Consider the following 57,671-nt stretch of genomic DNA (forward strand, 5'->3'; position numbering starts at 1 on the left):
CAGTCACAGGTAGTTGGAGCACAGCTTGGTCAGGATGCCATTCAGACAAGTTTACTTGCCGGTGCAATAGGTTTTGCTCTTGTAGTAATATTTATGCTTGTATTCTACAGACTTCCGGGACTTGCAGCTTCTATAGCACTTGTTTTTTACCTCGTGCTGATGCTTGTAGCATTAAACGGATTGAATATAACGCTTACACTTCCGGGTGTGGCAGGTATCATACTTAATATAGGTATGGCGGTTGATGCGAATGTTATCATATTTACCCGTATCAAGGAAGAACTGGCTAAGGGCAAATCAGTTCAGACAAGTATTAAGCTTGGTTTTGAAAAAGCTCTTTCAGCCATCGTTGATGGTAATGTTACAACGCTTATCGCCGCATTCGTACTTTATATAAAAGGATCAGGAACTATAAGAGGTTTTGCAACAACACTTGCAATGGGTATTATCCTCTCAATGTTTACTGCACTTTACATCACAAAATATATTCTTCAGGCAATGTATTCACTTGGTGTGGATGATGTAAAATATTTTGGTGTTGAGAAACCTAGAAGACAGATTAAATTCGTTCAGAACAGGGTTAAATTCTTTGTTATCTCAGGAGTGCTTATTGCTGGATGTGTTGTTTGTCTTATAGTAAATAAGGCAACATCAGGAAACATATTAAATTATGGTCTTGACTTCCTCGGTGGTACAACATATGACATACCATTTGGCAAAGATACAAAGATTGATTCAAGTCTTAAGAAAGAGGTTGAGTCTATCTTTGCAAAGAACAGCAACTCAAACGATATAGTAATTTCAGAGGTTTCAGGTTCTAATGAACTTAATGTAAAGACTGTTGAGCTTACAGAAGAACAGAGAGCTAATGTTACAAATGAGCTTTCTAAGAAATACAGTATTAAAGAGAAAAATATCCAGATACAGAGTATCAGTGCTTCGGTATCAGGCGAGATGAAGCGTGATGCCGTACTTGCGGTAATAATAGCAGCAATCTGTATGCTTATTTATATTTGGTTTAGATTTAAAGATATTGTATTCGCAGGAAGTGCCGTACTTGCATTGCTTCATGATGTTATAGTAGTGCTTCTTGTATATGCAGCAGCAAAGATTTCAGTAGGAAATACATTTATTGCCTGTATGCTTACGATAGTGGGTTACTCAATAAATGCGACTATCGTCATATTCGACCGTATCCGTGAAAACATTGGAACACGTTCATCTATTACTGACGAGAGACTTTCAGAGATAGTAAATGACAGTATTACACAGACATTGACAAGAAGTATCAATACATCACTTACAACATTCTTCATGGTATTCATGCTTGCAATACTTGGAGTAGATTCAGTAAGAGAGTTTGCTATACCGCTTCTTGCAGGTATCGTTTGTGGTGCATACTCATCAGTATGTATAACAGGTACACTCTGGTACACGATTAAAAAAGCAACACACAATAAGAGTGGAAAGGCTGCTAAGAAAGCTAAATAAAGTTTTTGGAAAGTTACAGTAAAAAACCCCATAAGGCGCAACTTATGGGGTTTTGTGTAACAGTTCAGCCAAAAAAAGATAAGTCAATAATACACGAGCTTGCTCGATGTATTATTGGCTTGTTTTTTTGGGCGGAATAGCCTTTCATTTATGAAATGAAGTAAACGCAAGCTGCATAGCAGCGACTGACAGCTTGCTGTCAGGTTTACGAATGTAATAAATGAGAGGCTGAACTGTTACGGTTTTGTTTTTGTGTTCATATGATGGGGTACATAACGCATTAGCTTTATTTACATTTGCAAACGAACGATACCCACTCACCAAGGGTGTTTTTCTCTATTATCTCAAAATTATTTTTTAGAAGTGCTTCTTCGACAAGGTCAGCTTTTTCGGCTAGTATTCCGGATGAGATAAAAAGACCGCCGGGTTTGATAAAGTTTGCAATGCAGTCTGAGAGCGGTATGATAACATCGGCGAGAATGTTCGCAACTGCAATGTCAACAGGTTCTTTTAATTCGTTTCGGACATTTTCGGTATCTTCAAGTATATTAAGGTGCTTAGCTTTGATGCGTGTTTCTTCTATATTATTAAGCGCGGCATTTTCAATCGTTGCCTCAACTGCATATGGGTCTATGTCAAGACAGAATGCAGATTTTGCACCGCAGAGCAGTGAGCATATTGCAAGGATTCCACTGCCGCAGCCTGCATCAAGAAGCGTGGTTTCCGTGGTGATATATTTTCTTAGTGACAAAAGACAGAGTTTTGTTGTCTCGTGAGTTCCGGTTCCAAAGGCAGAACCGGGATCTATCTGCATTATTATGTCATTTTCAGATGCATCCTCAGGAACTTCCTCCCATGTCGGTTTTATGATAATATCATCAGCAACCCTGAAAGCTTTAAAATTATCTTTCCACTTATCTTTCCACTGGCTGTCATCCTCAATGGAATAGCTTATGTGCGGTATTTTTATGTGGGTAAATTTCTTGATTTTTTTAATCTTCTTTTTTAATCTCCTGATAAGAACCTCAGGCTCTAATATTTCTTTTTCACTGTCAGAAATATCCTCGTCCCTAATAGAAGAACCGGTGCTGAAAAATTCCGTATTTTCCTCACCGGGAACTTCAGTGTAAAAAGTAAGAATGGAACTTCCGTCATCAGCTCCCATATCGGCAGGAATATCTGTGTACATTTGTTTTTCCTCCTTTTCAGTCAGAGGGACATGGTCTTTTATTTCAAAACCGTCGATACCCATAGAACAGAGGATGTTTCCTATAATAGGTGCGTCATGTGTGTTTGTGTGCAATTCGTATTTAAGCCAGTTCATAATTAAAATCCTTTCGTTGCGTTTTATATATTGTGAATGTATGATGCTATTCATTAGTGACTAAATTTTAAAGGATTTCAGTTCTATGTACCGTTAGCATAGATTGAAATCGAAATCATTGCTTGAATAGTAATGATTTTAGCACAGATGATGGAAAAAGTGTAGCCGCAGGTTTACGGTGAACTTGTTGAGGAGAAGTTTTTGTGTTAAGCTATAGGTGATTTTGGATATTTTGAAGAAGTAAAAGAAGCAGATAGAATAAATTTAAGTAAATATCGTTTGGAAAGTGCTGAAAGCACATATAGAACTAGCTAAAACAGTCCTATATCAAGTGAAAGAATACCTAAAAGAAAAAACAGGAGATTTCAGATGAAACAGTGGATGTATAAAAAATGTAATGCCGATACTGCGGCAGTTGCAAAAAGATATAATATTTCAGAGATATTTGCGAGAGTTCTTGTAAACAGGGGACTCCATTCATGGAAAGCAATGGATGCTTATATTTTTCCGGATATGGAAAAAATGTATAGACCTGAGCTTATGAAAGATCTCACTAAGGCAGCGGATATTCTTGTAAATGCGATAAATGATAAAATCAAGATAAGAGTTATAGGTGATTATGATGTTGATGGGGTTATGTCGTCGTATATTCTTTACCGGGGGATAAGGATGCTCGGTGGAGATGTGTCCTGTCGTATTCCGCACAGGGTAAAGGACGGCTATGGTATCCGTGATTACATGGTTGACGAGGCGGCAGATGACGGAGTCGGTCTTATCATTACCTGTGACAATGGAATATCTGCCTTAGGTGCGGCTAAAAGGGCAAAAGAGCTTGGCATTAAATATATTCTTACGGATCATCATGAAGTGCCGGACAAGGACGGGGTGGAGAGTATTCCGGTTGCAGATGCAGTTGTTGACCCGAAGCAGAAAGCGTGTACCTATCCTTATAATATGCTTTGTGGTGCAGGTGTTGTCTATAAACTTATGAGTTATATTTTTGAGGGGAAAAATGACAAGTCATATATAAGCGAACTTCTTCCGTTTGCGGCAGCTGCAACGGTGTGTGATGTTGTACCGCTCGCTGATGAAAACAGGATAATAGTGAGCAATGGACTTAAGATACTAAACGATACTGCACATCTTAAAAATACCGGTATGCGAAAGATGATAGAACTTCTTGAACTGTCCGAACATATAAAATCAGGTTCTCTCGGTTTTCGTATAGGTCCGTGCATAAATGCAGCGGGGAGACTTGATGATGCCTCACTCGGTCTTAAGATGCTTATGACCGAAGATGAAAAAGAAGCAGTAAAACTTGCAAATGAACTGATAACGCTTAACGAGGAGAGAAAGGAACTAACGGCACAGGCAACGGATGATGCAATTACACAGATTGAGGAAACGAATGCACTTGAAAGACCTGTACTTGTAGTTTATCTTAAAGACTGTCATGAGAGTGTTGCGGGCATAGTGGCTGGGCGGATAAGGGAGAAATACTACAGACCGGCATATATACTTACCGATGGTGAAAAAGGGCTGAAAGGTTCGGGACGCTCAATACCAGGGTATCATATGCAGCAGGCATTGCAAAACTGTCAGGAACTGCTCACTGAATTTGGAGGCCATGCACTGGCGGCTGGTTTTTCGCTGCCAAAAGAAAATCTTGAAATATTTAGGGAAACTTTAAATGAGCAATGCGGTCTTTCTGATGAGCAGCTTGTTGAAAAAGTAAGTTTTGATATGGAGCTTGAGCTGTCGAAAGCCACAAAAAATCTTGTAGAACAGCTTCAATATATGGAGCCTTTTGGTGAGTCAAATGACAGTGCCGTATTTGCGAGAGGAAAGCTTAAGATAAGTTCGATGTATCTCTGCGGAAAAGAAAATCAGATTGCAAAATTAAAACTTGAGGATGACGGACTTTTGTATGAAGCGGTGGATTTTCATGCGGATAATTGCCTTTCAAGGGTGATAGAGGGAAAATATGGAGCCGGTGAATGGGAAAAAATGAAGCAGGGAAAATTCGGACAGCAGATAAGTATTCTCTATCAGCCTGAGATAAATAACTGGAGTGGAAATGTCCAGATGAAGATTTTGGACTGTATGTAAAGTTATCATTATATAGAGAAAAATCTCTTAAAGAAAATAAATTGAAGGTTTATGTTTAAAGATTTTGCACACAGGAATTGTATTGTGGTACATTCGACATGAATTTATAAAATACAGAAATGAGGTACATTATGCAAAAGAAGATAAAGAAAATATTAGCAGCAATTTTATCAATTTCTATCGCATTTTCAGGAAACGGTATTTGTGTAAGAGCAAAACAAAAACTGCCAAAACCTGTGATAACAAAAGTTTATTCGGGCGGAAAAGGACAGATTACGGTTGTTTACAAAAAGATAGCAAGTGCAAAAAAATATCAGGTACAAATAAGTAAAGATAAAAAATTCAAAAAAGGAATAAAGACAAAACAGGCAGCAAAAGTTAAAAAAATCGTATTTAAAGGGCTTACAAAAGGAACATACTATGTGCATATGCGCAGTCAGTACAAGGTTGGTAAAAAAAATAAGTATGGTGATTTTAGTAAAGTAAAAAAATATGTGTTAAATGTCAAAAAAAAGAATGATATTAAGCAAACGGCATCACCGTCTGTGACATTAGTGCCAACATCAGCACCAAAACCGACAAACACTCCTGACAAAGACATATATGATGACTGGTTTTGGAATGATAGTACATCAAAACCAACATCAAAGCCCGAACCAACACCAAATGTTACCTGTAAACAGTCGGCAGCTCCAACTTCCGATGTAACTCCGACGAATACACCATCAATGGGAACGAGTACGCCGGCATTGATCAATATCAGCAGTTTTTATATCAAAGTGAATGGTGGAACAAAATTTTATAACGGAAAAGAACAATGTCCTGAGATATCGGTTATGGATAATTATTATGTATATCTGACTAAAGATATAGATTATACGGTATCATATTCAAATAATATAAATGCAGGAACAGCAAATTTCTGCATAACAGGAATTGGAAAATATTCGGGAAAGATAAATGGTACTTTTGAAATTCAAAAAATTGCTTTTCAAAATGGCGGACATATTGGAAAAAGTCAGGTTATAGTCGGAGAAGCAGTTGATGTGGTTTATGACGAAAAACCTGAAGGAAGTTGTATATATGAATTTTATAAGCATGATAGTACGGATGCGGCAGAGGGATATGTTAAAGTAAATGAAAACGGACAGCTTATTCCTGAAAAAACAGGCATTATAGATGTTAAGGTTTCGATAGCAGAAAGTCAGAATTATATCGCATCGGAGTATAATGTAGGAACATTAAATATATGTAATGACGAAGAACCGGGAAATGGTCTTGAAATGACAAAAGTAAAATATAGAACAGGAATGACACTTAAGCAGGACGCAGTCGGTTCAACAGTTAAAGATGAAACAGCGACATTTAGTGTGGATTTTTACAGTGAAGCGAGTGATGAATGGATAGATAAACATATCAAATTTGAAGTAGAAGATGTGACACCTGCCGGTTATAAGAGAGCATTTGAATTTGCAGATCAAAAATGTACGGCGCCGGTTTTAAGTGTTGAAAATATCACGAAAGAATTTTGTGAAGAAAGCGTATATGGCAGAAAAACGGTTAATCTGCCGGTTTCTGATGATGAAAGCGATAAAACCTGTGTGGCAATGTCTGCGAGAAAGCTTGTGATAACAGCGGGTGAAGGAGTAAGAGTATGTAAGGTGAAAGTATATGTTGATGATAAATTGTATGATGCCGGTTATCTTGCAACCAGACCTTACGATGAAAATGGCAAATATCTCGACGAAGCACTTTATACAAAGGTAAGACATAAGGTTGAAGACAGGCTTTGGACAGATGACATGACAAATATGCAAAAACTATACAAGATTGCAAATTACATATGTGACACAACACATTATCCGGGTAAAGGCTGTACTGACAAAGATATAAACCCTACATTTTGGAATGATTTTTCAGTAGATGGTGTGGAATTATTTTATTATTTATTTGATATGCCTACATTGAACCGTGTTATGGATCTGCAGGGAGGAATAACTACATGTGTTGCTGTTTCCATAGTGGAAACTGTTGCCTGTGATGATCTGAATCTGCCGTATCTTTATGACAGGTCAACAGACACGATAGCTGATGGAGAGGGTGTTTGGATGGCAGTAGGTTCTGCAAGCAGCAATCCGTCTGCCGGAAGCAATCATTACTCAGTGATTTATAAGGATGCTGCCGGAAATAAATATTTTATAGATGCACAGGGAATCATGTCAGACACTTCCTGCGAAGAACATGGATGCCTTGACAAAGTCTTGAGATAGTAGTGAATAAATTAAAGCATTGAAAAAAATCTTAAATGTGGTAAAATTTATTATAATATTTATAAAAGGAGATTTTTGCGAAAATATTCATACATTATGGTATTTTTGCAAAGGTTTGTTCAAAAAGATCGGAGGGGAATATGTCGGATTTATCATCATTATCAGCAATAGCAGGCTTGTCGGGTCTTAATGAGAGGGATTCTTATTACCAGTATCTTATAAATAACAATTCGACCAGTACAATGTTAAATGCATTGTCGGGAGATTCAGATGAGAGTAACGGCAGTAACCTGTCAGGGATTACAAATCTTCTTGGTCAGGCATCGTCACTTACAGGGAACGCTTCATCATCACTTTCAGGTTTATCATCATTACTTGGAAGTTCTACAAGTGATGGGGATATTTCGTCACTTAGTACCATTACAAGTTTTTCACAGATATTAAAGACATATCTTTATTCTGAGCAGACAGAAGCTGCGAATATGGCAAATACAATGTCTGAGGCTCTTAAAGAAGCAGACGCAAACGGAGAGGATAAATCTTTGACCACATATAAGACAGTGCAGGAATTATATGATTATTTTACAAGTAAGGCAAGTGCTGAGGGAAAGTCTAATATTGCATCAGCAGCGGATTCGACCGGAATAAAGAGTTCATCGGTTTCAGATACAGATAGCAGCACAAGTGAACAAAGTCTTGCATCAGCCGGACAGGCATCAGCGGCGGAGTTTGATTTTGACGGTTTTGAGAGTGATGTTGACAGCAGCATAGAGTCAGTGATGGCATCAACGGGTATTACCATGTAGATAAAATGCAAGGGCTGGGAATCAGAGTTTCGCCCTTGCATTATTTTTTATTGTATGATGTTAGGGTCAAAAGTAGATAGCAATGCATGTTTATATGCAAATTGCTATCTACTGGCTTGACCCACCAAACACCGACAATAAGAATGGAGGCGTTTGCAGGATTGCGAAAATTGCGTAGCAATGAAGCAATCCGGAGCATTAGTGAGACACCATTTTTTTTAATCAGCAATTTTAAAAATTAACTTCAGGCTGTGTTTGGTGTGCAATTATAACTAATAATAGTGCTGACACGCTCTTACTATGTTGTCATTTATATATTGAGATTTATAAAATCATGATGAATTTTAAAATGAAATATTATCTTGGCTAAAAAGCGGGATATTATGTATATTATAAGCATAAAACTGGGAATAATATTTACCGGGTAAGAAAATACATTTTTTTGTATCAAAACATTTTGCCATACAACAAGAAGCAGTGAAATAAGTATAAAATTATAATTCTCTGCTTTATATTTTTTATACGAAAAATTATATTTTTTTGCAGTCTGGCTAAGTGTAAAAGAACATTCCCTGTCGGAAACATCAGCCTTTTTTTGGAAAGCAGTATTTTTATCCGGGGATGTTTCAAGATTAACTGCAAATCTGAGAGCAGCAGGGAAAATGATTCCTGCAAGAAGAATATATCCGGGGATAATGTTCATCGGATATAATGTTATGATAAGAAGAGCAAATATCAGATATTTGGATATAATAAGTCCCATATATCTGCTTATAATGTTTAATTCGTGATTTATTTCTTTAGCCTGTGACATAATAATCCTCATTTCCATGTATGATAAATATATATATAAACATTATAAACAGTATAGCAAATTTAGTCAAAAATGACAAAAATCTTACAATTTGCTTTTAAATTGAAAAGGGTCTTTAAAATTGAAAACAAATGGTATATAATAAATTGGAATATGTAGAAATATGCTGAAAAATAAAATAGTGAAATATGAAAGTAAATGTATCGAAAGGAGAAACAGAGATGGTAGGTAGCGATATCGGAATAGATCTTGGTACAGCAAATGTACTTGTTTATATAAAAGGAAAAGGTGTTGTTTTAAGAGAGCCTTCAGTTGTTGCTTTTGACAGGGATACAAATAAGATTAAGGCTATAGGTGAAGATGCAAGACTTATGCTTGGTCGTACGCCTGGAAATATCGTAGCAGTTCGTCCGCTTCGCCAGGGTGTTATTTCTGATTATACAGTTACTGAGAAGATGCTCAGATACTTTATTCAGAAATCTTGTGGAAAGAGCCGTTTCAGAAAGCCACGCATAAGTGTATGTGTACCTAGTGGTGTTACTGAAGTTGAAAAGAAAGCAGTAGAGGATGCCACTTATGAAGCAGGTGCAAGAGAAGTTGCAATCATAGAGGAGCCTATTGCAGCAGCTATTGGTGCAGGAATAGATATTTCAAAGCCATGTGGAAATATGATAGTTGATATAGGTGGCGGTACGGCAGACATTGCTGTTATCTCGCTTGGCGGTACAGTTGTAAGCACTTCTATAAAAGTAGCAGGTGACAACTTTGATGATGCTATCGTAAGATACATGAGAAAAACGCACAATCTTCTTATCGGTGAGAGAACAGCCGAGGAAATCAAGATAAAGATAGGTTCTGCTTATCAGCGTCCTGAGGTTGTTACTATGGATGTAAGAGGTAGAAACCTTGTTACAGGTCTTCCAAAGACTATTACGGTTACATCTGATGAGACACTTGAGGCACTTAAGGAGATTACTTCACAGATTGTTGAAGCAGTGCACAGCGTACTTGAGAAGACTCCACCTGAACTTGCAGCCGATGTATCAGACAGAGGAATTGTCCTTACCGGTGGCGGAAGTCTTTTATATGGTCTTGAAGAGCTTATCGAGGAAAAGACAGGAATCACGACTATGACAGCAGAGGAGCCTATGACAGCAGTAGCCGTAGGTACAGGAAAGTTTGTTGAGTTTTTGGCAGGAAAGCGTGACGACGACTAAAGAAAAGATGTGATTTTGACGATAAATCAAGTATGGAAGTGTCTGTGCAGCAGCCGGGTATGAAGCAGTTGTTTAAGATTGCATTTTAGAATAAGCTGATATGGCATATGCATCAGACAGATTAAGAGTTTGTTCCTTATGAAAGGGGATAGTAGATGGTTAGAGGATTATATACTGCCTACACGGGTATGGCTAATGAACAAAAGAGACTTGACATTATATCAAACAATCTTGCCAATTCAGCAACAGTCGGATATAAGGAAGAGAATGTTACGAGTAAGTCATTTAAGGATTTTATGATAACAAAGATAAGAGATGGCTCAGAGGCATATGTTGACAGAGAAATCGGTGTGATGAATCCGGGTGTCAAGATAGGCGAAACATATATGAACTGGGATCAGGGTTCCCTTCGTGAGACGGACAACACATATGATATGGCTATTCAGGGAAATGGTTTTTTTGCCATAAAAGTAGTCGACAAAAATGGTGATTCATCCATCAAATATACACGAAACGGTCAGTTTACCATTACAAATGAGGGTTATGTTGTTGATGTTGACGGAAACAGACTTCAGGGAGCCAACGGTGATGTGCAGGTTCCGGTAGATGCTACAGATGTAGCAATCAAGTTAAATGGTGCGGTATATGCAAATGGCGAGCAGGTTGATACCATTACACTTACTGATTTTGAGGATTACAATTATCTTGATTTGTACGGTGACAATATGTATAACGCAGTTGACGGAGCTACGACAAAGAGTTCAACAGCTACCATTCTTCAGGGATTTACGGAACAGTCAAATGTTAATGTAGTTGATGAAATGGTTTCAATGATAACTATTACGCGTGCATATGAAGCAGGTCAGAAGATGATAAAGACACAGGACAGTCTGCTTGAGCAGGCGGTTTCAAGTGTAGGTAAGGTCTGATAAAATATAATGTTGTCATTTGTCATAATTATTCAAATGGCATATATTAAGCAGTAAAGTCAGCAATGTATTTCAAACGGAATATACATGACAGAAATGGAGAGGCATTATGATGAGATCGCTTTGGACTGCTGCTTCGGGCATGAAAGCCCAGCAGACAAGTCTTGATATTATTTCAAATAACTTATCAAATATAAATACAACAGGATATAAGAAAGAGACAGCAGAGTTTCGTTCACTCTTATATCAGAACATTCAGAAACAGACTACTGACACAAACGGTCAGGAAAAGCCTATCGGTGCACAGGTTGGTCTTGGTGTAAAGGTCGCTGCCGTTGGAACGACTTTTAAGCAGGGCAATTTTGCGACTACTGATGGTGAATTCGACTTTGCGATAAACGGCAAAGGTTTCTTTATGATAGAACAGCCTGACGGAAGTATTGCCTATACAAGAAACGGTAATTTTCAGCTTTCAGTTAATACATCAGGTGGTCTTACCCTTTCTACATCAGATGGATATGCAGTGCTTGATTCAACAGGAAATCCTATCACTTTTGATGCAAATGTAGATACGACAAAGCTTACTTTTGACAATTATGGAAATATCAAATATGTAGATGCTACGGGAAATGCCCAAAATCTTGGAATTGCCATCGGAATTGCACAGTACAACAATCCGGCTGGTCTTGAAAAAATGGGTGACAGTTATTTTAAAGAGTCAGTTGCATCAGGAACACCGAGAATAGAAGGTCAGGATGCAAATCTTCAGAGAAGTGTCGTAAAGAACGGTTACCTTGAAAGTTCAAGTGTGCAGGCAGTTGATGAGATGGTTGATATGATTGTTACACAGCGTGCATATGAGATGAATTCAAAGGCTATAACTGCATCAGATGAGATGCTCCAGCAGGCAAACAACTTAAGATCTTAAGGAGGTTAGGATATGAGTTCAGTTTTAGATGTTTCATCAATATACAATTCATATTCATCAAAGCTTGGTTCTACATCCGCGGATTCGATTGAGAGTACATTAAAGAGTACAAATTCTTCCACAGATTCAGAAAAGCTTATGGATGTATGTAAAGACTTTGAGTCATATTTCGTGCAGAAGATTATCGAGGAGTCAAAGAAAACACTTGATAACGAGGACGAACAGGGAGAGTATATGCAATATTTTTCAGATACATTAAACCAGGAATATTCAAAAATCATTACGGATAATGGTGGAACAGGTCTTGCACAGCAGTTATATGATTCGTTAAAAGGTACATATAATATAAAGTAAAAATAGCATTTAGTTATGCACTTGAACGCAGAATAAGCATCCCATCGCTTCTGGTAAGCGGTGGGATGCTTGTGTTAGTGGGATTTAAAAAGACCTGCTGACAGACTGGCGGCTGCGTTCATGAGCAGGCAGTGAAAGCGGATTTAATGTCCGTTTTACTAAGGAATAGAGGATTATTATGAAACAGGTAGAGGGATATGTAGAGAGAATTACATATAGAAATGAAGATAACGGCTATAGTGTCATTTATCTTTCAAACCCGGAGCCAAAAGCTGATGAGGATGATGAGGTCTGCTGTGTCGGATATTTTTCATTTGTATCTGAGGGAGAGTATCTTGTCATAAACGGCAGGGAGACAGTGCATAAAAGCTATGGACCGCAGATACAGGTAGAAAGTTACGAGAGTAAAAGACCAAGCAGCCAGGTAGCGATAGAAAAATATCTGGGTTCGGGTGCAATAAAGGGCATAGGTGCTGCACTTGCCGCAAGAATAGTGAGAAGATTCGGAGAAAAAACTTTTGAGATTATAGAAAATGAACCTGAGAGACTGGCTGAGATAAAAGGCATAAGCATGAAGATGGCAGTAAGTGTTGCCAAGCAGTTTAATGACAAAAGGCAGATGCGTCAGTCAGTCATATTTCTTCAGGAATATGGTATATCTGTAAATATGGCAGTAAAGATATACAAATTTTATGGAGAGAAGATTTATGAGATTATGCAGCAAAATCCTTACAGGCTTGCGGAAGATATAGCAGGCATAGGTTTTAAGATAGCAGACACGATAGCACTTAAAGCCGGATTTAATCAGGATAGTGAATTTAGGATTAAGGCTGGCATACTGTATGTTTTGCAACAGTCCGGTTCAAACGGACATTGTTATCTTCCGGAGACAGAGCTTATCGATGAGACAGCAGGACTGCTTGGTATAGAAAGAGAAAATGTCGAGAGAGAGCTTGACAATCTTACTTTAAACAAAGAACTTGTAATAGAGGAATGTGACGGAGAGAGGAGACTTTACCAGAGTAATCTTTATTATATGGAGATGAACTGCGGGCGTATGCTTCACGATCTCAATATCCCGTATAAGATAAAGCCTGCCGTACTTGAAAAGAAAATAGCTGCAATCGAAAAGAAGGATAAAATAGAACTCGATAAAATGCAAAAAGATGCGGTGTTTCAGGCTGTTCAAAATGGTATTATGATAATAACCGGTGGTCCGGGAACAGGTAAGACAACGACGATAAATACGATTATCCAGATAATGGAGAGTGAAGGATTTGATATACTTCTCGCTGCACCTACAGGCAGGGCGGCAAAGCGTATGTCAGAAACTTCCGGTATGGAAGCACAGACGATACACAGGATGCTTGAGATAGACGGAGGTTCACTCGACGATGACAGAGGCGGTATGCACTTTGAGAGAAATGAGACAAAACCGCTCGAAGCAGATGTTATAATAGTAGACGAATTTTCAATGGTCGATATTTATATGCTAAATGCTCTGTTAAAGGCAATAGTTCCGGGAACGAGACTTATAATGGTGGGTGATGTGAACCAGCTTCCGTCAGTAGGACCCGGAAATGTGTTGAAAGACATGATAAAATCTGAGTTTTGCAATGTTGTGAAATTAAACAGGATATTCAGACAGGCGGCGGAGAGTCAGATAGTTACAAATGCTCATAAGATAAATGACGGGGAACAAATATCTCTCGACAATAAAAATATGGATTTTTTCCATCTGGAGAGAAGTGCAGGGAAAGATGTTATCAATGTCACGGTACAGCTTATAATGAAAAATCTGCCGCCGTATGTTGATGCGAACAGCTATGATATTCAGGTGCTTACGCCGATGAGAAAAGGTGAGCTTGGCGTGGAAAACTTAAACAAGGTTTTGCAGGCATATATGAACCCTAAGATGGACGGAAAAAATGAGCACGAATTTCACGGAGTTATTTTCAGGGAAAATGACAAAGTTATGCAGATAAAAAATAATTATCAGATTAAATGGGAGAGGAAAAACCGCTTTGGTGATGTATATGAGGAAGGAACAGGCGTGTTCAATGGTGACACCGGCATAATAAAACAGATTATAGAAGCTGCGGAAGTTGTATATGTCGAATATGAGGAAGGCAAGATTGTAGAATATAATTTCAGCGATATGGATGAGATGGAACTTGCCTATGCGATAACTATACATAAATCGCAAGGCAGCGAATATCCGGCAGTTATTCTTCCGATAATATCCGGACCGAGGATGCTGCTTAACAGGAATTTATTATATACGGCGGTGACAAGGGCTAAGAAATGTGTAACCATAGTGGGAAGCAGTGACACTGTCCGGAGAATGATAAAAAATGTAAATGAGCAGAAAAGATATTCGACATTGTGTCAGAGAATTATAGAAATGGGGGAGTATAAATAGAAGCTGCAAAGATTATTAAACAGATAGCGGAGGGGTTTGCGGAAATTTTATATCCATATAGATGTCCGGTATGTGACGATGTGCTCAGTATAGGCGTAAAGACAACTTTATGCCGTAAATGTATTAACCGTGTGGAAAGAGTGGCAGAGCCATCGTGTATGAGATGTGGCAAACCTCTTGAGGATGAAACGATGCAATATTGTTATTCCTGCAAAAATAATCAACATTTATATGAACAGGGCAAGGCGGCATTTGTGTATAACAGAAGTATGAAAAGTTCTATTGCTGCGTTTAAGTATGGAGCGAGAAAAGAATATGGAAGGTACTATGCTGCTGAACTTGCAAAAAAACATGAAAGCTGGATTAAAAAAACGGGGGCACAGGCACTTATACCGGTTCCTATACATAAAGAGAGACATAAAAAAAGAGGCTATAATCAGGCAAAGGTCATTGCAGATTATTTAGAGGGTGAAACAGGAATACCGGTTATTGACGATTATCTCATCAGAATAAAAAATACGGAAGCACTAAAAGAATTAAGTGCAGCCGAAAGGAAAGCAAGTTTGGAAGATGCTTTTTTAGTGTCAGAGACAAGCAAATTGTTGTATCGTAATTTAAGGTGTGTTATACTTGTAGATGATATATATACAACAGGAAGTACAATCAATGAATGTGCCGCCACACTTAAAAAATCAGGAGTATTGAAAGTTTATTTTTTGTGTGCCTGTATAGGAAAGGACCAAGGAGGGGAATAGATATGGATGTAAGAAATTGTAAAAATTGTGGGAAATTATTTCAGTATGTGGGAAAACCGTTATGCCCGGCATGCAATAAAAAACTTGAGGATAAATTTTTTGAAGTAAGGGATTATATTTATGAAAATCCAACCGCAAACATGAGCCAGGTGTCTGAGGAGATGGAGGTACCTATCCAGCAGATTAAAAAGTGGGTGAGAGAGGAGAGACTTGCATTTTCAAAGGATTCAGGTATTACCATATCATGCGAAAAATGCGGAAAACCTATTCTTACGGGAAGATTTTGCAATGAATGTAAGAAAACAATGCAAAATGATTTGTCAAAAATGTATGGTACTGAAAATAAAGTTCAAAAGAGTTCAACAAAGGATCCTAATGGAAAAATGCGTTTCCTTAAAAACTGATTAAATGAGCATTAAGTGAAAGGGGGAGCGCTTTGACTGAAATGAAGGTTGGAAAAATATTTGATGATGCATTTATATCAATTTCAAAAAAACTTATATCTTTGGATTTAAGGCGAAAAAAAGAAGAGATAATTAGTGTAAAATGTATGGAATTTGTAAAAACCAAAGGTAAGTTTAATTCAACGATAATTTGCGGGTTTTCATCAGATATATTTGATGCGATAATAATTGGAATGAATGATGGAAAGATGCCGTCAGAGGACGAAAAAGTATTATATATAAATGAGTATGTAAATATAATATGTGGAAGGGCATTATCCGAAATAAATAACAGATTGGGCAGAACATCAAGGCTTACTGTACCTATGATGTGTTCTGATAAAGAGAGCATTGATATTGATGATTCTGAGATGGAAAATGAAGTTTTATTTTATGAAACAGAATTTGGAAATATAGAAGTTTGCATTTATTATAAAATAATATAATGATGCAAAAGTAAAATGCAGATAACAATCAGTAATATGCAGTATTATATTGTGGCTTATACACAAAAGATATGCATATTAAATAAGAGTCTGCGTGTAAAGGAGGAAATATAATGGACAAAACAACTATAATTGTGGTAGATGATTCACCATTTGCATCAAAGCAGATAAAAGATCTTGTAGAAGAAAACGGGTATGAAGTGATAGGTTATGCAAAAAGCGGTGAGGAAGGCATAAAAATGTATGAGAAACTTCATCCGGACATAGTCATTCTCGACATAATAATGCCGGGAATTGACGGGATAGAGACAGCAGAAATTCTTTTTAAAAGTGATCCGTCTGCAACAATACTTATGCTAAGTTCACTTTGTGATACAGGAACATTAGAGGAAGTAAGAGCAATAGGAGTTAAATATCTGATTCCAAAGCCATGGGAGGATGATGTGCTTCTTGCAACACTTGAGTTGTTAAAAAAACATAGAGAAGAGTCACAGCAGGAGAATAATAATAAACAGGCGTGAACGGTGACAGGTAGTTTTAAAAACTGTTTTAAGTAGAGAAGAAAAGTTTTGAATATCAAAACAAATACTTTATAAATGGATAGAAAAAATAAAATAGCTGTATTTTTGTTAAAATTTCACAAAAATACAGCTATTTTATTGTGAAAAATCACAATGAAAGTGGTGTTGACGAATTGATAGATTTTAGAATATACTTTTAATTGTTTGGTAAAGTTTGATATACAAACTATTTTAATGTATAGGAAAATGCTTGTAACATAGTGTGATGCCAGGACAAAACATTGGTTTTGCCCTTGTTTAATGTATAGGAAAAACAAATGAATAATGTTTTAGGATCAATCAGTACAAATCTGATAAAATTATTTGATAATATTATGGAAGTGGAAGCCTATACCATAAAAAATGAGTATGGCAACAAGATTTCCATGACAGAAGTTCATACTATAGCTGCCATAGGAATGGCGGAGTTAAAAAGCATGAGTGAACTTGCTGCACAGCTTAATATCACTGTCGGAACATTGACAGTTGGGATAAATAATCTTGTAAAAAAAGGATTTGTGGAACGTTATAAGACTGAGCGTGACAGAAGGGTTGTTAAGATAGCATTGACAAAAGAAGGAAAAAAAATATACGCATTACATGAAAAATTTCATAAGGATATGGTATTTGCTCTTGTTAAAGGACTTAATGAAAATGAGATGGATGTTGTTGCGAAAGCACTTGATAATTTAGAAAGCTTTGTTGGAAAACGTTTTGAGAATGGAGAAAATAAATGATAACTACCAGAATTATTTCAACAGGTGCGTGTGTGCCTGAACAGGTTATCACAAATGATGATCTGTCAAAAATAGTTGATACGAGTGATGAATGGATAACACAGAGAACTGGTATAAAAAGAAGACATATATCAGCAGGAGAGAATACATCATATTTTGCTATAAATACTGCAAGACAGGTGCTTGAGAGAGCAGAGGTTTCAGCGGAGGATGTTGACCTTATAATCGTGGCGAGTGTTACGGCGGATTATGGAACACCGTCCCTTGCCTGTATGGTTCAAAAGGAGATAGGTGCAGTAAATGCGGTGGCATTCGATGTAAATGCAGCGTGCAGCGGATTTATGTTTGCATTAAGCATAGCTGACAAATACATAAAAACAGGTATGTACGAAAATGCCATAGTCATAGGTGCAGAGACACTTTCAAAGATAGTTGACTGGAAAGACAGGTCAACCTGCGTATTGTTTGGAGATGGTTCTGGCGGTGCATATGTAGAAAAGTCAGAAGATGAGGGGATATTAAAAGAGGAACTCGGAGCGAAAGGTGAGCTTTGGGATATTCTCACACAGGGTTATGTCGGATGTTCAAATGCATTTAATGAAGAACAACTTGAGAAAGACAATCTCTGGTATGTAAATATGGATGGCAGGGCAGTGTTTAAGTTTGCAACAAAAGCTGTCACAAAGAGCATAGAGAGAGTTATGGAGTCGGCAGGAGTAAAGCCTGAGGAGATAAAATATGTTGTGCCGCATCAGGCAAATGCAAGGATTGTTGACATAATTTCAAGAAAACTAGGTATAAGCAATGAAAAATGTTACAGGAATATGGCTGAGTATGGAAATACTTCTTCTGCAAGTATTCCTATTGTATTAAATGAGTTAAATGAAAAGGGACTTATTGAGAGAGGTGACAAACTTCTTCTCACAGGTTTCGGTGGCGGAATGACTTGGGGAACAATGCTCATTTCGTGGTAAACGGTTATCAGAAGATTTTATATTGACATTGTATGCCCGCATTTGCCGGCACAAATATTTGCATATAAAATTTTCATAACAAAAAATATATATATTTTAATCTATTTTTAGGAGGAAAAACCATGGTATTTGAGAAAATCAGAGAGATTATTGCTGAGCAGACAGGTAAGGATGTTGACGAGATCACATTAGAGACAAATGTAAAAGAGGATCTCGACGCAGATTCTTTAGACTTATTCCAGATTATCAACGATATTGAAGATGAGTTCGATGTATCAGTTGAAGATCCTGAGTCTATCGTTACTGTAAAGGATGCCGTTGATTTTGTAGAAAGTCACAAAGAAGCATAATAAGCTATTTTAACACTATCAGGCAAATAGCAGAGCGGATTGTGATATCTGCTTGATATAGCATGGAAGGCAGCGCTGGAAGTTAATAATATTTATTCACAACCGGCGCTATCTCTTTACTTTTTTGGCATTGAGCAGGAGATTTTTGTTTATCGGACATACATTATATAACCGGTAATGATTTTATTAGATGGATTTGACACTTGAAAATGGAGGAAAATGCAAATGAAAACAGTATTTATGTTTAGCGGTCAGGGTGCACAGTATGCAGGTATGGGAAAAGACCTGTATGAAAACTACGCCGTTGCAAAAGAAGTATTTGACAGAGCAGATGAGGTTTTGGGATATTCGATAAAAGATATATGTTTTTCTGATGAGGAAAAACTCGGACTTACAGAGTTTACACAGCCTGCAATCCTTACAATGAGTATTGCGGCTATGAAAGTCTTACAGGAAAACGGGATAAATGCTGATATGACGGCAGGACTTAGTCTTGGTGAGTATTCGGCACTTGTTGCAAGTGGTGCGATGAAGTTTGAGGAAGCCGTGGCACTTGTACAGAAAAGAGGAAAATTTATGTCAGAAGCCGTTCCGGCAGGGAAAGGCGGAATGTTTGCGATAATAGGTCTTGATACTGCACTTGTAGAAAAAGCCTGCGAGGAAGCAGTTAAAGAGGTCGGAGGAGTTGCCGTTCCGGCAAATTATAATGCACCGGGACAGATAGTCATAGGTGGAGATGCGGCAACAGTTGAGAAAGCAGGAGAGATAGCAAAGGAAAAGGGAGCAAAGCTTGCGGTTAAACTTAAAGTAAGCGGTCCGTTCCATACAAGTCTTTTGCAGCCGGCAGCAGATAAACTCTTGCCGGAACTTGAAAAGATGAATATAGGAAAGATGAAAATTCCTGTCTATACAAATGTGACAGCAGAGGTGTTAAAGAGTGAGAGTGATATAGTTCCTACGCTTGCAAAACAGGTTGTGTCGCCGGTAAGATGGGAGCACATAATCAGAAATATGTACGATGCCTGTGCAGATACATTTATAGAATTAGGACCGGGAAAGACTCTTTGCGGTTTTGTAAAGAGAACAGTCAAGGGAATTGTCAATGTGAATGTTGAAGATACGGCTTCACTTGAGAAAGCACTTTTAAAGATTAAGAAAGCGTAATAACATAGTACAGGCCGCAGGCCTGAGTTCGCAGGAATGTGAAAATAACTTTTAGTTGGAGTTTTTATAGATTTGATAAAGTTTGGAGGGATAATATGTTAGAAGGAAAGACAGTGATTGTTACGGGTGCTGCTAAGGGTATCGGTAAGGCGATTGCGATAGCTTTTGCTAAGGAGGGATGCAATATAGTTCTCAATTATCACAGCAGTGTGTCGGATGAGACTGTTAAGGAGATTGAGGAGCAGGGAGTTAAGTGTATGCCTGTTCAGGGTGATGTGAGTGATTTTGATTTTGCAAAAAATCTTATCAGGGATGTTAAAAAAGAATTCGGTTCTATTGATGTGCTTGTAAATAATGCAGGTATCACAAAGGATATGCTTCTTATGAGAATGACTGAGGAACAGTTTGATTCTGTTATCAATACAAATCTTAAAGGTTCTTTTAATATGATTCGTCATGCAAGCAGTGTTATGTTAAAGCAGAGAAGCGGTGCGATAATAAATATGTCATCTGTTTCAGGTGTTGCAGGAAATATTGGACAGGCAAATTATGCGGCTTCTAAGGCAGGTGTTATTGGTCTTACTAAAGCGACTGCAAAGGAACTCGCACAGAGAGGAGTTACCTGTAATGCGATAGCTCCTGGATTTATTGAGACAGACATGACAGCGGTTTTAAATGATGATACAAAGGATGCTATACTTAATTCTATTCCGCTTAGCAGGGCAGGAAAACCTGAGGATGTTGCAAATGCAGCAGTATTTCTGGCTAAGAACAGTTATATTACAGGACAGGTCTTAAATGTAGACGGCGGAATGATAATGTAGTTATAAACGAAATGAAAGACAGATATTTAGATATTAGAATCAGTTTAGGTATGTATTTGCCGTACCGGACTGTAGAAACGGGGGAATTATGTCAAGAAGATGTGTGATAACCGGTATGGGTGTTGTAAGCCCGCTTGGAAGTACAGTGGATAGTATGTGGGAAAATGCCAAGAATGGTGTTTGTGGAATTGATAATATCACAAAATTTGATGCAACAGATTTTAAAGTAAAAGTAGCAGGTGAAGTCAGGGATTTTGATGCGGAAAAATATATGACTAAAAAAGACATCAAGAGAAATGACCCATTTGCCGTATATGCTATGGGGGCTGCTGTTCAGGCTATGGATGACAGCGGTATCGATATGGAAAAAGAGGATGCCTCAAGAGTAGGTGTTATCTTTGGTTCAGGTGTAGGCGGGCTTGGAACGATGCAGCAGCAGGTTACGAGAATGAACGAAAAAGGAGCTTCAAGGGTTTCACCTATGTTTATACCTATGACTATAGGAAATATGGCAGCAGGAAATATTGCTATAAGATTTGGTGCAAAAGGTATAAATGAAGATATAGTTACAGCCTGCGCAACAGCTACAAGCAGTATCGGTGCAGCTTTTAGAAATATCATTCACGGCTATGCGGATGTTATCATTACGGGAGGTGCAGAGGCTGGTCTTTGTGAGATAGGTATCGCAGGATTTACAAATCTTACGGCACTTTCAACAAATCCGGATCCAAAGGATGCGTGCAAGCCTTTTGATAAGAACAGGGATGGATTCGTGCTCGGTGACGGTGCAGGAGCACTTGTAGTTGAAGAACTTGAACACGCTCTTGCAAGAAATGCAACTATATATGGAGAAATTGTCGGATATGGTGCAACGAGTGATGCATATCACATTACTCTTCCTGAAAAGACAGGAGCAGGTGCGGCAAAAGCCCTGGAGCTTGCAATGGAAGAAGCCGGAATAAAACCGGAGCAGGTTTCATATATAAATGCACATGGAACAAGTACACCGGCAAACGACTCGACAGAGACAAATGCAATCAAACTCGCATTTGGTGATGTGGCAAAAGATGTTGCAATAAGCTCTACAAAATCAATGACAGGACATTTGCTTGGAGCAGCAGGAGCAGTTGAAGCGGTAATGTGTGTTAAGGCATTACAGGATGATATACTTCCACCAACAATAAATTATAAGACACCTGATGAGGAATGTGACCTTGATTATATTCCAAATGAGGCAAGAAAGGTTGAAAAAGCTGAATATGCGTTATCAAATTCACTTGGATTTGGTGGACATAATGCGGTGCTCTGTTTTAAAAAGTGGGGGGAATAAAATGAAATTCGATGAAGTTAAAGAACTTATCGCTATTTTTGAAAAAAGCGATATGGGTGAGATGGAGATAAAACTTGACGGTGATAGTGTGCATCTTGGAAGAAATGCTTCATTTTCTGTTGGAAACAGTGAAACGGAGACAGTAAAAACCGTTATAGCGGGAGCAGAAAGTGGCATGGTATCTGCGGCACAGACAAATGGTGCAGTTTCTAATGATACTGATATAAACCAGACTGCAGATGTGGAAAAAGAAAGCGTGTCAGCAGATGACAAACTTGTCACGGCACCTATTGTTGGAACATATTATCAGAGTCAGGCACCTGATAAGCCGCCTTTTGTAAAGGTTGGCGATACGGTTGCCAAAGGTGATGTAGTATGTATCATAGAAGCAATGAAGTTTATGAATGAAGTTGTAAGTGAAGTAAGCGGAAAAATAGTTGAAGTTCTTGTAGAGGACGGAGAGTTTGTCGAGTTTGGACAGCCGCTTTTCAGAGTTCAGTAGGTTGTATAAAAAGGATTTTTATGCGAAAAAATTTTTTGCAATAAAACTTTAGATACAAATTTTTCAGTAAAAAATATTAAAAATAAAAAAGTTCCAGATGCAGTTTTGGGGCATCAGACTTTGTGCAGGAGCAGAGATAGAATAGGAGTAAATTTAAAATGGCAATGGATATCAAGGAAATCATGAGCATAATTCCACACAGACAGCCGTTTCTTCTTATCGACAGAGTTGAGGAGATAGTCGAGGGAGAGTCGGTTACGGCAATTAAGAATGTTACCTATAATGAACCGTTTTTTGCGGGGCATTTTCCAAACGAGCCTGTAATGCCGGGAGTGCTTATTGTTGAGGCTATGGCACAGGCAGGAGCAGTAGCTATATTGTCTATGGATGAGTTTAAGGGAAAGACAGCTTATTTTGGCGGGATAAATAAAGCTAAATTTAAGAAGAAAGTTGTTCCGGGAGATACACTCCGCCTTGAAGTTAAGATTGAAAAACTTAAGAAAAATGCAGGTATCGGACAGGGTACGGCTTATGTAGGTGACAAGGTGGCAGCACAGGCAGAACTTGTATTTATGATTGGTTAGAGGTGAAAACTTTATGTTTGACAAAATTTTGATCGCAAATCGTGGAGAGATAGCAGTAAGGATAATAAGAGCGTGTCGAGAGATGGGGATAAAAACGGTTGCCGTATTTTCAGAGCCGGACAGGGAAGCACTTCACACACAGCTTGCAGATGAAGCAGTATGTATAGGTTCGGCAAAAGTCGGCGACAGTTATCTTGATATGAATAATATAATCAGTGCCGCTGTTGAAAAGCAGGCACAGGCAATACATCCGGGATTTGGATTTTTGTCGGAAAACAGTATGTTTGCGGGTGTGTGTAAGGATTGCAATATCAAATTTATCGGACCGAAAGGTTCGGTGATAGATGCACTTGGCAACAAGGCAAACGCAAGACAGATGATGATAAATGCAGGAGTACCTGTTATTCCGGGAAGTGACGGGATTCTCGCTGATGTTGAGCAGGCTTATGAAATGGCAGATAAGTTAGGTTATCCTGTCATTGTAAAAGCATCTGCCGGAGGCGGTGGAAAAGGAATAAGGATAGTCAGAAAAAAAGAAGAATTAAAAGAGGCATTTCTGTCAGCCCAGAGTGAGACAAAAGCTGCGTTTGGCGATGACTCAATGTATATGGAAAAACTTATCGAGGGTGCAAGACATGTTGAAGTGCAGATACTAGGTGATAGTTTTGGCAATGTGATACATCTTGGTGAGCGTGATTGTTCATTGCAAAGAAAGAACCAGAAAGTTTTAGAGGAAACACCGTGCGAAGTATTGTCAGAGAGCACAAGGGCAAAAATCTGTGATTCTGCCGTAAGGGCGGCAAAGGCAGCTGGTTATGAGAATGCAGGAACTATTGAATTTTTGTATGATGAAGATTCCGATAAATATTATTTTATGGAGATGAACACAAGAGTTCAGGTAGAGCATCCGATAACCGAGATGGTGACGGGTGTTGATATTGTTAAAGAACAGATAAGAATTGCGGCAGGAGAGAAATTATCATATACGCAGGATGACATAAAAATAAGCGGTCATGCGATAGAGTGCAGGATAAATGCAGAGAATCCGTCAAGGAATTTTGCACCATGTCCGGGTACGATAGATTATCTTTTAATGCCGTCGGGCGGTCTTGGACTCAGGGTAGACAGTGCGATATATCAGGGCTATGAGATACCGCCGTACTATGATTCCATGCTTGCAAAGGTTATCGTGCATGGCAGGGACAGGGACGAAGCGATAGCGAAAATGAAAAGAGCATTGTATGAATTTATAATAGAGGGTGTAGATACGAATATAGAATATCAGAACAAAATTCTTAATAATAAGCAGTTTGAAAAATGTCAGTATAATACATCATTTTTAGAAAATGCAAAATTGTAAAATAATATTATGGCAGTTAATGTGTAATCTTTATTTTCTGTCTTTTACGATTGACTGTTAATCAGATGTTGGAGTGAGGCAGGTTATGAATATTTTCAAGAAAAAAAGTTATTTTTCAGTAAGTGGTACAGAAGAAAAGAAAAAAACTGAAAAAAACAAAAAAAGTCAGGAACCATCAATTCCAGACGGTATGTGGATAAAATGTAATACTTGTAAAAACATAATATACAAAAAGGAAGTAACGGAATTTAAACTCTGTCCGAACTGCGGAGCACATTTCAGGATGAGTCCTGCTGAGAGGATAAAGATAATATGTGATGAGGGCAGTTTCAAAGAACTTGATGCAGATATGTCAACAAAAAATCCCATGAATTATCCCGATTATGATAAGGTGATAAAAAAAGCAAAGGCAAAATCGGGCATAAAAGAGGGAGTTGTGACAGGTGAATGTACGATAGGCGGATTTAAAACCGTTATAGCTATAATGGACAGTCACTTTATGATGGGGAGTATGGGTTCAGTTGTCGGTGAAAAGATAACAAGGGCAATAGAATACTCAACAGAAAATGAACTTCCTATTATAATATTTACAACCTCAGGCGGTGCAAGGATGCAGGAGGGAATAGTTTCTCTTATGCAGATGGCAAAAACAGCGGAGGCAGTCGGACGACATGACGAGGCGGGACTTTTATATGTAACGGTGCTGACTGACCCGACAACAGGTGGGGTGACCGCAAGTTTTGCAATGCTTGGAGATATAATACTTGCCGAGCCGAAAGCACTTATTGGATTTGCAGGGCAGAGAGTTATACAGGGAACAATACACCAGAAACTTCCGGAGGGATTTCAGCGTGCAGAATTTCAGCTTGAGCATGGATTTGTAGACAGGATAGTCAACAGGGAAGATATGAGAGACGAACTTATCTCAATATTAAAACTGCATGAAGCTAAGTGATTATTAAGAAAGGAAGTGCCAGTGTGAACAATGCAATGAAATCCGTAAGGATTGCAAGAAAGATAGATAGACCTAACACAAGAGAATTTATTGATAAATTATTTGAAAACTTTATGGAAATGCACGGTGACAGACTGTTTGCGGATGATGGTTCGATAGTCGGAGGAATTGCTTCCTTTGAGGGAACACCGGTTACTGTCATCGGAATACAGAAAGGTCACACACTTGACGAAAATGTGGAATGTAATTTTGGAAGTCCAAACCCTGAGGGTTACAGAAAAGCATTAAGGCTCATGAAGCAGGCAGAAAAATTTCACAGACCTGTTATCACACTTGTAAATACGGCAGGAGCATTCTGCGGTATAGGAGCAGAAGAAAGAGGTCAGGGCGAGGCTATTGCAAGAAACATAATGGAAATGTCAAGACTGAAAACTCCGATAATATCAATATTTACCGGAGAGGGCGGAAGTGGCGGAGCACTTGCACTCGCAGTAGCAGATGAAGTGTGGATGTTAGAGCACAGTCTTTATTCGGTACTCTCACCGGAGGGATTTGCAAGTATATTGTGGAGAGATTCGGAAAGAGTAGAAGAAGCCGCAGAACTCATGAAAATGACAGCAAACGAACTCTTAAAAAATGGTGTTGCAGACAGAATGTTTCCGGAACATAAAGATGGAATAGAAAATAATTTAAACTACACAACAGACCAGATAAGAGAAGCACTCAGAAAAAAATTACCTGAACTCGTGAAAAAAGAAACAAAAACATTACTTGATGAGAGATATAAAAGATTTAGAAAATTCGGGGAATATGCAGAGTGATAAGTGAATAAATTCAAGTGATTTCAAAATTAAATGAAAAGCCTTCTCCCCTAGCTATGCTGGGGGAGAAGGGGGCAAGTTGAACTGGTGGTTATAAACTTGATAAATTATCAATCATTCAAATGAATACCGTCTTTTTCAATCGTTATAAGTCTTTCTTTATATAAATGTCCGATGGCACGCTTGAAAGCATTTTTGCTCATATGAAAACGGTTTTTAACCGCTTCTGAGTCAGATTTATCATTAAATGGAAGAAATCCATTTTCTCTCTGTAAAGTTTCATATATAAATGAAGCGTCATCATTCATTTGCTCAGGTATTTTTTTCTTGACACTTAAAGTAAGTCTGCCATCATCCATGACTTGTGCAACTCTTGCATATACCGGCTGGTTTATGCGGTATTTTTCAAAAACTTCTTTTTTAGGAAGAAGTGCGGAATATTTATCATCAACTGCGATAAATACACCAAAATTGTCACTTATTTCATAGACACGACCGAAAACCTCATCATCTTTTTTATAAGGTGATTCATTTGAGAGGTGATTGTAGACCTTCATTGAAGCACAAAGTCTGTCACTTTTGTCAACATAGAGCGTGACAAGTACCGCGTCATCTTCTTTTACTTCATATGCCTGCTCTTTAAATGGAAGAAGAAGGTCTTTTGAGAGTCCCCAGTCGAGAAAAGCACCAATTTTTGTGACTTCCTTGACATAGAGCCTTGCAACTTGACCAAGTTCAATGGACGGTTCTTCCATGGTTGCAATAGGTCTGTCCTCTGAATCTTTGTAAACAAACACATTTAGTACATCATTAAGCTGCGTGCCTTTTGGAACCTGTGATTTTGGCAGGAGTATCTTGTCACTGTCCTCACCGGTAGGAGTGTTTAAAAATACTCCAAAATCAGTTGTTTTTACAACTATAAGTTCCTGGGTTTTACCGATAGGGATGGCTGATTTCTTTTTTTGCTCCTCATCTCTGTGTTTATCTGAGTAATGATTTTTGTCAGAAAAGCTATGTCTGTTATCATTTCCGTTTTGTCTGTTAAAGCGGTTTCGCACATCCTTTTTGTCATGTCTGTCGAAACTGTCTCGTCTGTCTTTTTTGTCAAATCCGCCCCGCCTGTTATTTTTTTCATATCTGTCATTTTTTCTGTGACTGTTATGGGAATATGTTCTGTCATCATTTCTGCCGCCATAAGTTCTTTCGTTTTTCAAAATTAAAGGTCCTCCGTTCTGTTGTGATGTACTCTCGGAATTCTTCATTCAGAAGATTCCGGGAGTACATTTTGTTAAGTTGACAATAAGTTGCCAGAGTTTTGTATTAAAAATAAGTATAACAGTTCAGTTTTTCATTTGTTATGTTTTTATTGCTGAACTGTTACAAATAAGTATATAATTTTTACAAAAAAAAATCCAGTTAAAATTGAAATTTGTGCAAAATTGCGTTATACTGTAAATTGTAGGAAAATTTATGTAAATTTAATAATATTAAACAAGCAGCAGAGCAGGTCACAGATATCCACCTGGCTGATACTAAAGCAAACATATTAAAAAGTTAGTGTGAAATATTCCATATATGCAGGAATTTTCATACTATGTACAAAAAATATGTGTAGAAATGAAGGTTAATATTATATGGATTAAAACAAAAAACGGATAAGCGTGGAGCTGATATGGTGAAAATCATTATACATATCAAATTGTGTGATTAACAAAAATATATAGTTTGACGATTATCCAAGACAAAAACAGAAAAGAGGTTATTTAAATGAAAAACATTATCAGTACAGACAAAGCACCGGCGGCAATAGGACCATATTCTCAGGCAGTTGAAGTAAACGGTCTTGTATTTACATCAGGGGTTGTTCCTATCGACCCTGCTACGGGAGAACTTGTTACGGGACCGGCTGAAGTTCAGGCAGAGAGAGCTTTTAAGAGTCTTAAGGCACTTCTCGAAGCGGCAGGTTCGTCAACTGCGAATGTTATCAAGACAACGGTTTTTATCAGTGATATGAATGATTTTGGCAAGATTAATGAAGTATATGCAAAATATTTTGAAGAGCCATATCCGGCAAGATCATGTGTAGAGGTTGCAAGACTTCCTAAAGATGTTGCTATAGAGATAGAGGCTGTAGCAACAAAATAGCTGATTTTTAAGTTGCTGCCAATACTAACATTATAGACAACAGCATATTAGAGAGGTAGGATATGGAGAGAATACAGTTGAGAAAACAGCTTATCAAGTGTTGTGTATTTGCAATTTCGCAATTAGTTATTGTATCAGGAACATTCATTCTGAAATCCGAAAAGGCAGAGGCGGCCGGCAATAATCTTGCTATATCTATTGCTAACGACTATGTAAATATCAGAAATAAACCATCATTAAATGGAAAAGTAAAAGGAAGGCTTTATAGAGGAAGTGCAGTTTATATTACAAGAACATATAAAAACGGATGGGCACTTATAAAAAGCGGAAATTTCAGAGGATACATAAAAAAAGAATTTCTTGCAACCGGCACAAAGGCTAGACAGCTTGCAAGAAAATATGGAGTCAAATACATAACCGTAAAAAAGAATGTCGGTGCACTAAATGTGCGGGAAAAGACCAGCAAAAAAGCCAAAATAATTACTTCTATAGGTTCGGGAGAAAGTTTTTATGTAAGAAAATTATGTGGGAAAAGCTGGGTTCGCATATCTGTTGACGGGGAACAGGGATATGTGGCAAGAAATTATGTCAATCTCAGAGTGAAATATAAGCATCCTGTTTCAATCGCTCAGGTAAAAGCTGAAGAAAAGAAACAGGAAACTACCACTAAGAAAGATACTACTACAACTAAGAATAGTACAACCACGACAAAGAACAGCACGACTAAAAAAGACTCAACCACGACCACGAAAGACAGCACAACATTAAGTGAGGAAACAGATAACACAAATGATACAGCAAAGAAAAAAGTAACCGGAAGCCAAATAGCTAATTATGCAAAGAAATTTTTAGGAAATCCGTATAAATATGGAGGAACAAGCCTTACAAATGGAGCAGATTGTTCAGGATTTACACAGAGCATATATAAGGAGTTTGGATATGATATTCCAAGAACTTCGCTTGAGCAGTCAGCGTATGGGACAAAAGTTTCAGCTTCTTCAATAAAACAGGGTGATTTGGTTTTTTATCAGAGTGGAAAAACAGTTGGTCATGTTGCATTGTATATAGGTGATGGGGAAGTGATTCATGCAAGTAATGAGAAAGACGGCATAAAAATATCAAAAATGAATTACAGGACGCCGTATTGTATTAGAAGAATTGTCTGACAATTCAAAAGTTAAATGTGAATAGTAAAAACAATTATAAACAAAAAGTTGTTGATAACTGACATAAAATGTTGATAAGTTTTAGCAGAAGGTCATTAATCGACAATAAATTAACATAAAATGTTGATAAATCGACAGTAAAGAGAGCCGTATAATGTCGAAAAATGCGAAAAAATTGAGTTATGCACTAAGTTATCAACATTATCAACAAAATTGAAATCCACAGGTTGTCAATAAAACCTGTGGATTTCTTTTATCAGACATTTTGTTAATAACATGATGTAAAGACCAAAAACAGATGGTAATGCAGCAATTTGCATATAAATATGCATTGCTATCTACTTTTGACCCTAACATCATAATATGCGTTTAGTGATAAATGTATAATAAAAAGATGTAAATGATTATATTATTGTGCAATTTTACTTGCTTTTTAAGAAAAAGTGAGGTATAATAAATTTAACAATTTGTAAAGGAGTGATAGTCATGAAATTTATTATCAGTGGTAAAAATCTTGATGTAACAGATGGACTTAAAGCAGCAATCGAGGAAAAAATCGGAAAGCTTGAGAGGTATTTCACTCCGGAAACTGAAGTTCATGTTACCTTGAGTGTAGAGAAAGAAAGACAGAAAATAGAGATTACGATCCCTATGAAAGGAAACATCGTAAGAGCTGAGCAGGTCAGCGATGATATGTATGTTTCAATAGATTTGGTTGAGGAGGTTATTGAGAGACAGTTACGCAAGTACAAGAACAAACTTGTTGACAAGCAGCAGGCAGCGACAAGCTTAAGCAAAGCATTTATCGAAGAAGAGATAGAAGACGATGATGAGATTAAGATCATCCGTTCAAAGAAGTTTGGCATGAAGCCTATGGATCCGGAAGAAGCCTGCATCCAGATGGATCTTCTCGGACACAACTTCTATGTATTCCGTAATGCAGCAACAGATGAGGTAAATGTAGTTTACAAGAGAAAAGGAAATACATTTGGACTTATAGAGCCTGAGTTTTAATAAATATAGTAACAGTTCAGTCATAAAAAGATAATTGGCAATACAATGAGCTGTTACATAAGTAACATAAAATGAAATTAACACTTTGGAGAGAGTGTTACATATATGAAAACAAAAGTATGAAATCGATTTAAGCAAAAGCAGTCCCGGAAAATTCCGGGACTGTTTATTATGTTGCATGAAAATTCTCATTTCCTACAACATAATAAACAGTCCGTGAGGATGTGCATTTCGCGGAAAAGAAATAAATATTACGCATTCCGCTCAAGCACAAGGGAGTCGTAAGCGACTCTTTATTCTTGCGGTAGTATAGTGTTTTAGCAAAAAACAAAGGTTGAAAAACAAAGTATTTAATGATATACTGTAAAATAGTTTTTTTATACAAATAAATAGTAATAATGTATAGGAGTGAAATTCATGAGTATATTTAGTAAAATTTTCGGTACTCACAGTCAGCATGAAGTGAAAAGAATTATTCCGATAGTGGATAAAATAGAAGCTCTTGCTCCTGAGTTTGAAAAATTGACAGATGATGAACTTAAGGCGAAAACACCTGAGTTTAAAGCACGTCTTGAAAAGGGAGAGACATTAGATGATCTGCTTCCTGAGGCATATGCAACAGTCAGAGAGGCAGCAACAAGAGTTCTTGGAATGAGACATTACCGTGTACAGCTTATCGGTGGTGTGATTCTTCATCAGGGAAGAATTACAGAGATGCGTACAGGTGAAGGTAAAACACTTGTTTCGACACTTCCTGCATACTTAAATGCATTAGAGGGCAAAGGTGTTCATATCGTTACGGTAAATGATTACCTTGCAAAACGTGATGCTGAGTGGATGGGTCAGGTTCATGAGTTTCTCGGCCTTACAGTTGGTGTTATCTTAAATTCAATGGACAATGACGAGAGAAGAGAAGCATACAACTGCGATATAACATATGCTACAAACAATGAACTTGGTTTTGATTATCTTCGTGACAATATGGTCGTATATAAAGAGGAACTTGTGCAGAGAGAACTTCACTATGCGATTATCGATGAGGTCGATTCAGTACTTATTGATGAGGCTAGAACACCACTTATCATTTCAGGACAGAGTGGCAAGTCAACAAAGCTTTACGAAGCTTGTGATATATTTGTTAAACAGCTTACAAAGGGTACTGCAAAAGAACTTTCAAAGATGGACATCATCATGAACGAGGAAGAGCAGGAAACCGGTGATTATGTTGTTGATGAGAAAGATAAGAATGTAAACCTTACTGAAGAAGGCGTAAGAAAAGCAGAGAGATTTTTCCAGGTTAAAAACCTTGCAGATCCGGACAATCTTGAATTACAGCACAACATAAACCTTGCACTCAGAGCACATTCTCTTATGTTTAAGGATAAAGATTATGTTGTAAAAGATGATGAGGTACTTATCGTCGATGAGTTTACCGGACGAATCATGCCGGGACGCCGTTTCTCAGACGGATTACATCAGGCTATAGAAGCAAAAGAACATGTAAAGGTTAAGAGAGAGAGTAAGACACTTGCAACCATTACATTCCAGAACTTCTTCAATAAATATGCAAAGAAATCAGGTATGACAGGTACAGCTCTTACAGAGGAAAAAGAATTCCGTGACATCTATGAGATGGATGTTGTTGAGGTTCCTACAAATCTTCCGGTAGCTCGTATCGATTATGAAGATGCTGTTTATAAGACAAAGGAAGAAAAGTTCAATGCTGTTGTTGCTGATATAGTAGCGGCACACGAAAAAGGACAGCCTGTACTTGTAGGCACGATAAATATTGACACATCTGAATACCTTAGCGAAAAGCTTAAGAAGAAAGGTATTCCACATAAAGTTCTTAATGCCAAATTCCATGAGCTTGAGGCAGAGATTATTGCCGATGCAGGTCAGATGGGTGCAGTGACAATTGCTACTAACATGGCTGGTCGTGGTACTGATATTAAGCTTGGCGATGGCGTTAAGGAACTCGGAGGTTTGAAGATAATAGGTACAGAGAGACATGAGTCACGCCGTATCGACAATCAGCTCCGTGGTCGTGCCGGTCGTCAGGGCGATCCAGGTGAGTCAAGATTTTACATCTCACTTGAGGATGATCTTATGCGTCTTTTCGGTTCAGAGAGACTTATGGGACTTTTCTCAGCAATGCCTGATGGTGAGCAGATAGAGCACAAGATGCTTTCAAATGCCATTGAGAGTGCACAGAAGAAGATAGAGGGCAACAACTTTGGTATCAGAAAGAACCTCCTTGAATTTGACCGTGTAAACAATGAGCAGAGAGAAGTTATCTACAAAGAGCGCCGCAAGGTTCTTGACGGTGAGAATATGAGAGATACTATCTATAAGATGATAACTGATGTTGTAGAAAAATGTGTTTCTTCGATTATAGGCGATGAGGGTTCTCCTGAGGAATGGGATATTGCAGAGTTAAATAATGTTATCCGTCCTATAATCCCTATAAAAAAGATAGTTCTTTCAGATGAAGAATTAAAACATGCTTCAAAAGATGAACTTATCCAGAGACTTAAAGAAGAAGCCGTAAAGGTTTATGAAGCTAAGGAAGCTGAGTTCCCTGAGGCAGACCAGATAAGAGAAGTAGAGAGAATTATCCTTCTTAAAGTTATCGATAGAAAATGGATGGATCATATCGACGATATGGATCAGCTCCGTCAGGGTATAGGACTTCAGGCATACGGTCAGCGAGATCCTGTAGTTGAGTACAAATTTGCCGGATTTGAAATGTTTGATTCGATGATAGATGCAATTACTGAAGAGACTGTAAAAGCACTTACACATATTCAGATAGAGCAGAAAGTTGAGCGTGAACAGGTAGCAAAAGTTACGGGAACAAACAAAGATGAGACTGTAGCAGCAAAGCCTAAAAAGCGTGATGGAAGAAAAGTGCAGCCAAACGATCCGTGTCCATGTGGAAGCGGTAAGAAATATAAGATGTGCTGCGGAAGAAAATTCTAAAAAGTTTTAATAGAAAGAGGTGAGTTGATGGTAGAATTTGATAATATCAGGATAGCATTATCAAATTACGATGAACCACTGCTTGAAATGGGGAACTCACTTTGACTTAGCTAATAAGCGTGACAGAGTCGAAGAGTTAGAGCATACTATGGAAGAGCCGGGATTTTGGGATGATCCAAATAAATCGGCAGCAGTTGTTCAGGATTGTAAAAAGTTAAAGACGACTATCGAGAGATATGAGAAACTTTGCAATGACAAAGATGATACACTTACACTTATAGACATAGCCGAGGAGGAAAATGATGCAAGTCTTCTGCCTGAGGTGGAGGAGTCGTTTAATGCCTTTGAGGAAGAATATAATGCACTCAGGATAGAGACATTATTAAGTGGTGAATATGATAAATGCAATGCTATACTTACGCTTCATGCAGGAGCAGGCGGAACAGAGAGCTGCGACTGGGCGAGTATGCTATGCAGAATGTACCAGCGGTGGGCTGAGAAAAAAGGTTTCAATGTTGAGATGATAGATTTTCTTGACGGTGATGAGGCCGGCTACAAATCAGTTACATTGCAAATAGACGGTGAAAATGCGTATGGTTATCTGAAATCAGAACACGGTGTGCACCGTCTTGTTAGGATTTCTCCGTTCAATGCGGCAGGAAAAAGACAGACTTCTTTTGTATCATGTGATGTGATGCCTGATATAGAGGAGGATCTTGATGTCGAGATTGCAGATGATGATATCAGGATAGATACATATCGTTCAAGTGGTGCAGGTGGACAGCATATAAACAAGACCTCATCGGCAATACGAATCACGCATTTTCCAACCGGAATCGTGGTACAGTGTCAGAATGAGCGTTCCCAGCATATGAATAAAGATAAAGCCATGCAGATGCTTAAGGCAAAGCTCTATATGCTTAAACAACAGGAGCAGCTTGAAAAGGCGAGCGGTATCCGTGGCGAGGTCAAGGATAACGGCTGGGGCAGTCAGATTCGTTCATATGTAATGCAGCCTTACACTATGGTAAAAGACAACAGAACAGGTCAGGAAGTAAGTAATGTGGCAGGAGTGCTGGATGGAAATCTTGATCCGTTTATAAATGCATATCTTGCATGGATTACATCGACAGACAAACAGAACTAAGAGATGGAGGATGAGATGGTAAAAGTAGGAATATTAGGATATGGTACAGTAGGTTCAGGTGTTTTTGAGATATTAGATAAAAACAGCAATATAATATCAAAGAGAGCAGGTCAGGATATAGAAGTAAAATATGTACTTGACCTCAGGGATTTTCCGGGAGATCCGGCAGAAAAATATGTTGTGCATGATTTCTCAATCCTTGAAAATGACGATGAAGTAAAGATTGTTGTCGAAACAATGGGAGGACTTCATCCTGCATATGAATTTGTTAAGGCAAGTCTTCTTAAAGGAAAAAATGTCGTAACATCAAACAAAGCACTTGTTGCTTCATTTGGTACCGAACTTTTACAGATTGCAAGAGATAAAAATGTAAACTTTTTATTTGAGGCAAGTGTAGGTGGTGGTATTCCTATCATAAGACCACTTCAGACATCTTTAGCTCCTGATGAGATAGATGAGATTTCAGGTATCTTAAACGGTACAACAAACTTTATTCTTACTGAGATGACAGAAAACGGTTCTGACTTTGACTCAGTTCTTAAGGATGCACAGGCAAAAGGATATGCGGAAGCTGATCCGACGGCAGATGTTGAGGGATATGATGCGTGCCGTAAGATTGCTATTCTCACATCACTTGCATATGGAAAGCAGCTTGACTTTGAGGATATTTATACAGAGGGTATCACAAAGATAACTGACAGGGATATTAAATATGCTGCAAAGCTTAAGGCAAAAGTTAAGATATTTGGTTCAAGTAAATTAGCAGGGGATAAAGTAAGTGCGATGGTAGCACCAAAACTTATCACACATGACCATCCACTCTACAGTGTTGACGGAGTGTTTAATGCTATCCTTGTAAAAGGAAACATGGTCGGGGATGTAATGTTTTATGGTCAGGGAGCAGGTAAGCTTGCAACAGCAAGTGCGGTTGTTTCTGATATTATGGAGGCATCAGAAAATCTTGACAATAACATCAATGTCATCTGGTCAGATGAGAAACTTGAGCTTATGCCTATGGATGAAGTAGTTTCTAAATTCTTTGTAAGAGTATCAGGAAACAAAGCTGATAACGAAGCAAAGATAAAAGAATTATTCGGCGAGGTTGAGTTTGTTGATGCAGGTTATGATGATGAGACAGGTTTTGTAACAAAAGATATCACTGAAGCAGTATATGAAAATGCTGCAAAAGAGATTGGCAGTGTTATAAATAAGATTCGTTTTGATGCGTAAAACATACAAAATAGTTAGCACGGAAAAATTTAATCGTTTATATATTTACAACAGGCGGCTATTTTATAGCCGTCTGTTGTGTGTTTAGAGAAAAGGTGTTTCCTGCTATATATAGGTGTGGACAGGAACACTGTTTATGGGCAGAAAATGTGCATAGAAATGGAGATTATCATGGATAACAAATTAGATATTGCGGCAAAGATTGCCGAGGAACTTGAGATAAAAAAATGGCAGGTAGAAGCCGTTATCAAACTTATAGATGAGGGAAATACGATTCCTTTTATCGCAAGATATAGAAAGGAAGCACACGGTTCTCTTGATGATGAACAGCTTAGAAATCTTAATGAGAGACTGACTTATCTTAGAAATCTTGAAGAAAAGAAAGCACAGGTGATTGCAAGCATTGAAGAGCAGGGAAAACTCACAGAGGAGCTTAAAAAGCAGATAGAGCAGGCACAGACACAGGTTGTGGTTGATGACCTATACAGGCCGTACAGACCAAAGAGAAGAACAAGGGCAACAATAGCAAAAGAAAAAGGTCTTGAACCGCTCGCTGATATAATCTTTGAGCAGGCTGCATCAGAGTCTGTAGAAACACTTGCAATGGACTATGTTTCAGAGGAAAAAGAGATTGCAACGCCTGAGGATGCCATTTCTGGAGCAAAAGACATAATAGCCGAGATAATATCTGACAATGCGGATTATCGTATATATATAAGGAATATAACGATGCAGGAGGGCTTACTTATATCTAATGCTAAAGATGAAAAAGAAAAATCTGTTTATGAAATGTATTACGAATTTCAGGAAAAACTCGACAAGATAGCAGGTCACAGGATATTGGCGATAAACAGGGGAGAAAAAGAAAAGTTTCTCACCGTAAAAATCGAAGCACCTGAGGAGCGGATAATCACTTACCTTAAAAAGATGGTTATAACAAACGACAATGCAAACACAAACGAGATACTTGCGGACACTATAGAGGACAGTTACAAAAGACTTATAGCACCTGCGATAGAGCGTGAGATAAGAAATGAACTTACTGAAAAAGCTGAGGACGGAGCGATAAAAGTCTTTGGAAAAAATCTCGAACAGCTTCTTATGCAGCCGCCTATTAAGGGAAGAAATGTTCTTGGCTGGGACCCGGCTTTCAGAACAGGATGTAAGCTTGCGGTGGTTGACAGTACGGGAAAAGTTCTCGACACGACAGTAGTATTTCCTACAGAACCACAGAATAAGGTCGAGGAGACAAAGAAAACTGTTAAGAAACTTATTGATAAGTACGATATATCTCTTATATCAGTAGGAAACGGAACTGCATCAAGGGAGTCTGAGCTTATAATCGCGGAGATGTTAAAAGAGATAAATAAGCCGGTTCAGTATATCATCGTAAATGAGGCCGGGGCATCCGTTTATTCAGCAAGCAAACTTGCAACGGAAGAATTTCCGGAACTTAATGTCGGTGAGAGAAGTGCAGCTTCGATAGCGAGAAGACTTCAGGACCCGCTTGCAGAACTTGTAAAAATAGATCCAAAATCCATAGGTGTCGGTCAGTATCAGCATGATATGAACCAGAAAAAACTTGAGGAAACACTTACGGGAGTTGTTGAAGACTGCGTAAACAGGGTTGGTGTTGACATAAACACAGCGTCAGCTTCGCTTCTTGAGTATATATCAGGTATAAGCAAGGCTATAGCTAAAAACATAGTTATATACAGAGAGGAAAACGGTAAGTTTACAAACAGAAAGCAGCTTTTGAAAGTTGCCAAACTCGGACCAAAGGCATTTTTACAATGTGCGGGATTTTTGAGGATAGAGGGTGGAGACAATCCGCTTGATGCGACAAGCGTTCATCCGGAGTCATATGATGCCGCCGAGGCACTTCTTGAAAAACTTGGCATATCACAGGAAGAATTAAAAGAGATACAGACTGAGGCTGCAAAGAATATTGAGCATAAAAAAAATGCACAAAACACAAAGCCTGAGAGAAAGAAAAAGAAGAAAGATTTTGTTGTAAAAAATAAAAATTCAGCATTTGGTGCGGCACTTATGAAAGCATTAGGTGACGGTGCAGGTATCGAATTTGAGGATGCTGGAAATAATTCTAAAAACAGCAGGGACAGTTTTGCAGGAAGTGGAAAAAATGCTAAAAACAGCATTGAGTACCGCATAAAAGACAAGGCAAAGATGGCAGAGGAACTCGGTATAGGTGAGATAACGCTTGCAGACATAGTAAAAGAACTTGAAAAGCCGGGCAGAGATCCGCGTGATGAGATGCCAAAGCCGATACTTCGCACCGATGTACTTGAAATGAAAGATTTAAAACCGGGGATGATACTTAAGGGAACGGTCAGAAATGTTATTGATTTTGGTGCATTTGTGGATATAGGAGTCCACCAGGACGGACTTGTTCATATATCGGAACTTTCAGACAGCAGATTTGTTAAACATCCGCTCGATGTAGTCAGTGTCGGAGATATAGTTGATGTCAAAGTTATGAGTGTTGATCTTGAAAAAAAGAGGATTCAGCTTACAATGAAGATGAAAGGCTAATTTATTTATGAAAAAATTATTTGTGGAAGTAAAAAATGGCGGCAAAATGACTTACAGCGTAAGTGATTTGAACAAACTTGACAGGATGTATGAGACAGAAGTTTTTGAGAGAAAAGAAAAAAGAGTAATGTCACCTTTCAAGAAAGAGATGCAGAAAAGTTTTCAGGCACAGGTCAGAGATTATGCTTTTGAAAAAATTCTTGACAGGCATCTTTACACATTTAAATATCTGCTTGTCATACCAAATCCATATGGACTTGCAAAACAGACGGCACTTATTTTATTCAATTCTTCAAAAGAATGTAAAGTTGTGTATAGAGTTATAGGTGACACTCCGGACTGCGATTTTACAGGCGAGACAGAGTACACGACAAGACACAGAGTTCCGATACTTGGCTTGTATGGCGGCAGAAATAATAAAATTGACTTAAGCCTTGTAGATAAAAACGGCGAGACAATAAAGCACAGAGTCATTCAGATATATGTTTCGCCTATTCAGGAAAATATAAGGAATATGGTTTCAGAAACTGACACGAAAATGTCACAATTTGGCTTTATAATACTTAATACTGCGATAGGCAGCCCGGTTGCAATAGACAGAAACGGAGATGTCAGATATTCTATTCAGATAAAAACAGGAAAGCTTGGTATGATACCGCTTGCAAACGGTCATTTTCTGCTTGTGGACAAGACTGCAAACAGGATTGACAAATACGGCAGGGTCACTCCGTGCAGATACCATGAGATGGATTATATGGGCAGAGTGTATAGGACATATCTTCTTGAATACAGGATAGGAAGAGCCATAACACAGCATGGAGATTCACTTTTCTTTGTTACTGCATCTGATGATGGACATTTATCTGACAGGATAGCAGAGCTTAATCTAAAAACAGGAGAACTTATAAAATATTGTGATATTCACAGTATTGTCGGTGACAAATACAGAGTGTATGACAACTGGATCGACACATCAAACATAGAATACAATGACGGCAGGATACTTATAACGGCAAAAAGACTTAACTCTATAATAAGCATTGACTGGAAAGAGTTAAAGCCTGACTGGATAATCGCACCGCCAAAAGTATGGCAGGACAGCGATGTGAGTAAGTATGTGCTTAAAGACAAGTCAGAGCATAGAGAAGGGGAAGCCGTTATACCTGTATGCTCATTTCCAGAATACACATCACTTATGGAGGACAATGGGGACAAAAAGAAAATCGTATTGTTTGATATAAGAAATGTTGTTAAATATGATGGAAAAGTCATTGTGCCCGGAGGAAAACGCTCCACCAAAAATTCTATGGTGAAGATAATAGATATAGACGAAAAGGATATGTCATACAGGGTAAGTGAACAGACGGAGGTGTTAAGTTCGCTTAGATTTTCAAGAGTTATCCATTCTGAAGATGAAAAATATCTTCTTGTTGCACAGGGATACCTGAGAGAGCAGACGGATGATGTGCACAGCATTATCCAGGAAATTGATGCAGGCACTGGAGAAAAACTTCATGGTTCAAAAATCAGAAAAGTATTTTCAAGTGCATGGATATTTGCACCTGATATAAAAGAATTCTGCATATCAATGGAAAAGAATGATAATGTGATATTTGGAAAACTTAATCCACTAGAAAAATTCGCTGGTGAACTGCCGGTATTGTCAAAAGAAAAAACAGAGGGTTATTATTTTGGCCATGGAAGAATATGCGATGAATTATTTCTTTGCAATATGAGACCGGGAGCAGTTGACAGGATTTATTTTATCGGTGAGCACAATGCATATGTTAAAGATATGGAAAATGTTGCTTTTAAAGATAAAAAGGAAAGCTTTGCGATACCTTTAAAGGAGTTTGCAAAGGACGAATATCATGTGTATGTAGAATATAATGATGAGGTGCATAAACTAAAAAATGAGATACGCATAGTAAAATAATGGGCTGTAATTTACAACTGTATAGTTTATAGGAATTGCGGCAATAAATTATTTATGGAGGAAGAAATGGATAATTTATCAGATTTTTCTGCAAAAGAGACAGATGGAATTTGTTTTATGCAGGATATTTTGGGTGGGACCGGATATTCGGATACAGAAGCATTTGATAAAAAAGAGCTAAAGAAAAATGTTGATACCGAGAGAAATCTAACATGGCACAGCATGGATATAACAAAAGATGTGCGTGCAAAACAGTTAGGGCAGCAGCCAAAGACGATATGGCTTACGGGCTTGTCAGGTTCAGGCAAATCGACAATAGTAAATGAGCTTGAGAAAAGATTATTTATTTACGGTAAAAAGACAATGGTACTTGACGGGGACAATGTCAGGATGGGACTGAACAAAAATCTGGGATTCAGCGAAGCGGACAGAGTAGAAAATATCAGGCGTATAGCTGAGGTATCAAAACTGATGAATGATGCAGGGCTTATAGTACTCACATCATTTATTTCTCCATTTAGAAAAGATAGAAGAAATGCAAAAGAAATAGTAGGAAAAGACAGTTTTATAGAAATTTACATCAGTACTCCATTAGAGGAATGTGAGAAAAGGGATGTAAAGGGCTTATATAAAAAAGCAAGAGCAGGTGAGATAGCCGATTTTTCGGGAATATCAAGTCCTTACGAGGAGCCTGAAAATCCTGATATTGAAGTAGATACTACAGGAAAAAGTATAGAAGAAACTGTAGAGTATATTTTTTCGAGATTAAAGAAGTATTTATGATAAGAACTGTTTTCCGAATTTATAAAAAAAGGCAGTATATGGTTCTTAGGCAGAAATCATATGCTGTTTTATTTTATATACCTTATGAGAAAACATAGCATGACAGTAAATGTTATGTGAGTGAACAGTATTAGTTGTTTGATATATTTTATGAATTATCACTAAATGTTATAAAAACACAAACAAATATTTGATTTTGTAATAAAAGTGAGAAAATTTGTAAATAGGCTTGCTTTATTCATAGTAATCCTATATGATATAGAAAAAAGATAGGAATTAAAGAATATGAAGGCAGAGATACAAAAAGAATTAAAACTGATGGCTTCAATCTTCAAAATAGGTGTGGTTGGTTTCGGTGGCGGAACTGCTTTAATCCCTGTTATTGAAAGAGAAGTTGTTGAAGACCAGAAAATAGTTGAAAAAAGTGAATATGACAAGGATGTAATCGTGGCAAGTATTACTCCGGGTGCTTTACCGGTCGAGATTGCTACAGGTCTTGGAAAGCGTGCATATGGAGCTAAGGGTATGGCACTTGCTGCATTCCTTATGGCTTTTCCGGGTGTGCTTATGACCGTACTTATGTTATCAGTTTTGTCAAAGGTTGACGAAAAACTTTTTGTGCAGATAGAGTGTCTTTCTATCGGTCTTACAGCATTTATAAGCTGCCTTCTTACACAATATGCTGTAAAGAGTATGCAGGAAGCAAAGAAAGAGTCTGTAAAAAGATTTGGCAGGGCATTTGTTATAATGATAGCTGTTTTTATATTATCATGCGGAAAATCTGTTTACAATATACTTGGCATAAAAGAAACACCTGTATTTGGACTTTCAACGGTTCAAGTTCTTGGAATTGCATTTTTTGGAATATTTTATACACATTGCAGATTTAACATAAAAAATACACTTGTTTCAGGAATTACCATTATATTATATATACTTTGTGTAGGAAAAGCAGGTATAATACAGAATATTTATCTTGAGACAGGGTTAAAGATATTTATGTTCATACTTGCAATACATGGACTATATGTTTGTACGAGATATGGTATGAGCAAAGGTAAAAGATCCGAAGAAGAGCTTGAAAAGGCAGGACACAGGCTCACAGCGGCAGGATTTTCAAAAGAGATGATAACATGGTTATTATTTATAATAATACTTTCAATACCGGCATTTATCATAACAAAAGACACATGGATTTATCTGTTTAGAGGATTTGCATCATCAATAATATCTTTCGGTGGCGGTGATGCTTATTTATCAGTAGCAGACGGTATGTTTGTAAGTACCGGAATGATAAAGGAAAATGAATTTTACAGCCAGCTCGTTTCAATAGTAAATGTACTTCCGGGTTCTATCCTCTGTAAGACACTTGCCGGAATCGGTTACTTTATCGGTTTTGACATAGACGGCAGTGTACTTCAGGGATATGCGGTAGCACTTGCAGGATTTGCGTGCAGTGTTGCAGCATCAGGAATAGTATTTTGTATAATATATTACCTCTATGAAAAATTTGAGGGAATAGCAGTATTTAAGCTTATCGGAAGATGGATAAGACCGATAATAGCAGGACTTTTGCTAAATGTCATGGTATCAATGATATACCAGAATATAGAAACAGGAACAGCTATAGGAGGAAGTGTGGTTACGACACTTATCATTACATTTGTTATTTATTTTGTAAATCTGGTGCTTATGCTCAAGGCAAAGGCAGGTAACGGAATACTTATACTTATATCGGCAGTACTTGGAATTGCACTTTGCAATGGGATTTTGATTTAACAATATCAGTGACGACAAAAATAAGGATTATTATTATGCGCTCAGGGACGCTTTCGCTCGGAGAACAACGCAGCGGTACATAAAGGTGCAAAAAACGCACCTTAAGTACCGGCGTTGTTCAAACGCCCTTCGGTCATGATAATAATCCTTATTTTTGTCTGGGTGTTGTAAAGTTAAGTTTTTCGTGCGACAATGAAGTTCTTGTTGTAAAATTTGTTCATATGTTAATAAATTTTTTTGCTGTAAAGTTAAAGTTTTTTTGTGTGCTAATGAAGTTTTTGCTGTAAAATTTGTTCATATATTAATAAAGTTTTTTTGCTGTAAAGTTAAGTTTTTCGTGCGACAATGAAGTTTTTGTTGTAAAATTTGTTCATATGTTAATAAATTTTTTTGTTGTAAAGTTAAGTTTTTTGTGTGCTAATGAAGGTTTTATTCAAGCTCATTTTTTTATTGATTTTTGAATAAATGTTTTGTATAATGTATATATAAATTTGCTGGTTATGTTTAAATGATTAGTGATTTTATACAAAAATATCGTTACATATATTTTAGGTGTTTGCGAAACTGGTTGATTGTATCAATGATACAGTACACTGACATCATATTATTAAATTATGTGATTATAACATTGTAATTTATAAAACAAATGATTAGTTTCGTGATTACCTGATATACATTTATACAGGAGGTAGATAAATTATGGCAAATCGTTTTATTTTAAATGAGACATCTTATCATGGAGCCGGTGCTATTGCAGAGATTGCTACGGAGGTTAAGTCAAGAGGGTACAAGAAAGCTTTTGTTTGTTCCGACCCTGATCTTGTGAAGTTTGGTGTTACAAAGAAAGTTCTTGATGTTCTTGAGAAAGACAGTCTTGATTATGAGCTGTATTCAAATATCAAGCCAAATCCAACTATTGAAAATGTTCAGACAGGTGTTGAAGCATTTAAGAAGTCCGGTGCAGATTATCTTATAGCTATCGGTGGAGGTTCTTCTATGGATACGGCAAAGGCTATCGGTATCATCATCAACAATCCTGATTTTGCCGATGTTGTAAGTCTTGAGGGAGTTGCTCCTACAAAGAATAAATCAGTGCCTATCCTTGCGGTGCCTACGACAGCAGGAACTGCGGCAGAGGTTACTATAAACTATGTTATAACTGACGCTGAGAAAAACAGAAAGATGGTCTGTGTAGACCCTAAGGATATTCCGGTTGTTGCTTTTGTGGACCCTGACATGATGTCATCTATGCCTAAGGGACTTACGGCAGCGACAGGTATGGATGCACTCACTCATGCTATCGAGGGATATATTACGGCAGGTGCATGGGAACTTTCTGATATGTTCCATCTGAAAGCTATCGAAATCATATCACGCTCACTCAGAGGAGCAGTTGACAATACACCTGAGGGCAGAGAGGGTATGGCTCTCGGTCAGTATGTTGCAGGTATGGGATTTTCAAATGTCGGACTTGGTATAGTACATAGTATGGCACATCCGCTCGGTGCACTTTATGATACACCACACGGTATTGCAAATGCCATAATTCTTCCTACTGTTATGGAGTACAATGCAGAAGCTACAGGAGAGAAATACCGTGACATAGCAAAGGCTATGGGAGTTGAAGGCACGGAGAATATGTCTCAGGAAGAGTACAGAAAGGCAGCAGTAGATGCAGTAAAACAGCTCTCAAAAGATGTTGGAATACCTGCAGACCTTAAAGAAATCGTAAAGAGAGAGGATATACCATTCCTTGCACAGTCAGCATATGACGATGCGTGCCGTCCTGGCAATCCAAAGGAGACAAGTGTAGAAGATATAACAAAACTTTATGAGTCACTTATCTAAATTAGAAAATTAAATAAATATAGCTGTTTATGCGTAGAGGATTATATAGAAACTTATGGTGTAAACAGTGACGATTGCAGCCTATAAGAAATGTATATTAAATGCAATGCTTATAGGCTGTAATACTGTAAAATGTAGTTATGACTATTGTCTGGCTGTTATTATACAGAGGGACTTTCATAATTATTTAAATATCCCTTTATATACAAAAAATTATAATAGATTATCAAGGTCTTTCACCTCACAGGTGATAAGCATAGTCATCTTATCGGTCAGTCTTATATCAGGTGACGGGTTTACCTCGTATTCAGATGATGTATCCTGTCTTACGGCAATTACATTCAGGTTTTCTTTTTTTCTTAGGTCGAGTTCCATAAGAGATTTTCCTATCCAGTTTGGCTTGACATCAATCTCCACCATTTTAAGTTTGTCAGATATTTCCATAAAATTAATAACACGCCTGTTGGAGAGTTTCCTTGCAAGACGGATTCCGGTTTCCTGTTCTGGCATTATTGTCTGGTCTGCTCCAAGTTTTTCAAGTATTTTTTTATGTGTTTCATCCTGAGCCTTGCATACTACGGTTTTGACACCGGCATCTTTAGCATAAATTGTCGCAAGAATACTTATATCAAGTTTTTCAGTGATTGCAACGACAACAGCATCCATATTAGAAAGACCGAGAGTATCCATTGCTTCTGTATCCCTTATATCGACAGCAACTGCACAGGTGACAAAGTTGGCAACAGAGTGGACACGCTCTTTATCTATATCAACAGCGAGAACATCGGCACCTGTATTTGCAAGTTCGATGGCAACGCTTCGTCCAAATTTTCCAAGTCCGATAACGGCAAATGATTTTTCCATGAGTTCCTCCTTGTTGTTTAATGTGCTCTCGAAAGTATTCGTTTTGAGAAGATACCGAGAGTAAATTTTAATGTACTAGCTAGTGTGCTGGCATGTTGCGAAACTAATTGTATGTTGTGCTAATTGCACAAATATAACAAATAATGCCGCAGGCACACTTTCGCTGCCTGTCACTCTTAACAGTACATAAGGCAGCAAAAAGCATAAATTATATTATAAGTATCAGCCGACATTTATATCTTCATGAGGGAAAGAAACAAAGTCATTTTTTCTTTCTTTATTGAAGAAGATAACCATCGAGATTGGTCCTATCCTGCCGAGATACATACATATTATTATTATAAGCTTGCCTAAGAGGTGAAGCTTTGAGGTGTAATCTCTTGTAAGACCTACGGTTGCTATCGCACTTGTGGTTTCGTAGACAACATCGACCATTGAGCCACCCTCTGCCTGATATAGTCCGACAGATGCAAGCAGCAGGAATGATATGCTGACCATTGTTACGGCAAGTGCTTTTGTGACCGTCTGGTGTGGTATGTTTTTCCTGAAAACGACAAGATGTGTCTTTCCTTTTACAATGGCACGGGTGCTTAAAAATAATGTGGCAACGGTTGTTGTTTTTATTCCGCCAGCCGTACCTATTGAAGAACCACCGATAAACATCAAAAAGTAACAAAGAAGCACAGTTCCGTGTCTTAAGCCCGACTGTGAAAATGTTGCAAATCCGGCAGTCCTTAATGTGACCGATTGAAAAAGGCTTGCAACTATCTTATCAAAAAAGCTCAGTTTACCAATCGTGTCAGTATTTGTATATTCAAGGACAAATATAAGTAATGCACCACCTAAGATAAGGATAGCAGTTGTTATAAGTGTTATCTTTGTGTGAAGTCTTAATTTTTGCAAACTTTTTTTAACAGAAATTTTATTCTGAAAATAATTTTTAATGGCAGCTTTTAAATCCATCCACACGATAAAACCTATTCCGCCTGAAATAATAAGAAACATCGTTACAAAATTTATCCACGGATTTGAAATATAAGGTTCAAGGCTGTTTGCACCGAGCAGGTCAATACCGGCATTACAAAAAGCGGAAACAGCATGAAATATGGAAAACCACAGTCCTTTTATCAGACCGAAATTGGGAACGAAAACGAAACTGTAGCAGATTGCACCGATTATTTCTATAATAAAAGTACCTCTGAAAATAAATTTTAAAAAGCGGACAAGCCCTTTGAGAGTGCTTAAGTTGAGTGCATCTTCAAGGAGAAGCCTGTCGCTCAATGTAATGCGGCTTCCTGCAACCATCATTATTCCGGTGACAAAGGAGACTATCCCCAGTCCGCCTAGCTGGATAAGTATGAGAATGACTATCTTGCCAAAAAGACTCCAGTGGGTTGCTGTATTTACAACAACAAGTCCGGTCACGCAGACGGAAGTAGTTGATGTAAATAGGGCATCAATAAACGGAGTGAAATTTCCATCTGCCGAGGAAAATGGAAGACAGAGTATCAAGGCACCTATAAAAATAGTACCTAGAAAACCAAGTGCTATTATCTGGGTAGTAGAAAGCTCCTTATTTAAAGTCTGGAACATACAAACCTCACTTTCGCAAATTGCAAAAATACAATGAGTTACTTTTGCAATTTTAAATGACTGCTGCATTGACAGTAAAAATTGTGAATTATCGTTATCAATCGCACAGCAGGATAAGCAATAACAAATTATCAGTAACAAAAAATCCCCATATCATGACATTCATAATACGAGGATAATCAACGTGCGCGAGAAGATTCGAACTCCCGGCCTTCTGATCCGTAGTCAGACGCTCTATCCAGCTGAGCTACGCGCACATATTTAAGTTATTTAACTGTTGTCGCTTCGCACCGACGAGTTATACTATACCCCATATAAAATAAAAAGTCAACACTTATTTTGAAAAAATTTTAAAAAATATTGGTAACAGTTCAGCCATAAAAAGTGTAAGTTCAGCCTGCTCGTAAAAACTTGCAACTAATACCGGCAATGTGATATAAATATAAGAGGATTATAAATTAGTATTTGTTATGGCTGCAGAATTAACAAAACATATAATAGTTTCACAAAAAGTGATATAAATGCATTTAAAAAATTGGAGGTCAGCATGGCTGAAACTGAAATCGTAAAAAAACTTATTGATATAAATGGAGAACAGTGTGTTTCTGAGTCAGAAGCGATGAGCAGACATACTACATTCAGGATAGGAGGCCCGGCAAGGGTATTTGTCAGTCCTGATAATATAGATAAGATAATAAACACAATAGAATTACTTAAAAAAGAAGAACAGGAATATTTTATTCTAGGTAACGGAAGTAATCTTTTAGTTGCAGATGAGGGATATAATGGGATAGTAGTTTCTACGGAAAACTTAAAGGAACTTAATATAGAAAAAGAAGATGGCGATATGACATATATCTATGCACAGGCAGGCGTGATGCTTTCAAGAGCAGCAGTTCTTGCTTCTGAAAGTTCCCTTACAGGATTTGAATTTGCAGGGGGAATACCGGGAAGTATAGGCGGAGCGGTTTCGATGAATGCGGGAGCATACGGGGGCGAGATTAAAGATGTAATAGTCAGTGCGGATGTTCTTATGGAGGATGGAAGTGTCGTGAAAATGACAAATAAAGAATTAGAACTTTCATATAGAAACAGTATAATACAGAAAAAAAATCTTGTAGTTTTATCAGCTGAATTTGCTTTAAAGAAGGGCAAAAAAGAGGAAATACTTGCAAAGATGAAAGATTTTTCGACAAGGAGACGGGATAAACAGCCGCTTGAATATGCAAGTGCCGGAAGTACATTTAAAAGACCGGAGGGATATTTTGCCGGAAAACTTGTCGATGATGCAGGGCTAAGAGGTTACCGTGTCGGAAATGTCATGGTGTCAGAGAAGCATTGTGGATTTGTCGTAAATGTCGGCGGTGGAACCTGCGAGGAAGCAAAAGCTGTTATAACTCATGTAAGAGAAGAAGTAGAGAAAAAGTTTGGAGTCATACTTGAAATGGAAGTAAGAAAACTAGGATGGAGTTAAAGAAATGAGGATGAATATGCGTTTTGTAATAGTTACGGGAATGTCAGGAGCCGGGAAAAGCTCAGTGCTTAAAATGCTTGAGGATATAGGATATTTTTGTGTAGATAACCTTCCGGTAAAACTTATACCAAAACTTACAAAAATGTTTATATGTGAAACTGACAGCATAGAAAAACTGGCACTTGGTATAGACATCAGAAATCTTGAGGGACTTTCACATCTTGATAAAACACTCAATGAAATGAGAGAAAACGGCTATCCGTATGAGATACTTTTTCTTGATGCTGACAGCAATGTGCTAGTTAAGAGATATAAAGAGACAAGAAGAAATCACCCTCTTGCCTTGCAAGGCAGGGTTGACAAAGCGATAGAGGCAGAGAGAGAAGAACTCCAGTTTATAAAAAAACACGCCGACTATATTATGGATACAAGTCATATGCTGGTGCGTGAACTCAAACAGGAGATTGACAAGATATTTTTAGAAAACGAAGAGTATCAGAACTTTTTTATCACGATACTGTCATTTGGATTTAAATACGGGATACCGGCAGACTGTGACCTTGTTTTTGATGTGAGATTTTTACCAAATCCGTACTATATTCCGGAGTTAAAGAAAAAAACGGGAAATGATTTTGAAGTGTATGATTATGTTATGAAATCGGAACAGGCAAAAGAATTTGATGAAAAATTATTTGATATGATAAAATTTCTTGTTCCAAATTATATCACTGAGGGGAAAAACCAGCTTGTTATAGGAATAGGCTGTACGGGAGGAAAGCATCGTTCGGTATCACTTGCAAATGCACTTGCAAAGCATATGCAGGAACTTCCATACAGTCTTAAAGTTGAGCACAGGGATATAGAAAAGGATGCCAAAACAAAGGGAGAAAATTAATGTCGTTTGCAAGTGATGTAAAGGAAGAAATTGGAAAACAGTATGACAAAGGAAGACATTGTCAGATAGCCCAGCTTGCAGTGATATTCGCACTTACGGGACATATAAAAAGAGATTTTAAAAATGAAAATTACATTGAAATGCGAACAGAGAACTTGACAGTTGCAAAGAAATCTTATATGTTATTAAAGTGCATGTTTGACATATCGCCGGAAGTGATGATAAGAACGCACAATCTTATGGCTCGCTCAAAAAACTATTTTATCTGTATAAAAGACAGTGAAAATGTACTTGAAGTGCTAAGAACGATAAAACTTTTAAGTGATGAGGACACATGGGGAGATTTTAATGCCGTAAATCAGCTTATAATCAGGAACACCTGCTGTAAACGGGCGTTTCTGCGTGGAGCATTTATGGTTGCCGGTTCAGTTACCAACCCTCAAAAAGGCTATCATCTTGAGATAGCCGTGACAAGCGTCTCACTTGCACAGCAGTTAAAAGAAGCAATGAGCTGTTTTGAAATTGATGCGAAGATAGTCGAGAGAAAAAAATATCAGGTCGTCTATATAAAAGAGGGGGCACAGATTGTTGATTTTTTAAATGTCATAGGAGCACATAAGGCACTTATGGAATTTGAAAATGTACGCATTGTTAAAGAAGTGCGCAACTTTGTCAACAGGCAGGTGAATTGTGAAACTGCAAATATTTCAAAAATAGTAAATACTGCTGCAAGGCAGATAGAAGATATTAAGTATATTCAATGTAATAGGGGGTTTAGTGCACTTACGGACGGACTAAAGGAGATAGCCGAGTTGAGACTTGAATATCCTGACAGTTCCCTGCAGGAACTTGGAAAGATGCTTGACAGACCAATAAGCAAGTCAGGTGTCAATCACCGTTTGAAAAAACTAAGCAATATTGCAAACGAAATCAGACAGGAAAAGGAAAATATGAATTTATAAAAATTTTAAGTAATCTGTCTGATAAAAGGAGGAACAACATGATTACAAAAAAGATTCAGATTCAGCTTCAAAATGGTTTGGAGGCAAGACCGGTAGCCGTATTGGTTCAGGTTGCAAGCCAGTACAACAGCAGCATTTATGTTGAGTGTGATGATAGAAAAGTGAATGCAAAAAGTATCATGGGTATGATGACACTCGGACTCACGGCAGGCGAGGAAGTTGTAGTTTCGGCCAATGGAGATGATGAGCAGACAGCAATGGATGATATAGTAAAGTACTTAAGCACAGCCAATGCATAGAAAAGTATTGCCTGAGATAAAGTTTAAAGCGGACGGTTGCATTAGGCAGCATAGTTCGCTTTTTTATATTTAGAAAGGGGAAAGTCATGAGTTTTACGCATCTTCATGTCCATACACAGTATTCACTGCTTGACGGTTCCTGCAAGATTGGTGAGATTGTGAACAGGGCAAAGGAGCTTGGTATGAAAAATCTTGCCATAACAGATCACGGAAATATGTATGGTGTTATAGATTTTTACAGGGCAGCAAAGGCGGCAGATATAAATCCGGTCATAGGCTGTGAGGTTTATGTTGCACCGGGGTCAAGATTTGAGAAGAAAAATGACAAAGGCGAGGGCAGATATAATCATCTTGTTCTGCTCGCAGAGAATGATAAAGGTTATGCCAATCTTATGAAGATTGTTTCAAGAGGATTTACCGAGGGTTTTTATTATAAGCCAAGAGTGGATTATGAAGTGCTTGAACGGTTTCATGAGGGAATTATCGCTTTGAGTGCCTGTCTTGCAGGTATCGTTGCAACAAATTTAAGACAGGGATTTTATGATGAGGCAAAAAAAGAAGCACTCAGGTTAAGGGACATATTTGGAGAGGACAATTTCTTTTTGGAACTTCAGGATCATGGAATACCGGATCAGGCGACCGTAAACCAGGGATTGCTCAGGATGAGTCAGGAGACAGGTATAGAACTTGTTGCGACAAATGATGTGCACTACATAATGGCTGATGATGCGAAAGCACATGATATACTTCTCTGCATACAGACACAGAAAAAGGTTACCGATGAGGACAGGATGAGATATGACGGTGGTCAGTATTATCTCAAGTCTGAGGACGAGATGAAACAGCTTTTTCCGTATGCACTTGAAGCATTGGAAAATACGGAAAAGATTGCAAATAGATGTCATGTCGAGATAGAATTTGGCAATTACAAACTGCCGCAGTACGATGTACCTGACGGCTATACGGCATGGGAATATCTAAATAAACTCTGTAATGAGGGACTTGTAAGAAGATATGGAAATCCTGACAAAGAACTTAAAGAGAGACTTGAATATGAGCTTGAGACAATCCACACAATGGGATTTGTCGATTATTTCCTTATCGTGTGGGATTTTATCAAATATGCGAGGGACCACGGCATAAGCGTAGGACCGGGACGAGGTTCGGCAGCGGGAAGTGTCGTATCCTACACACTTGGTATTACAAATATAGACCCGCTTAGGTATGACCTTCTCTTTGAGCGTTTCCTAAATCCGGAGCGAGTTACAATGCCCGATATAGATATAGATTTTTGTTATGAAAGACGGCCTGAAGTCATAAAATATGTAATGGAAAAATACGGAAAAGACCGTGTTGTTCAGATAGTTACATTTGGAACTATGGCGGCGAGAAATGCCATAAGGGATGTGGGTAGAGTATTAGACCTGCCGCTTAATTTTGTCGATACTGTGGCAAAGGCAATTCCTATGGAACTTGGTATTACGATAGAAAAGGGACTTAAGGAAAATCCTGAATTAAAAGCACTTTATGACAGTGATGAGCAGGCAAAAAATCTTATAGATATGTCTATGAGACTTGAGGGACTGCCACGCCACACATCAATGCACGCGGCGGGAGTTCTTATAAGTCCTGAGGCGGTAGATGAGTTTGTACCGTTGTCGAGGGCATCCGACGGAACAATAACAACGCAGTACACCATGACGACCTTAGAGGAACTTGGCCTTTTGAAGATGGACTTTCTCGGTCTTAGGACACTCACCGTTATCCAGAATGCGGCACACATGGCAGGACTTGCCGATGACACTATGATGGATATAAATTACGATGACAAAAAAGTGTTTGAGATGATAGGAACAGGAAAAACAGAGGGTGTGTTCCAGCTTGAAAGTCCGGGTATGAGGCAGTTTATGAAAGAACTTAAACCTCAGAACATGGAGGATGTTATAGCAGGTATCTCACTTTACCGTCCCGGACCGATGGACTTTATACCAAAATATATTGCCGGAAAGACAAACCGTGACAGCATAGTTTACGATTGTCCACAGCTTGAACCGATACTTGCACCGACATACGGCTGTATCGTGTATCAGGAGCAGGTAATGCAGATAGTAAGAAATCTTGCAGGCTACAGTTTCGGGCGAAGCGATCTCGTGCGCCGTGCGATGGCAAAAAAGAAAACAAAAGTCATGGAGGCAGAGCGTAAAAACTTTGTGTATGGCAACGGGGAAGAGGGTGTAAAAGGCTGCATCGCAAACGGAATAGATGAAAAAACGGCAAACAAGATATATGATGAGATGATAGATTTTGCCAAATATGCTTTCAACAAATCACACGCAGCGGCATATGCAGTCGTGTCATATCAGACCGCATATTTAAAATGCTATTATCCCGTTGAATTTATGGCGGCACTTCTCACATCAGTAAAAGACAATACCGCAAAAGTAATCTCATATATAATGAGCAGTAAAAGTCTTGGTATAGACATACTGCCGCCCGATGTAAACGAGGGATTCAGCAGATTTCATGTGGCAAACGGGGCAATACGCTTTGGAATGTCAGCCATAAAAGGTGTAGGAGAGCCGGTTATCGAAGCAATCGTGGCGGAAAGAGAGCGTGGCGGGAAATTTGAGTCAATGCATGATTTTATGATGCGCCTCACCTCAAAAGAGATAAACAGGCACACGATAGAAAACTTTATAAAAGCAGGGGCACTTGATTCTATGCCCGGAAACCGCCGTCAGAAAATGATGGTTTATGATTCTATGTTAGATGCCGTAAACAGGGAAAAGAAAGATGCCATTGCAGGGCAGATGTCACTTTTTGATATGGGTGATGATGACCTTGACAAAGCAAATGAGATAAAGTATCCCGAAATTGATGAGTATGCAAAAGAAGAACTTTTGGGATTTGAAAAAGAAGTTCTGGGTATATATATAAGTGGGCATCCTTTAAATGATTATACGGAGCTTATGGAAAAAAACTGCACAAATACATCTCTTGACTTTATGGTGTCTGAGGATGATGAAGAGTCATCTGCAAAAGTCGAGGACGGACAGAATGTTATTGTCGGCGGTATGATAGCAGATAAAAATGTAAAAGTTACAAAATCCTCAAACAAACTTATGGCATATATACAGCTTGAAGATCTTTATGGAACTATAGAGATAACAATATTTCCGAGGGATTACGAGAGACTTAAGCCGCTTCTTACTGATGATGCGAAGATATTTGTCAGGGGCAGGGTTCAAACATCGGAGAACAGAGCAGCAAAACTTATCTGCCGTGATATAATACCTTTTGACAGAATACCGTGCGAATTGTGGATACGGTTTGAAAATATGGAGGAGTTTGTTGATAAAGAACAGGAATTATATAAAAACCTCCTGCCATATGATGGAAAAGATTTAGTATGTCTATATGTTGCAAAAGAAAAACAGGTTAAAAGACTTCCAAAAAGCAGAGGTGTTGATGCGAGAAAACTTGTAAAAGATGACAATTTTAAGTTTATGCCGAAAGAGGCACTCGCAATTCGTGAAAAGAGTATTGAAAAATAATTGGATTTGCCGTAAAATTATGTTGGATAAATGAGAATAAGTAATAGTAAAATTTATGTAAGGACGATTACGGTTACTGTACGCACTTTGTGTGTCAGACAACACTTATTGTACTATACTTATTGTTTCGGAAAATTTATACTAACGTTTTTATTTGACGATACTTAAGGAGGACATTATGAGTAATGCTGTTAAGACTATTGGTGTACTGACAAGTGGTGGTGATGCACCAGGAATGAATGCTGCGATAAGGGCAGTTGTCCGCACCGGAATTTCAAACGGATTAAAAGTAAAAGGAATCAGGAGAGGATATGCAGGTCTTTTAGAGGAAGATATCATAGACATGAACAATCTTTCTGTATCTGACATTATCCAGACAGGTGGTACTATTCTTTATACTGCAAGGTGTCTTGAATTTAAAAAGAAAGAATATCAGAAAAAGGCAGCGGATATCTGCCGCAAGCATGGTATTGACGGTATAGTTGTTATCGGTGGTGACGGTTCGTTCAACGGAGCGAGCAGACTCTCAGAGCAGGGTATAAACACTATCGGAGTTCCGGGAACCATTGACCTTGATATTGCCTGTACCGAGTACACTATCGGATTTGATACGGCGATAAACACAGCTATGGAAGCCATCGACAAATTAAGGGATACATCCGAGTCACATGAACGATGCAGTGTTGTAGAGGTTATGGGACGCACGGCAGGTCATATAGCACTTTGGACAGGTATAGCAAGCGGTGCAGAATATATACTTACTACAGAGAAATATCATGGTGATATTCAGAGGATTATTACAAAGATACAGGATAGAAGAAAACTCGGTAAGAAAAACCATATTATTGTAAATGCAGAGGGAGTAGGAAACTCAGCAGAGATGGCAAAGATAATCGAGGTTGCCACAGGTGTAGAAACAAGAGCTACAATACTTGGTCACATTCAGCGTGGCGGTAATCCTACATGTAAGGACAGAGTATTTGCATCAGCTATGGGTACAATGGCAGTTGAGCTTTTATGTGAAGGTAAGAGCAACAGAGTTGTAGGATACAAAGAAGGAGAGTTTGTAGACTTTGATATCCAGGAAGCACTTTCAATGTCAAAAGACCTTGATCCATACTTGTTCCATATTACACATAAACTTACAACAAGATAGAAAAAGGTAATTACGAGACTGATTACATGTTGTGTTAATTGCACGATATAATTACGGATAATCATAGTTTCGTAAACATTTAAGGAGGTTTTATATGAAGAAATTTTTAAAATTTGTTGCGGGAGTGGCGGCAGTTGCAGGTGCAGCCTGCGGAGTTGTTTATTGCCTTAAGAAATTCTGCGGAATCGATCTTTTAAACAGAGATGAAGATTTCGATGAGTTTGACGAGGAATTTGATGAAGATTTCGACGATGACTATGACGATGCTTCAGATGATGACGAAGAATCAGATGAAGAAAACGAGACATCAGATGATGACGAATCAGGTGACAGAGAATATGTGACACTTGATATGGAAGGTGAAGAAGCTTCGGAGAAAGAAGATTCAGAAGAAGAAAAAGCAGAGGACTAAGTTGTTCACTGATTAAAATTAAAAATCTGTGTGGTTTTATGTAACAGTTCAGCCCAAAAAAGATAAGTCAATAATACATGAGCTTGCTCAATGTATTATTGACTTGTTTTTTGGGGCGGAATAGCCTTTCATTTATGAAATGAAGTAAACTTAAGCTGCAAAGCAGCGACTGACAGCTCGCTGGCAGGTTTATGAATGTAAGAAATGAAAGGCTGAACTGTTATGTTTTATATCGGGCTGCACAGATTTTTTTTGCATTTTTTAAGATTTTCTGTTATAATATGCAAATGTTTGTTCGTGTCAGTTTGCTGCTGATATTTATTTTGTTCTGATATATACAGTTTTGTTATGTGAAAATTAAGAACAACAGACAGACGGCAGATAGTGATTTATTAATAGGGAGTTGCGAGACTCTTATAACAAACAGTCTTGTAATTACCTGTGATTTAATCTACTCTCGGAAGATACCGGGAGTAGATATTTATTAAAATGGAGGGCGTAATGAGCGACTATACAGGAAAAGAGATAGTGATACTTGAAGGACTTGAAGCAGTCAGAAAAAGACCGGGTATGTATATAGGTTCTACCGGTTCGAGGGGGCTTCACCATCTTATATGGGAAATATTAGACAACAGTATAGACGAACATCTTGCGGGATTTTGTAATGAGATACATATAACGATGAAAAAAGACGGAGGAATCAGCATAGAAGATAACGGCAGAGGAGTTCCGGTAGATATACATCCGACAAAAAAAGTATCGACGGTGCGTGTGGTATATACGATACTTCATGCGGGCGGCAAATTTGGAAACTCAGCCTACAAGGTGTCAGGTGGGCTTCACGGTGTTGGCTCGTCAGTAGTAAATGCCCTTTCAACACATATGATAGTTGAGGTGAAAAGAGGCGGACTTGTTTACAGAGATGAATATAAAGACGGCGGCCATCCTGTTACGGAACTTAAGAATGGTGCCTTAGAGCCGATCGGTAAATGTGCAAAATCAGCGACGGGAACAAAAGTAACATTTTATCCTGATGCTGAGATTTTTGAGACTATACATTTTAAGGCGGAAGTCATAAAGAAAAAACTTAAAGAGATAGCATATCTTAACAAAAATCTCAAACTTGTATTTAAAAATGAAAATGACGGCGAGGAGAAAATATATCTCGAAGAACATGGCATAAAAAGCTTTGTTTCATATATAAACAGGGATGCTCATGTGCTCCATAAAGAGCCGATTTATTTTGAGGGGACAAGCGGGGATATAGAGGTCGAAGTGGCTCTTCAATATACTACAAACTTTTCTGAGCAGATAAATCCATATTGCAACAGGATAAATGTAGTAGACGGCGGTACGCTTGTGACAGGATTTAAGATGGCACTTACAAGAGTTATGAACCAGTATGCGAGG

General features: G+C 38.1%; 48 protein-coding genes and 1 tRNA gene (2 of these 49 cut by a window edge). 43 read left to right on the forward strand and 6 right to left on the reverse strand.

The window, feature by feature from the left end:
- Window positions 1-1,491, forward strand: partial view of a protein translocase subunit SecDF gene (locus DW721_RS05920; protein WP_022015029.1) — the 3' portion only. The gene continues 735 nt to the left of window position 1, outside the view; the window shows 1,491 of its 2,226 coding nt (coding positions 736-2,226); its start codon lies off the left edge, out of view; it ends in the stop codon at window positions 1,489-1,491.
- Window positions 1,492-1,777: 286 nt separating this feature from the next.
- Here the strand turns inward: DW721_RS05920 and prmA are convergent, their stop codons facing one another.
- Window positions 1,778-2,815: a 50S ribosomal protein L11 methyltransferase gene (gene prmA, locus DW721_RS05925; protein ID WP_182436231.1), complete on the reverse strand. Its 1,038-nt coding sequence runs from the start codon at window positions 2,813-2,815 to the stop codon at window positions 1,778-1,780.
- Between the two features lie 369 nt (window positions 2,816-3,184).
- On the opposite strand from prmA, the gene recJ reads away from it, so the two are divergent.
- From recJ to DW721_RS05940, 3 genes are all read left to right on the forward strand, one after another.
- A complete protein-coding gene (gene recJ / locus DW721_RS05930) occupies window positions 3,185-4,924 on the forward strand; it encodes a single-stranded-DNA-specific exonuclease RecJ (RefSeq protein ID WP_118745161.1) in 1,740 nt (579 codons plus the stop codon).
- 131 nt (window positions 4,925-5,055) lie between these two features.
- Entirely contained in the window at window positions 5,056-7,194 is a 2,139-nt protein-coding gene (locus DW721_RS05935; RefSeq protein WP_118745162.1) for a hypothetical protein, read from the forward strand.
- A gap of 140 nt (window positions 7,195-7,334) precedes the next feature.
- Window positions 7,335-8,000 (forward strand): hypothetical protein, encoded by a 666-nt coding sequence (locus tag DW721_RS05940; protein WP_118745163.1) that lies wholly within the window; start codon window positions 7,335-7,337, stop codon window positions 7,998-8,000.
- A 310-nt stretch (window positions 8,001-8,310) separates the two neighbouring features.
- On the opposite strand, the gene DW721_RS05945 is transcribed toward DW721_RS05940, so the two are convergent.
- On the reverse strand, window positions 8,311-8,814 hold the full coding sequence (locus DW721_RS05945; RefSeq protein WP_118745164.1) for a hypothetical protein: 504 nt from the start codon (window positions 8,812-8,814) through the stop codon (window positions 8,311-8,313).
- 221 nt (window positions 8,815-9,035) lie between these two features.
- Here DW721_RS05945 and mreB point away from each other — a divergent pair, with 221 nt between their 5' ends.
- The 20 genes from mreB (at window position 9,036) to DW721_RS06045 (ending at window position 26,469) form a co-directional block, all read left to right on the forward strand.
- Window positions 9,036-10,031: a rod shape-determining protein MreB gene (mreB, locus tag DW721_RS05950; protein WP_022015150.1), complete on the forward strand. Its 996-nt coding sequence runs from the start codon at window positions 9,036-9,038 to the stop codon at window positions 10,029-10,031.
- Window positions 10,032-10,186: 155 nt separating this feature from the next.
- Entirely contained in the window at window positions 10,187-10,960 is a 774-nt protein-coding gene (locus DW721_RS05955; protein ID WP_022015151.1) for a flagellar hook-basal body protein, read from the forward strand.
- 109 nt (window positions 10,961-11,069) lie between these two features.
- The gene (gene flgG / locus DW721_RS05960) at window positions 11,070-11,888 is read left to right on the forward strand and encodes a flagellar basal-body rod protein FlgG (RefSeq protein WP_118745165.1); all 819 of its coding nucleotides are present in this window, start codon (window positions 11,070-11,072) and stop codon (window positions 11,886-11,888) included.
- Between the two features lie 12 nt (window positions 11,889-11,900).
- Window positions 11,901-12,242, forward strand: a complete 342-nt coding sequence (locus DW721_RS05965; protein WP_022015153.1) for a rod-binding protein — start codon at window positions 11,901-11,903, stop codon at window positions 12,240-12,242.
- 178 nt (window positions 12,243-12,420) lie between these two features.
- Entirely contained in the window at window positions 12,421-14,664 is a 2,244-nt protein-coding gene (locus DW721_RS05970; RefSeq protein ID WP_118745166.1) for an ATP-dependent RecD-like DNA helicase, read from the forward strand.
- Window positions 14,665-14,708: 44 nt separating this feature from the next.
- Entirely contained in the window at window positions 14,709-15,419 is a 711-nt protein-coding gene (locus tag DW721_RS05975) for a ComF family protein (protein WP_270466955.1), read from the forward strand.
- A gap of 2 nt (window positions 15,420-15,421) precedes the next feature.
- A complete protein-coding gene (locus tag DW721_RS05980; protein ID WP_022015156.1) occupies window positions 15,422-15,823 on the forward strand; it encodes a hypothetical protein in 402 nt (133 codons plus the stop codon).
- A 41-nt stretch (window positions 15,824-15,864) separates the two neighbouring features.
- Window positions 15,865-16,308, forward strand: a complete 444-nt coding sequence (locus DW721_RS05985) for a chemotaxis protein CheX (RefSeq protein WP_243020614.1) — start codon at window positions 15,865-15,867, stop codon at window positions 16,306-16,308.
- A gap of 113 nt (window positions 16,309-16,421) precedes the next feature.
- On the forward strand, window positions 16,422-16,829 hold the full coding sequence (locus DW721_RS05990) for a response regulator (RefSeq protein ID WP_055945767.1): 408 nt from the start codon (window positions 16,422-16,424) through the stop codon (window positions 16,827-16,829).
- Window positions 16,830-17,146: 317 nt separating this feature from the next.
- A complete protein-coding gene (locus tag DW721_RS05995; RefSeq protein ID WP_022015159.1) occupies window positions 17,147-17,605 on the forward strand; it encodes a MarR family transcriptional regulator in 459 nt (152 codons plus the stop codon).
- Complete coding sequence (locus DW721_RS06000; RefSeq protein WP_118745167.1) at window positions 17,602-18,579, forward strand: beta-ketoacyl-ACP synthase III; 978 nt, start codon at window positions 17,602-17,604, stop codon at window positions 18,577-18,579. Before DW721_RS05995 ends, DW721_RS06000 begins: the two co-directional genes overlap by 4 nt.
- 122 nt (window positions 18,580-18,701) lie before the next feature.
- On the forward strand, window positions 18,702-18,929 hold the full coding sequence (locus DW721_RS06005; RefSeq protein ID WP_022015161.1) for an acyl carrier protein: 228 nt from the start codon (window positions 18,702-18,704) through the stop codon (window positions 18,927-18,929).
- Window positions 18,930-19,154: 225 nt separating this feature from the next.
- Window positions 19,155-20,093, forward strand: coding sequence for an ACP S-malonyltransferase (gene fabD / locus DW721_RS06010; RefSeq protein WP_118745168.1), 939 nt, complete (start codon window positions 19,155-19,157; stop codon window positions 20,091-20,093).
- Window positions 20,094-20,188: 95 nt separating this feature from the next.
- Entirely contained in the window at window positions 20,189-20,917 is a 729-nt protein-coding gene (fabG, locus tag DW721_RS06015; RefSeq protein WP_055945774.1) for a 3-oxoacyl-[acyl-carrier-protein] reductase, read from the forward strand.
- Between the two features lie 88 nt (window positions 20,918-21,005).
- Window positions 21,006-22,247: a beta-ketoacyl-ACP synthase II gene (gene fabF / locus DW721_RS06020; RefSeq protein ID WP_118745169.1), complete on the forward strand. Its 1,242-nt coding sequence runs from the start codon at window positions 21,006-21,008 to the stop codon at window positions 22,245-22,247.
- A gap of 1 nt (window position 22,248) precedes the next feature.
- The gene (gene accB, locus DW721_RS06025; protein ID WP_182436232.1) at window positions 22,249-22,749 is read left to right on the forward strand and encodes an acetyl-CoA carboxylase biotin carboxyl carrier protein; all 501 of its coding nucleotides are present in this window, start codon (window positions 22,249-22,251) and stop codon (window positions 22,747-22,749) included.
- Between the two features lie 164 nt (window positions 22,750-22,913).
- Complete coding sequence (fabZ, locus tag DW721_RS06030; RefSeq protein WP_055946204.1) at window positions 22,914-23,333, forward strand: 3-hydroxyacyl-ACP dehydratase FabZ; 420 nt, start codon at window positions 22,914-22,916, stop codon at window positions 23,331-23,333.
- Between the two features lie 13 nt (window positions 23,334-23,346).
- Window positions 23,347-24,693, forward strand: coding sequence for an acetyl-CoA carboxylase biotin carboxylase subunit (locus tag DW721_RS06035; protein WP_118745171.1), 1,347 nt, complete (start codon window positions 23,347-23,349; stop codon window positions 24,691-24,693).
- Window positions 24,694-24,778: 85 nt separating this feature from the next.
- The gene (gene accD / locus DW721_RS06040; protein ID WP_118745172.1) at window positions 24,779-25,648 is read left to right on the forward strand and encodes an acetyl-CoA carboxylase, carboxyltransferase subunit beta; all 870 of its coding nucleotides are present in this window, start codon (window positions 24,779-24,781) and stop codon (window positions 25,646-25,648) included.
- A gap of 35 nt (window positions 25,649-25,683) precedes the next feature.
- On the forward strand, window positions 25,684-26,469 hold the full coding sequence (locus DW721_RS06045) for an acetyl-CoA carboxylase carboxyltransferase subunit alpha (protein WP_055946207.1): 786 nt from the start codon (window positions 25,684-25,686) through the stop codon (window positions 26,467-26,469).
- Between the two features lie 110 nt (window positions 26,470-26,579).
- On the opposite strand, the gene DW721_RS06050 is transcribed toward DW721_RS06045, so the two are convergent.
- Window positions 26,580-27,683 carry a S1-like domain-containing RNA-binding protein gene (locus DW721_RS06050; protein ID WP_347560357.1) on the reverse strand — a complete coding sequence of 368 codons (1,104 nt, stop codon included), beginning with the start codon at window positions 27,681-27,683 and terminating at the stop codon, window positions 26,580-26,582.
- Between the two features lie 553 nt (window positions 27,684-28,236).
- Between DW721_RS06050 and DW721_RS06055 the strand changes: the two genes are divergently transcribed.
- The 11 genes from DW721_RS06055 to fucO all read left to right on the forward strand — a co-directional run bounded on the left by DW721_RS06055 (window position 28,237) and on the right by fucO (window position 45,052).
- Complete coding sequence (locus DW721_RS06055; RefSeq protein WP_022015171.1) at window positions 28,237-28,614, forward strand: RidA family protein; 378 nt, start codon at window positions 28,237-28,239, stop codon at window positions 28,612-28,614.
- A 62-nt stretch (window positions 28,615-28,676) separates the two neighbouring features.
- The gene (locus tag DW721_RS06060; RefSeq protein WP_118745174.1) at window positions 28,677-29,780 is read left to right on the forward strand and encodes a C40 family peptidase; all 1,104 of its coding nucleotides are present in this window, start codon (window positions 28,677-28,679) and stop codon (window positions 29,778-29,780) included.
- A 486-nt stretch (window positions 29,781-30,266) separates the two neighbouring features.
- Window positions 30,267-30,794, forward strand: a complete 528-nt coding sequence (raiA, locus tag DW721_RS06065) for a ribosome-associated translation inhibitor RaiA (RefSeq protein WP_022015173.1) — start codon at window positions 30,267-30,269, stop codon at window positions 30,792-30,794.
- 417 nt (window positions 30,795-31,211) lie between these two features.
- Entirely contained in the window at window positions 31,212-33,776 is a 2,565-nt protein-coding gene (secA, locus tag DW721_RS06070; protein WP_118745175.1) for a preprotein translocase subunit SecA, read from the forward strand.
- Between the two features lie 27 nt (window positions 33,777-33,803).
- A protein-coding gene (gene prfB, locus DW721_RS06075) for a peptide chain release factor 2 (protein WP_118500057.1) occupies window positions 33,804-34,923 on the forward strand; the annotation gives its coding sequence in 2 pieces (ribosomal slippage) (window positions 33,804-33,878 and window positions 33,880-34,923; 1,119 coding nt in all).
- 15 nt (window positions 34,924-34,938) lie between these two features.
- Window positions 34,939-36,153, forward strand: coding sequence for a homoserine dehydrogenase (locus tag DW721_RS06080; RefSeq protein WP_022015176.1), 1,215 nt, complete (start codon window positions 34,939-34,941; stop codon window positions 36,151-36,153).
- A 171-nt stretch (window positions 36,154-36,324) separates the two neighbouring features.
- A complete protein-coding gene (locus tag DW721_RS06085; protein ID WP_022015177.1) occupies window positions 36,325-38,706 on the forward strand; it encodes a Tex family protein in 2,382 nt (793 codons plus the stop codon).
- A gap of 7 nt (window positions 38,707-38,713) precedes the next feature.
- A complete protein-coding gene (locus DW721_RS06090) occupies window positions 38,714-40,642 on the forward strand; it encodes an aryl-sulfate sulfotransferase (RefSeq protein WP_118745176.1) in 1,929 nt (642 codons plus the stop codon).
- A 66-nt stretch (window positions 40,643-40,708) separates the two neighbouring features.
- Window positions 40,709-41,425 carry an adenylyl-sulfate kinase gene (cysC, locus tag DW721_RS06095; RefSeq protein WP_022015179.1) on the forward strand — a complete coding sequence of 239 codons (717 nt, stop codon included), beginning with the start codon at window positions 40,709-40,711 and terminating at the stop codon, window positions 41,423-41,425.
- 285 nt (window positions 41,426-41,710) lie between these two features.
- Complete coding sequence (locus tag DW721_RS06100; RefSeq protein WP_022015180.1) at window positions 41,711-43,204, forward strand: chromate transporter; 1,494 nt, start codon at window positions 41,711-41,713, stop codon at window positions 43,202-43,204.
- Between the two features lie 699 nt (window positions 43,205-43,903).
- Complete coding sequence (gene fucO, locus DW721_RS06105; RefSeq protein WP_118745177.1) at window positions 43,904-45,052, forward strand: lactaldehyde reductase; 1,149 nt, start codon at window positions 43,904-43,906, stop codon at window positions 45,050-45,052.
- Window positions 45,053-45,265: 213 nt separating this feature from the next.
- On the opposite strand, the gene DW721_RS06110 is transcribed toward fucO, so the two are convergent.
- The 3 genes from DW721_RS06110 to DW721_RS06120 all read right to left on the reverse strand — a co-directional run bounded on the left by DW721_RS06110 (window position 45,266) and on the right by DW721_RS06120 (window position 47,766).
- Window positions 45,266-45,916 (reverse strand): TrkA family potassium uptake protein, encoded by a 651-nt coding sequence (locus DW721_RS06110; RefSeq protein WP_055945804.1) that lies wholly within the window; start codon window positions 45,914-45,916, stop codon window positions 45,266-45,268.
- A gap of 222 nt (window positions 45,917-46,138) precedes the next feature.
- Window positions 46,139-47,509, reverse strand: a complete 1,371-nt coding sequence (locus DW721_RS06115) for a potassium transporter TrkG (RefSeq protein WP_118745178.1) — start codon at window positions 47,507-47,509, stop codon at window positions 46,139-46,141.
- Between the two features lie 183 nt (window positions 47,510-47,692).
- Window positions 47,693-47,766: transfer RNA gene (locus DW721_RS06120), tRNA-Arg, on the reverse strand.
- A gap of 290 nt (window positions 47,767-48,056) precedes the next feature.
- Here DW721_RS06120 and murB point away from each other — a divergent pair.
- The 8 genes from murB to DW721_RS06160 form a co-directional block, all read left to right on the forward strand.
- The gene (gene murB, locus DW721_RS06125) at window positions 48,057-48,983 is read left to right on the forward strand and encodes a UDP-N-acetylmuramate dehydrogenase (RefSeq protein ID WP_022015184.1); all 927 of its coding nucleotides are present in this window, start codon (window positions 48,057-48,059) and stop codon (window positions 48,981-48,983) included.
- Window positions 48,984-48,999: 16 nt separating this feature from the next.
- Window positions 49,000-49,878, forward strand: a complete 879-nt coding sequence (gene rapZ, locus DW721_RS06130; RefSeq protein ID WP_055945812.1) for an RNase adapter RapZ — start codon at window positions 49,000-49,002, stop codon at window positions 49,876-49,878.
- Window positions 49,878-50,840, forward strand: a complete 963-nt coding sequence (whiA, locus tag DW721_RS06135) for a DNA-binding protein WhiA (RefSeq protein ID WP_055945815.1) — start codon at window positions 49,878-49,880, stop codon at window positions 50,838-50,840. The genes rapZ and whiA overlap by 1 nt, the downstream gene beginning before the upstream one ends.
- A gap of 38 nt (window positions 50,841-50,878) precedes the next feature.
- The gene (locus DW721_RS06140) at window positions 50,879-51,139 is read left to right on the forward strand and encodes an HPr family phosphocarrier protein (protein ID WP_022015187.1); all 261 of its coding nucleotides are present in this window, start codon (window positions 50,879-50,881) and stop codon (window positions 51,137-51,139) included.
- Window positions 51,140-51,225: 86 nt separating this feature from the next.
- Window positions 51,226-54,693 (forward strand): DNA polymerase III subunit alpha, encoded by a 3,468-nt coding sequence (locus DW721_RS06145; RefSeq protein ID WP_118745179.1) that lies wholly within the window; start codon window positions 51,226-51,228, stop codon window positions 54,691-54,693.
- A gap of 178 nt (window positions 54,694-54,871) precedes the next feature.
- Window positions 54,872-55,849: a 6-phosphofructokinase gene (gene pfkA / locus DW721_RS06150; RefSeq protein ID WP_022015189.1), complete on the forward strand. Its 978-nt coding sequence runs from the start codon at window positions 54,872-54,874 to the stop codon at window positions 55,847-55,849.
- 94 nt (window positions 55,850-55,943) lie between these two features.
- Window positions 55,944-56,261, forward strand: coding sequence for a hypothetical protein (locus DW721_RS06155; protein ID WP_118745180.1), 318 nt, complete (start codon window positions 55,944-55,946; stop codon window positions 56,259-56,261).
- 501 nt (window positions 56,262-56,762) lie between these two features.
- Window positions 56,763-57,671 carry the 5' end (the start) of a DNA gyrase subunit B gene (locus tag DW721_RS06160; RefSeq protein WP_118745181.1) on the forward strand. The gene runs 1,023 nt beyond the window's last position, so 909 of the gene's 1,932 nt are visible here — the first part of the coding sequence; its start codon is at window positions 56,763-56,765; its stop codon lies off the right edge, out of view.

This window comes from Clostridium sp. AM27-31LB, assembly GCF_003480745.1.
GTDB lineage: Bacteria > Bacillota > Clostridia > Lachnospirales > Lachnospiraceae > Butyribacter > Butyribacter intestini.

Bases quoted from the DNA above. Each gene is read 5' to 3' on its own strand.
- prmA (WP_182436231.1), bottom strand. From the start codon at position 2,815: ATGAACTGGCTTAAATACGAATTGCACACAAACACACATGACGCACCT.
- recJ (WP_118745161.1), top strand. From the start codon at position 3,185: ATGAAACAGTGGATGTATAAAAAATGTAATGCCGATACTGCGGCAGTT.
- DW721_RS05935 (WP_118745162.1), top strand. From the start codon at position 5,056: ATGCAAAAGAAGATAAAGAAAATATTAGCAGCAATTTTATCAATTTCT.
- DW721_RS05940 (WP_118745163.1), top strand. From the start codon at position 7,335: ATGTCGGATTTATCATCATTATCAGCAATAGCAGGCTTGTCGGGTCTT.
- DW721_RS05945 (WP_118745164.1), bottom strand. From the start codon at position 8,814: ATGTCACAGGCTAAAGAAATAAATCACGAATTAAACATTATAAGCAGA.
- mreB (WP_022015150.1), top strand. From the start codon at position 9,036: ATGGTAGGTAGCGATATCGGAATAGATCTTGGTACAGCAAATGTACTT.
- DW721_RS05955 (WP_022015151.1), top strand. From the start codon at position 10,187: ATGGTTAGAGGATTATATACTGCCTACACGGGTATGGCTAATGAACAA.
- flgG (WP_118745165.1), top strand. From the start codon at position 11,070: ATGATGAGATCGCTTTGGACTGCTGCTTCGGGCATGAAAGCCCAGCAG.
- DW721_RS05965 (WP_022015153.1), top strand. From the start codon at position 11,901: ATGAGTTCAGTTTTAGATGTTTCATCAATATACAATTCATATTCATCA.
- DW721_RS05970 (WP_118745166.1), top strand. From the start codon at position 12,421: ATGAAACAGGTAGAGGGATATGTAGAGAGAATTACATATAGAAATGAA.
- DW721_RS05980 (WP_022015156.1), top strand. From the start codon at position 15,422: ATGGATGTAAGAAATTGTAAAAATTGTGGGAAATTATTTCAGTATGTG.
- DW721_RS05985 (WP_243020614.1), top strand. From the start codon at position 15,865: ATGAAGGTTGGAAAAATATTTGATGATGCATTTATATCAATTTCAAAA.
- DW721_RS05990 (WP_055945767.1), top strand. From the start codon at position 16,422: ATGGACAAAACAACTATAATTGTGGTAGATGATTCACCATTTGCATCA.
- DW721_RS05995 (WP_022015159.1), top strand. From the start codon at position 17,147: ATGAATAATGTTTTAGGATCAATCAGTACAAATCTGATAAAATTATTT.
- DW721_RS06000 (WP_118745167.1), top strand. From the start codon at position 17,602: ATGATAACTACCAGAATTATTTCAACAGGTGCGTGTGTGCCTGAACAG.
- DW721_RS06005 (WP_022015161.1), top strand. From the start codon at position 18,702: ATGGTATTTGAGAAAATCAGAGAGATTATTGCTGAGCAGACAGGTAAG.
- fabD (WP_118745168.1), top strand. From the start codon at position 19,155: ATGAAAACAGTATTTATGTTTAGCGGTCAGGGTGCACAGTATGCAGGT.
- fabG (WP_055945774.1), top strand. From the start codon at position 20,189: ATGTTAGAAGGAAAGACAGTGATTGTTACGGGTGCTGCTAAGGGTATC.
- fabF (WP_118745169.1), top strand. From the start codon at position 21,006: ATGTCAAGAAGATGTGTGATAACCGGTATGGGTGTTGTAAGCCCGCTT.
- accB (WP_182436232.1), top strand. From the start codon at position 22,249: ATGAAATTCGATGAAGTTAAAGAACTTATCGCTATTTTTGAAAAAAGC.
- fabZ (WP_055946204.1), top strand. From the start codon at position 22,914: ATGGATATCAAGGAAATCATGAGCATAATTCCACACAGACAGCCGTTT.
- DW721_RS06035 (WP_118745171.1), top strand. From the start codon at position 23,347: ATGTTTGACAAAATTTTGATCGCAAATCGTGGAGAGATAGCAGTAAGG.
- accD (WP_118745172.1), top strand. From the start codon at position 24,779: ATGAATATTTTCAAGAAAAAAAGTTATTTTTCAGTAAGTGGTACAGAA.
- DW721_RS06045 (WP_055946207.1), top strand. From the start codon at position 25,684: ATGAAATCCGTAAGGATTGCAAGAAAGATAGATAGACCTAACACAAGA.
- DW721_RS06055 (WP_022015171.1), top strand. From the start codon at position 28,237: ATGAAAAACATTATCAGTACAGACAAAGCACCGGCGGCAATAGGACCA.
- DW721_RS06060 (WP_118745174.1), top strand. From the start codon at position 28,677: ATGGAGAGAATACAGTTGAGAAAACAGCTTATCAAGTGTTGTGTATTT.
- raiA (WP_022015173.1), top strand. From the start codon at position 30,267: ATGAAATTTATTATCAGTGGTAAAAATCTTGATGTAACAGATGGACTT.
- secA (WP_118745175.1), top strand. From the start codon at position 31,212: ATGAGTATATTTAGTAAAATTTTCGGTACTCACAGTCAGCATGAAGTG.
- DW721_RS06080 (WP_022015176.1), top strand. From the start codon at position 34,939: ATGGTAAAAGTAGGAATATTAGGATATGGTACAGTAGGTTCAGGTGTT.
- DW721_RS06085 (WP_022015177.1), top strand. From the start codon at position 36,325: ATGGATAACAAATTAGATATTGCGGCAAAGATTGCCGAGGAACTTGAG.
- DW721_RS06090 (WP_118745176.1), top strand. From the start codon at position 38,714: ATGAAAAAATTATTTGTGGAAGTAAAAAATGGCGGCAAAATGACTTAC.
- cysC (WP_022015179.1), top strand. From the start codon at position 40,709: ATGGATAATTTATCAGATTTTTCTGCAAAAGAGACAGATGGAATTTGT.
- DW721_RS06100 (WP_022015180.1), top strand. From the start codon at position 41,711: ATGAAGGCAGAGATACAAAAAGAATTAAAACTGATGGCTTCAATCTTC.
- fucO (WP_118745177.1), top strand. From the start codon at position 43,904: ATGGCAAATCGTTTTATTTTAAATGAGACATCTTATCATGGAGCCGGT.
- DW721_RS06110 (WP_055945804.1), bottom strand. From the start codon at position 45,916: ATGGAAAAATCATTTGCCGTTATCGGACTTGGAAAATTTGGACGAAGC.
- DW721_RS06115 (WP_118745178.1), bottom strand. From the start codon at position 47,509: ATGTTCCAGACTTTAAATAAGGAGCTTTCTACTACCCAGATAATAGCA.
- murB (WP_022015184.1), top strand. From the start codon at position 48,057: ATGGCTGAAACTGAAATCGTAAAAAAACTTATTGATATAAATGGAGAA.
- rapZ (WP_055945812.1), top strand. From the start codon at position 49,000: ATGCGTTTTGTAATAGTTACGGGAATGTCAGGAGCCGGGAAAAGCTCA.
- whiA (WP_055945815.1), top strand. From the start codon at position 49,878: ATGTCGTTTGCAAGTGATGTAAAGGAAGAAATTGGAAAACAGTATGAC.
- DW721_RS06140 (WP_022015187.1), top strand. From the start codon at position 50,879: ATGATTACAAAAAAGATTCAGATTCAGCTTCAAAATGGTTTGGAGGCA.
- DW721_RS06145 (WP_118745179.1), top strand. From the start codon at position 51,226: ATGAGTTTTACGCATCTTCATGTCCATACACAGTATTCACTGCTTGAC.
- pfkA (WP_022015189.1), top strand. From the start codon at position 54,872: ATGAGTAATGCTGTTAAGACTATTGGTGTACTGACAAGTGGTGGTGAT.
- DW721_RS06155 (WP_118745180.1), top strand. From the start codon at position 55,944: ATGAAGAAATTTTTAAAATTTGTTGCGGGAGTGGCGGCAGTTGCAGGT.